Source organism: Sphingopyxis sp. 10G20-10 (assembly GCF_057365075.1).
In genome coordinates this window covers 620,315-674,843 of the sequence record NZ_CP195117.1, presented here as the reverse complement: position 1 = coordinate 674,843, position 54,529 = coordinate 620,315, and the positions used below count along the sequence as shown (strand labels likewise).

The following is a 54,529-nucleotide window of genomic DNA, read 5'->3' as shown; positions in this document are numbered from 1 at the left end:
GGCCAGTCGGCCACTTTCCAGGATGCGGTCGAACGTGCGTCACTGGCCGCCGCGCTGGATCGCCCCGTGCTGGTGGTTGGCGAACGCGGGACCGGCAAGGAACTGATCGCCGAACGGCTGCACCGGCTGTCGACGCGTTGGGACAAGCCCTATGTCATCATGAATTGCGCGGCGCTGCCCGAAACCTTGATCGAGGCCGAATTGTTCGGGCACGAAGCCGGTGCCTTTACCGGCGCCACCCGCGCCCGCGCCGGCCGGTTTGAAGAGTCCGATGGCGGCACTTTGTTTCTCGACGAACTGGCGACCCTGTCGATGGGCGCGCAGGAGCGGCTGCTCCGCGCCGTCGAATATGGCGAGGTCACCCGCGTCGGTTCCTCGCGCCCGATCCGTGTCGACGTCCGTATCGTCGCAGCAACCAACGAGCATCTGCCCGCGCTGGTCGACGACAATAGATTTCGCGCCGATCTGCTCGACCGCCTCTCGTTCGAAGTCATCACCCTGCCCCCACTTCGCGCCCGCGAGGGAGACATAGAGGTGCTGGCGCAATATTTTGGTCAGCGCATGGCAACAGTGCTCGACTGGGAGGAATGGCCCGGATTCGGCCCGCGCGCGCTGGCGGCTATGGAGGGGCATAGCTGGCCCGGCAATGTCCGCGAGCTGCGCAACGTCATCGAACGCGCCATCTATCGCTGGCCGGACCGCGATTCGCCCGTCGACGCCCTGAGTTTCGACCCCTTTGCCAGCCCGTGGCAGCCTGTTCAGGCACCCCATGCCGCCACCAAAGTCGTGCCTGCATCTGATGCGCCCACTGACCATGCGGCTGGCGAAACGGCTCACGCTATTCCGCCAGCCGGACCAGTCAGCGACTTGCGCGCCGCAGTCGATGCCTATGAACGGCAAATATTGGCCGACACCATGGCCCGCTGTCGCTTTAATCAAAAGGTCGCCGCCGAGGCGCTGTCGCTCAGCTATGACCAGATTCGCCACGCGCTCAAAAAACATGGACTAAATTAGGGTTTCTCGCCGTCTCCTCCGACGGAACCCGCCGGCTTATTGCCCCGGCAAACGCGCTTCCAGCCCCGCAAGCACTGCATTTTGCGCCGCAACCATGGTGATCAAATCTGCGCGCAAGGCATATATGTCGGGCAGGCCGTCGATCGATTCGTCGATACTGCGCTCCAGATAGAGGCGATCAATATCGGCAAGGGCGTCGGTCACTGGCGCGCGCGTTGCCTGAAGCCGCGATATGGCTTGTTGTGCGACGACCCACTTTTCGCTGGCAATAGTTGCACCAGCCGCCGCTGCGACCAGTGGCTCGGCGACTCCGCGCTCGGTAGAAAAGGCCTGTCCCGCCGCCGCCGAATCACCGCGCCAGCGCGCCAGCCGTCCAGCCAGATCCACAGGCAAAGGCCCCGGCGCCTCCACCGCAATGGTCGGCGGGGCCACGTCCAGGCGCCCTTCGACCGCGCGCTTGGCCAGCGAAGGATAACCCTCGCCCGTACTCATGGCGCAGCCCGACACCAAAAGCGCCAGAACCGGCGCACCAAAGCCAAAGAAATATAGGTGTCGCATTGCTCTAGCCTGATATGGGGGCCAGCGCCGGTCAGCAAGTGTCGAATCGGGGTCAGCGCAGATTCTTGACGCGCGCAGCCGCGAAAAGGCGAAAAGCGCGGAGTTTGGCGGTTGACAGCACGGCCATGGCTCGTTAGTGGGCCTGACTTTCCCGCATGCTGGAAAAATCGCCTGCCTCGGCAGGTGTCTGGTGCGCGGGTGCTTTATTTTTGATGATGGATGGAAGACCATGTTCGCAATCGTGCGCACGGGCGGCAAGCAATATCGCGTCGCCGCTGGAGACAAGATCGCTGTTGAGAAACTCGACGGTGAAGCGGGTGACACTGTGTCGCTCGGTGACATTTTGCTGGCCGGTGACGGCGGCGAAGTAAAGAGCACCGACGGACTGACCGTGTCGGCCGAGATCATCGCGCAGACGCGCGGCGAAAAGGTCATCGTGTTCAAAAAGCGTCGCCGGCACAATTACCGCCGCCGCAATGGCCATCGCCAGTCGCTGACGCTGCTGCGCATCACTGCCGTCGGCGAAGCCAAAAAGGCGGCCCCGAAAAAGGCTGAAGCCGCGCCAAAGAAGGCAGAGGCTGCTCAGGCGACCGAAACCAAGGCCGCACCGGCAGCCAAGGCAGCACCAGCCGCTAAGAAAGCAGCCGCGCCGAAAAAGGCTGCTGCCCCGAAAGCCGCTGCTGCCAAGGACGCGGCTCCGGCCAAAAAGCCCGCTGCAAAGAAACCCGCCGCCAAAAAGGCAGCCCCCAAGAAAGACGCTTGAGCGCGGCAACGCAGCTCGGTTTTAGACACTAAGGAGTATCGGTCATGGCACATAAAAAAGCAGGCGGTTCATCGCGCAACGGTCGCGACTCAGCTGGCCGCCGCCTTGGCGTGAAAAAGTTCGGCGGTCAGGAAGTGATCGGCGGCAATATTATCGTGCGTCAGCGCGGCACCAAAGTCTATCCGGGCGTCAATGTCGGGATGGGCAAGGACCACACGCTGTTTGCCACCGTCGAGGGTCATGTCCGTTTCCATGATGGCAAACTTGGCCGCAAATATGTGTCGGTCGATGCCATGGCAGAAGCCGCCGAATAAACGACGATCGCTAACGGGTCGTCCTTACCAAGGGTGACCCGGAACGGTCCTTTCCGCCACAAACGGAAACAAAGTTCGAAAGAGGGAGACGGGTCACCCCCCGGCCTCCCTTTTTTATTGCCTGATTTCCGCATCCACGCGGGCAAGCGCAAAAATGGGGCTATCCATCTCCCTCGATCATCGACTGTCGTCAAAGCGTCACCATCTACGTTCAGGCGACAGGATATATCGGGAGTAAAATGATGTTTGCGCGTACCGAAAGACTGTTGCTGCGGCCCGGCTGGGCCGAAGATGTCGTGGCGTTGACCCAGGCGTTGAGTGAGGAAGCGGTTGTGCGCAACCTGTCGCGTGCACCTTGGCCATATAGCGAGAATGCGGCACGCCAGTTTCTAGGCGGGTTCAGCGAGCAGGGACTGCCGCGCTTTCTGATTTTCAGCCGCACCGGCGGCGCACCACGCCTCGTCGGCGGCTGCGGCATTTCTGAAAGCGCCGAAGACGGGTTGGCAATCGGATATTGGATTGCGCGCCCCTTTTGGGGACTGGGCTTTGCCACAGAGGCGGGGCGCCAGTTGCTCCATATCGCGCGCACCATGCACCTGCCGCGCCTCACCGCCGGTCATTTCGTCGACAATCCGGCATCGGGCGCCGTACTCCGCAAGCTGGGCTTTCGTCCCACCGGACAGATTGCTCCGCGCTACAGCGCCGCGCGCGGCGGCGAAGCACCGTGCGCCTTGTTCGAAGAAGGGGACGGTGTCAGCGATGGCACCGTCACCCCGATGCGAAGCCGCGTCTCGCCCGACGAAGATTATCGCGAAACCCTGCGTCTGATTGCGGCCTGAAACCGGGCAACGCGGTTGCACCGGCCCGATCTTTTGTTCAGATAGGCCCCTGATCCTTTAGTTGCAGGAGCTTATCCTTTGTCTTTCTTCCCCAATTCTTCGTTCAGCCGCCGCCAGACGCTCGCCGGCCTGGGCGCCGGTGCGGCAACGATTGCGCTGACCGGCCCCGCCGCAGCCGCTAGCCTCGCCAACGCCTCAGCCCCGCTCGACGACACACGCGCGCAGGCGCTGCTCGACAGCATTGCCGAGCGCCTGCTCGCGCTCGCCCCCGAACAGGCGACCTCGCTGGGCATCGACACCAGCGCTCGCGCGGCCCTGCGCGGGCAGCTTTCTGATCGGTCCGCCGAAGGACAAGCCGCTGTCGCCGAGACGCTACGCGCCGACCTGGCCCGCGTCCGCGCCGCCGACATGTCAGCGCTCAGCCACGCCACGCGGACCAGCCTCGCGGTGGTCGAAAGCGCCTATGACGTCGCGCTGGCGGGCTTTGCCCTGCCCTATGGCGATGTCGCGGTCGGCGGCTGGCGAAACACGCCCTATGTCGTGATCCAGAATGTCGGTGCCTATCTTGACGTGCCGCGCTTTCTGGACAGCGACCATCCGGTCAAGACATCCGCCGATGCAGAGGCCTATCTGTCACGTCTTTCCGCCTATCCAGCGGCACTGGACGGAGAGAATGAGCGGCTGAAGGCAACCGGCGCACAAGGCGTCGTCGCGCCATCCTTTCTGATCGACAAGGCATTGAAGCAGATGGGCCAATCGCTGGCCGATGCAAAACAAGGCGGCGGACTGGTCGAAAGCCTCGTCCGCCGCACCCGCGCCGCGAACATAGCGGGCAACTGGGGACCGCGCGCCGAAGCCATCGTCCGCGATGCGGTCGCTCCGGCGCTCGAGCGCCAGATCGCCGAACTCACCCGCCAGCGCAGCACAGCAACGCGCGATGCCGGTTTGTGGGCACGCCCCGGCGGCGACGAATTTTACGCTTGGGCGCTGCGCGCCAGCACGACGACGCGCATGACGCCCGACGAGGTACATCAGATGGGCATCGAACAGCTTGCCGAACTGCACGGACGGATGGACCCGATCCTCAAAAGTCTGGGCTATACCAAGGGGACAATCGGCGAACGGATGCACGGACTGGCCAAGGACCCGCGCTTTCAATTCCCAGCCGGCGACCCCGGCCGCGCCGAAATCATGGCCTATATCCAAACTTGGCTGGGCAAAATCCGGCACGAGCTGCCCCGCGCCTTTCGCACGTTGGTCAAGGGCAATGTCGAAGTGAAACGCTTGCCTCTTGCCGAAGAACCCGGCGCGCCCGCCGCCTATGGCGGCGCGGGGTCCATCGACGGCACTATCCCGGGGAAATTCTGGATCAATTTGCGCACGACAGACCTGCACAGCAAATATTCCCTCCCCGACCTTGCGATGCACGAAGCGATTCCGGGGCATGTCTGGCAGGGCGAATATGCCAACCAGATGCCCCTCATCCGTTCAATGCTGGCGTTCAACGCCTATTCGGAAGGTTGGGCGCTCTATGCCGAACAGCTCGCTGATGAGCTTGGCCTTTATGATGATTTTGCGGTCGGACGGCTGGGCTATCTGCAATCCATCGCTTTTCGCGCCTGCCGCCTCGTTGTCGATTCGGGCCTCCACGCCAAACGCTGGACGCGCGAACAGGGCATCCGCTTTTTCGTCGAGCGCAACGGGTCAAACCCGCTGGAAGTCGAGAGCGAAGTCGAACGTTACTGCAGCTGGCCGGGTCAGGCTTGCGGCTACAAAGTCGGTCACAGCGAAATCAACCACCAGCGCGACCGCGCCAAAACGGCGCTAGGCGCGGCGTATGACCTGCGCGATTTTGACGACACCGTGGTCAAGGGCGGCAACGTGCCGCTCGACGTGCTGGCAAAAAATGTCGAGGAATATATCGCGACCGGCAAGGGATAAGGCAGACCCCGGGCTTGACCCGGGATCTGCCCTTTTTCGCATAGCGACAGTGGCGTCTGCTATTTCTTCCCGAACAGCGATCCGGCAAGACTGCTGAGGTCGTTGAGCGGATTGCCGTCGCCGTCGCGATCGATCATCGCCGAAATCTTGCCGAGGGCATTTTCGCCGCCCATCTGGCTGACCAAATTTGTCAGCGTGTCGGTCGACAGGCCGGTGGAGGCCGCCGCGCCCGCAACCGTGTCGCCGGGTTCGGGGTGGGCTTTACCCAGCGCCGCCATAGCGGCCGCCACTTGCTCTTCGTTCAGCCCGACCTTGGCCGCAAGGCCCGCCAACTGATCGCTACCGCCCAATTGTTCCATCAAACCGTCGAACATTCCCATCCTTATTCTCCTTAAAATCGTGAGTCGCGTACCTATGCAGCCTAAGTCGGCGACTGAAAATTCCCAAGCAAATACTGGGCGTCACGCCCGATACGTCGGGCGGCGCCATGTCATTGTGGCCTTCACGGCAACGGCATCAGGTCGGGCACGACAAATCCGCGCCGTGCCTCGACGGAAAAGAGCCGGTCGCGCGAACAATGACAAAGCGGCCATTCGCGATTGCCGCGTGGGCCGTTAATCAGCGCATTAGCGCTTGCGACCAGTGGCTCGTCGACCGCACGCTAAGCCAGATGCGCCGCATGCGTGTATGCTTCGCGGGGCAGATTGCAGGCGAGCAGCCCGATGCCGAGCGCGCGAACAGCGACATCATCGGCAAAGAGTCGGGGTTTATAAGGGTCAGTCATAGTCCGGTCCTTTCCGAGCATCGCGCCCGGACGGGATCGGACAAATTCAGGCAGTGGCCGTTTGGCGCGGGGCCGCTTGGCGAACGCCTTCGTCAACATGGTCGGCAAATTGGCCGAAATTATTAACGAACAGCGTGACCAGCTTTTGCGCCGTCGCATCATATTCGCCCTTGTCGGACCAGGCTTCGCGCGGATCGAGAATGGCGCTGTCAACGCCGGACACCGTCACCGGAAATTCGAACCCGAAATTCGGGTCTTTGCGAAACTCGCTGTTGTTGAGGCTGCCGTCGAGCGCTGCGTTCAACAACGCGCGCGTGGCCTTGATCGGCATACGGCTGATCCCGTCCATCGTCGCCATGCCGCCGGTCCAGCCGGTATTGACAAGCCAGCATTGCACGCCGCCCTTTGCAATCCGCTCTTTCAGCAGATTGCCATAGACCGACGGATGACGCGGCATAAACGGCGCACCAAAACAGGTCGAGAAGGTCGCCTCTGGCTCGGTCACGCCGATTTCGGTCCCCGCGACTTTCGCGGTATAGCCCGAGAGGAAATGATACATCGCCTGATCGGGGGTCAGCCGCGCGATCGGAGGCAGTACGCCAAAGGCATCGGCGGTCAGGAAGATCACCGTTTTGGGCACCGGACCCATATTCTTTTCCGACGTGTTCGGAATGAAATCAATCGGGTAGGCGCCGCGCGTATTTTCGGCGAGACTGTTGTCGTCAAAGTCGAGCTCGCGCGTTTCGGGGTCGATCACGACATTTTCCAGCACCGTACCAAACCGCTTGCTGGTCGCGTAAATTTCGGGTTCGGCTTCTTCCGACAGGCGGATCATCTTGGCATAGCAGCCGCCTTCAAAGTTAAAGACCGCCGTGTCCGACCAACCATGTTCGTCGTCGCCGATCAGCGTGCGGCTGGCGTCGGCGGACAGCGTCGTCTTGCCGGTGCCTGACAGGCCAAAAAATACGGCCGTGTCACCATCGGGTCCGATATTGGCCGAACAATGCATCGGCATCACGCCATCAACGGGGAGCAGATAGTTGAGGATGCCGAACACAGACTTCTTCATTTCGCCCGCATAGGCGGTGCCGCCGATCAGGACGAGCTTTTCGGCAAAATTCACCGCAACCACGGTTTCGCTGCGCGTCCCGTGCTTGGCGGGGTCGGCACGGAAACTCGGCAGGTCGATGATCGTATATTCGGCATCGAAAGCGGCCAGCTCGGCGGGCGTCGGGCGCACCAGCAGGGTGCGGATGAACTGGCTGTGCCAGGCCAATTCGGTCAGCACCTGAACGCCGACGCGATGTTCGGGCTGCGACCCGCCGAACAATTGCTGACGATAAAGGCGCGGGCGTTCGGCCAGCGCGGCGAAGAAATCGGCCTTGAGCGCGGCAAAATGATCGGGGGTCATCGCAACATTGGTGGTCCCCCACCAGACGGTATCGGCAGTGCTATCATCCTTGACGATGAATTTGTCCTTGGCGGAGCGGCCAGTGTGCTTTCCGGTGGAAACGACCAGCGGGCCGTCCTTGGCGAGCAGGCCTTCGTCATGGCGGATCGCAGCCTCGACCAGCGCCGATGCGCCCCAGTTTTCGGCGATGTCCGCCTTTGTTTTGACCGCAATTTTGCCGATCTGGACCTGTGTCATTGTCTTGCCTTTCCCATTGCCGAGTCGGCCCATTGCATAGCTATGCAACGCAGGCCAAGCACAAGGGAAGGCCCGCATGAACATGGGTGCCGACAGGACGTCGATTCCGTAAATCGCTGCCGCGTTAGCGAGGATGGGGCGGGAGGTCAAAAGATTATATGGCGCAGCTTCGTCCCGATGCGACGCTGTTGTCGGCACCCCGACGATGGGCTATTCCGGCCCTTGGCCTTTGCTGCAACAGGCGCCCGTACAGGAAGATTATGACCGCAACCATTGCGCTGGTCGACGATGACCGCAACATCCTGCAATCGCTGTCGATCGCGCTGCAAGCCGAAGGCTTTGTGACGCGCGTGTACAGCGATGGCGAGGCCGCGTTGAAACCGCTGATCGATAATCCACCCGATCTTGCCATTTTCGATATCAAAATGCCGCGAATGGACGGTCTGGAACTGCTGCGCCGCTTGCGCGAAAAAAGTCAGCTGCCGGTCATTTTCCTGACATCCAAGGATGACGAGATCGACGAAGCGTTGGGACTCGCAATGGGGGCCGATGATTATATCGCCAAACCCTTTTCCCAACGGCTAGTGATAGCGCGCGTCCGGGCGATCCTGCGGCGCGTCGAACTGAACCAGAAATTGCCGTCACCAGATGACGAGCCTGTCGCCGATCCGATCCAGCGCGGTCGGCTGACGATGGACCCGGCGCGGCACAAGGTTGCCTGGGACGACAAGGATGTGACGCTGACCGTAACAGAGTTTTTGATTCTCGAAACGCTGGCCGCACGTCCCGGCATCGTGCGCAGTCGCAACCAGTTGATGGACGCCGCCTATCAGGACGATGTCTATATCGACGACCGCACCATCGACAGCCATATCAAACGCCTGCGCCGCAAGTTCCGCGAGGTCGACCCCGAATTTGACGCCATCGCCACCCTCTATGGGGCGGGCTATCGGTTTGCTGATGAAGTCTAATCACCGCAAGCAGGACGGGGACGATCTGCGGCTGTTCTGGTCGGCGCGCTGGTCGCTGACGACGCGCATATTGGCGGTCAATATTCTGGCGATTGCTCTCCTCGCGGGCGGCTTTTTCTATCTCGATACCTACCGCACCCGACTAGTCGATACGCGGATCGTGGCGATGGACGAACAAATGGCGATGCTCGCGCTCGCGCTCGAAGCGGCCGAGCCCGGCAAGCGCCAGATGCTGATTACCAGTTTCACGCGCTCGACCAGTTCGCGGCTTCGCATATATGCGCCCGACGGCCACCGACTGTCCGACAGCTTCACCACCGCACCGCCCACCTATGTCCTTCGCGACCCCGAAAAACAGCAGTGGCAGCGCGATGTCGCGCGCGCAATGGACCGCGGGATCGACTGGATCGTCAGCGCCCCGATCCCGGAAAATTTCAAAGAGCCGACCCACGACCGGGCCGCCGCTTGGCCCGAAGTCATCCAGGCACAGAAAACGGGAAAAACGGTCCATCGCTTTCGCTATGTGCCCGAACGAACACCGTTGCTCAGCACCGCGCGACCTGTCGATCTTGGCGGCGCGCAGACGATGCTGATGACCGTCAACGCACGCGACATCACGCGCACCGTGCGCGCCGAGCGTTTTCGCCTCGCGGTGGTCATCTCGATGGTGCTGATGGCGTCGATCCTGCTGTCGCTCTTTCTGGCCCGCACCATTGTCGGCCCCTTGCGTCGGCTGGCTCGCGCGGCGGTGCGGGTCCGGCTCGGTCGCGCGCGCGAAGTCATCGTCCCCCGCCTGCCAAGTCGCCGCGACGAAATCGGGACGCTCGCCCGCGCGCTCAGCGATATGACGCAGGCGCTGCGCGAGCGAATCGACGCCGGCGAACATTTCGCCGCAGATGTGACGCATGAACTCAAAAACCCGCTCGCCTCGCTGCGTTCCGCTATCGAAAGCCTCGGCAGCGTCAGCAAAGACGATCAACGTCGCCAGTTACTGACCATCGCCGAAGAGGATGTCCGGCGGCTCGACCGGCTGGTCAGCGACATCAGCGAGGCAAGCCGCGTCGATGCGCAATTGTCGCGCACCCATTTTGAACCGATCGATATGGGGTCGATGGTCGGCGCGATGCTCGCCTCGCGGGCCGCCCGCCAGGATCGCGATGGGCCGCAGCCACGCATCGCCTTCGCCCGCCCGCGCAAAGGCGCCGCCATAGTGATGGGTGACGGCCACCGACTCGAGCGCGCCATCGACAATGTCATCGACAATGCCCTTAGCTTCTCTCCCCCTGATGGCTTGGTCTGCATCCGCGCTACCCGGCTGGGGAATGATGTGCATATCCAGGTCGAAGATGATGGCCCGGGCATCGATCCAGCGCAGCGCGAGGCTATATTTCGGCGCTTCCACAGCGATCGGCCGTCGGGTGAAGCCTTTGGCCGCCACAGCGGGCTTGGCCTTGCCATCGCGCGCACGATCATCGAGGGGCATCGCGGGTCGATTGTGGTGGGTGCCCGCGAAGATGGCGAACGCGGTGCCTGCTTTGTCATCACGCTCCCTGCGACCGACAGTGACTGACCCTTTGCACTGCGCCACAACACCGGCTTGCGGTGTATCACGGCGACCGGTAAGTCTTGCGCAATGGAGTCCGCGTTGACCGCCCCCGACCCACTCAATATCCACGCCAGCTGCGTCGCCGTCGGGACATATGGTGTCCTGTTGCTTGGCCAATCGGGACAGGGCAAATCGGACGTCGCGCTGAGGTTGATTGACCGCGGCGCGCGACTGGTTGCCGACGATCGCTGCGACATTTGGTCTGAACAGGGCCAGCTTTGGTGTCGTCCGCCTGCCGTCCTCGCGGGAAAGCTCGAAGTGCGCGGTCTTGGCATCCTCGACGAACCCTGGATCGCCCCGGTGCAACTCGCCCTCGCCGTCCGGCTCTGCGAACAATATGACCGTATGCCACCCGAGGGACAGGTCGAACATATTGCAGGCCACAACCTGCCGCTGGTCACAGCATCGGGATTTGAGGCCTCGACGCCGATTAAGATTCTGCGCGCGCTCGATGCGCAGGCCGTGCTCTGATGGCCACGCGCGCCGAGCCCCGTTTGCTGCTGGTCACCGGATTGTCGGGTGCTGGCAAATCGACCGTGCTGAACGTGCTGGAAGATTTGGGTTGGGAGGTTGTCGACAATCTGCCGCTGGCACTGCTCGATGCGTTGCTCGACGCGCCGGTGAAACGGCGCGAGGCCAATCGACCGCTGGCCGTCGGCATCGACAGCCGAAGCCGGGGATTTAGGCCCGCCCTGCTGGTACGCCGGATGAAAGAACTCCGCGACGCGGGTGGGCGCGACATCAGCACCCTATTCCTCGATTGCGCGGGGGCCGAGCTGGAACGGCGTTTTTCCGAAACGCGTCGTCGCCACCCGCTTGCCGAAGACCGCCCCGCCGCCGATGGCATCGCGCGCGAGCGGGAGATGATGGACGGTTTGCGCCGCTGGGCCGAACAGGTCATCGACACCACCAATTACAGTGCCAATGACCTGCAACAGGAAATCCGCACCGGCTTTGCCGAAACCGGCGACGATGAACCCGTGCTCAGCGTTCTCAGCTTTGGTTTTGCCCGCGGCCTGCCGCGTAATGCCGATCTGGTGTTTGACATGCGGTTCCTGCAAAATCCGCATTGGGACCCGCAATTGCGTCCGCTGACCGGACTCGATGCGGGCGTCGCGGCCCATGTTGCAGCCGACCCCTTCTATGCCAGCACTGTCGAACAGATCGAGAAACTGTTGCTGACCGTACTGCCCCGCTATCGCGCCGAGGGGAAAAGCTATGTCACCATTGCCTTTGGCTGTACGGGCGGGCGGCATCGCTCTGTCCATGTCGCCGAACGGGTCGCCGCGACGCTGCGCGCGGCGGGGTTTCAGCCGACGGTAATGCATCGCAACCTTGACTCCGCCCCGCAAGATGGGCTTGAGGGCAAGCCCCCGCCCAAGGCGCCTGCGCCCGGCGATGGATTTTGATGAGGGTCCGTACATAAATGCCCGCCGATAAAGCACCCGCCTTGCTGGGTTTGGTCCTTGTCACCCACGGTCGACTCGCCGTCGAAATGGTGACCGCGATGGAACATGTCGTCGGTCCGCAGCGCGCCATCGCGTCGGTCTGCATCGGGGCCAATGACAATATGGAAATGCGGCGACAGGAAATTGCCGCTGCCGTGTCAGAGGTCGACGAAGGACGCGGGGTCATCATGCTGACTGATTTGTTCGGTGGAACCCCATCCAACCTCGCGATCAGCCTGATGGAACCGGGCAAGAGCGAAGTGATCGCCGGCGTCAATTTGCCGATGTTGATCCGGCTCGAAAGCGCGCGCAAGACCATGGATATTCGCGCCGCCGTTGCGGCCGCACGAGAAGCAGGGCAAAAATATATCTCGGTCGCCTCTGAAATGCTGGGCATCGCCCATGACTGACGTTTCGGAAACGGTCGAGATTACCAACCAGCGCGGCCTCCACGCGCGCGCCAGCGCCAAGTTCGTTACCTTTGTCAGCCGCCTGCCCGACGGCGTGGGGGTCGAGGTCGAAAAAAACGGATCGCGCGTCAACGGCACCTCTATCATGGGTCTGATGATGCTGGGCGCCGCCAAAGGCGACAGCATCACCATCCACACCAGCGGCGCGGGCGCCGAGGCGGCCCTGTTGAAACTCGTCGGGCTGGTCAAGGACAGCTTCGGCGAAGATTGAGGGCGCCGCTTTGAGCACTCCCCCCCATTCCGGCCGCCGTACCAGGATCGAAAGCCTGTCGAACCCGCTGGTCAAGCGGATGCGGCTGTTGCGCGAAAAACGCCATCGCAAGGCCGAAGGGCTGTTCCTCGCCGAAGGTTTGCGCATCGCCACAGAAGCGCGCGAGGCCGGAATATTGCCGCAATGGCTGTTTCTGGGGCCAGAGGGCGAGACGCATCCGCTGGCCAATGCGCTGGCCACCGAAACGCTGAACAATGGCGGCGAAGTCGTCGAGACAACGCCCGCGATCCTGTCCAAATTATCGGGCAAAGATAATCCGCAAACCATCGTCGGCATCTATGCCGAGCCCGCCACCGCGCTGGCCGAGATCGACCGTAGCAGCGCACCGTTATGGCTGGTCGCCGAACGGCTGCGCGACCCCGGCAACCTAGGCACCATGTTACGCACCGGCGATGCGGTTGGTGCGGGCGGGTTGATCCTGATCGACGAGTGCACCGACCCCTATGCGGTCGAAGCCGTGCGCGCGAGCATGGGAGCGATCTTCACGCAAAAACTGGTGCAGGCGCGCTGGGATGATTTCTTGCCTTGGCTGCGGAACGGTCTCGGCCAGTTGGTCGCCACGCATCTGGAAGCGGCGCAAGATTATCAGGCGGTCGCCTATACCGCCCCGACCTTCATCCTGATCGGCAATGAATCACAGGGGCTGCCCGCCACCTATGCCGCCGCCGCCGATGTGCGCGTCAAAATGCCGATGCTGGGCAAGGCCGACAGCCTGAACGCCGCCGTCGCCGCCGCCGTCATGGCCTATGAGGTGGTCAACCAGCGGCGGCAGCGATAGGGTCCGAACATGCGCACAGGTTCAGGCTTGCGACAGGCGGGCGGAACCATAGTTCAAGAGCGATCGTTCGACATTGGGGGGCATGGGCCGCCCCTAAAGTTCAGGGGAATTTTCATGATCAAGCCGCTTGCCACTCTTTCGCTTGCCCTGACGCTGGGCGCCTGCGCGCCCGTCGCAGAGGCCCCCGTCACGGCGAGCAGCGACACGGCGCCCGCCGCCACTCCCGCACCCGCCTATATGGCAATGGGTACCGAACCGGGCTGGACGGTCGAGATCACGCCCGACACCCTCAACTATAATGGCGATATTATGGGGAAACCCAGATCATCGTCCCCAACCCCGGCGCAAAGCCGTCCTTTAACGGCGAACGCTTTGTCACCGAACGGCTAAGCGTCGATGTGACCCATGTGATATGCAATGACGGGATGAGCGACCGGCGCTATGCCGACACGGTGATGGTCAAAGCGGATGGCAAAGAATTAAGGGGATGCGGCGGCGCGATTCTGCCGCCCGCCAACCTGGCTGGCACGCACTGGACGATCCTGTCGATCAACGGCAAGGATGTCCTGCCCAGTCGCCCCACAGAGCTACGCTTTGAAGATGGCCGGATCAGCGGCAGAGCGGGCTGCAACCGCTTTTCGGGTCCGTATAGCAGCGACGGCAAACGACTGAGCATCGCAACGATGATGACAACGCGCATGGCGTGCGCGGACCCGCGCGATGCCCCCAATGCCGGTTCGTCCGCCATGGAGCAGGAGCAAGCCTTTTTCGCCCTTCTGGCTGAACCGATCAGCCTTCGCTTCACCCCCGAAGGCAAACTGGATCTGGTGGGTGTCGGCGGCAAATCGGCGGTGCTGGCCCCGGTGGAATAGCGATTACTCCCCAGCGTCGTTGACCGCAGAGGGCGCGCTGGCCAGTTTGGCGAGTGGGCGGGCGCTTTGTTCGGCGACAGGCAAGACGGGAATATCCTTGGCGCCGGTTTCGATATCAAGCGTCTCGAACCGTCGTGCTTGGGTCAGCACCTGACTTTCGAAACTGCCGACAAAGCTGTTGTAAGCTCCCGTCGCGGCATCAAGATTCTTGCCAACCTTGGCAATGTGCGACCCCATCACCGCCATACGGGCATAAAGATCCTTGCCCAGCATCGCGATTTCGCGCGCCTGCCCCGCCAGTTTTTCCTGCCGCCACACCGCCGCCACCGTGCGCGCGATGGCGATCAAATTGGTCGGGGTGGCCAGCAGCACCTTGCGGTCAAAAGCATAGTCCCACAGCGCCGCATCCTGATCGAGTGCCGCGGCGAGGAAATGCTCACCCGGCACGAACATCACGACATAATCGGGCGTGTCTTCAAACTGGTTCCAATAGCTCTTGGCCCCCAGCGCGTTGACATGCGCCTTCATCGCGGTGGCGTGGGCGGTCAGATGCACCGCCTTTTCGGCCTCGTCGACCGCGCCAAAAGCATCCTGATAGGCGTTGAGCGAAACCTTGGCATCGATCACCAGATTCTGTCCGCCGGGAACGCGGATCACCACATCGGGCCGCAGCCGTCCGCCGTCGCCATCGTCAACGCTGACCTCGGTCTGAAAATCGGCATGTTCGGATAGCCCGCAGCTTTCGAGCACATTGCGAAGTTGCTGTTCACCCCAGCGCCCGCGCGCCTTGGGCGCATTGCGTAGTGCGTTGACCAGCTTCGCCGCTTCGCTCGACACGCGCTCGGTGCCCTCGCGCATCGCGGCAATCTGACCACCGAGCAAGCCGAACGCATCGCGGCGTTCGGCCTCGACTTTTTTCACCTCGACCTCATATTTTTCCAGCCGGTCGTGCACCGGTTTGAGCAGCGCCTCCAAACTCTTTCCGCTGCTCGCTTCGCTTTGCTTGAACCGCTCATCGGCACGCTCGAGGAAGCTTTTTTGCGCCGTGTCGAGCATTGTTTGACCCACTTCGCGAAATTGCGTGGTGAGCGCTGCCTGTGCATCCTTCAATTGAGCGATCTGCGCCTCAAACGCTTTCTCACGCTCGGTCTGCGCGCTCGACAGCGCCGCAAGCTCACGCTCTGCGGTCTGACGCCCGGTTGATTCACCCGCCAGATCGGCGATTGCGGACTTGAAACGCTCGGCAAAATTGTCACGCTCGGCCTTTAACCCAGCCGACTGACGACCGGCAAACAGCCAGCCAATAAGCGCCCCGACCAGCAAGGCCGCAAGAATGAGAAAAATCTGGGTCATAATCATGCGCGGAACATAGAATGAACAGGGCGCGCTTGACCAGTGGTTTTTGAAATGGCGGGATTATGCCGGAACAAAAGGTAAAATCGCACGATAGGCATCGACCCCCGGCGCACCGGCGACGGTCTGGCCCTGCGTCAACAGCCAATAATGGCGGACAATTTCGGCCTGTTGTTCCAGCCCGTAACGGCTGAGCGGCCAGCCGGGTTTCAGGCCATAGCTATAGCTGGCAAAGGGGTGCCGCATCAGCACCAGATACCAACGGCCACGCGTCTGCGCCTGCCACACATGGGTCATTTCATGGATAAACAGGCCCTGCAGCGATTGCGAAGCAGTGCTGAAATCGTCGCAATAAAGCGTGCCGTGCGGGTTGAAATGGATATGCCCCATCGGCGCCATGACGGTGCGGCGCGGCTGAAAGAAAATCCATTTATGATGGCAAACCCGCACATGGTCATAGGCGATGGCGTCACCAAACACACCGCGCGCCAGCCTTACCTCGCCGGTGGTTAAGGGACGCGAAGCCTTGGGCACGCTGCGCCTAATGCGCCATATCTTTCATCGGGGCGTCGGCGGGTGCCGCCGCGTCGGTTTCTGCTGCGGGCGCATCGCCTGTCGCAGGTGCTGCCACCGGCTTTTTAATCTCCAGATCGAACAAGATCCGATCCTTGTTGGTGAAAACAAACACCATCGGCAGCCGCCCCGCCTCAATCGCCGCCGGATTGATATTCCAGATCATCAGATGCTTACCGCCGGGCGCAAAATCCATCTCGCCCTTGGCAGGGACGGGGACAGAGCGCAGCGGCTTCATCGTCATCATCCCGTTTTCCTTGACGCTCTCGTGCATTTCGACGCGCTGTGCCAGATCGGCAGACACGGCGACAAGGTCGACCGGCTGCTCTCCGCCCTCAACCGTAAAATAGCCGGCAGAGGGGCGATCGGGGGTCGCGCCAAGTTCAATATAGCCGCTGGCGACATGCAACACCGCGCCCTCGACCAGATTTTCATGACAGCCGGTTAGCGAAAGCGAAGCCACAGCGAGGGTGGCGAGGGGGAGGAATTTCATGAGCGCGGACTCCTGTATCGGAAGCAATTTCATCTTCCAGATAGGCATTGGCAGCCCTTGTGCCAAGGACAAGCGCACCTATATCGCGCCCATAACCCAAGAAATATGGCGTGCCGTCAGGGCGCCAGACTATGTGACAAAAGGACGAAAGACTCATGGCAAAAGTGATCGGGATCGATCTGGGAACCACCAACAGCTGTGTTGCAGTGATGGAAGGCGGCAAGCCCAAGGTAATTGAAAATTCGGAAGGCACGCGCACGACGCCCTCGATCGTCGCCTTTGCCAAGGATGGCGAGCGCCTGATTGGCCAGCCTGCCAAGCGCCAGGCCGTGACCAACCCTGAAAACACCATCTTTGCCGTCAAGCGCCTGATCGGCCGCCGCTTTGACGACCCCATGACCAAAAAGGACATGGAACTGGTCCCCTATGCAATCGCAAAGGGCTCGACCGGCGATGCGTGGGTCAAGGCAGGCGGCGAAGAATATTCGCCGTCACAGATTTCCGCCTTCATCCTGCAAAAGATGAAGGAAACCGCCGAATCCTATTTGGGTGAAACGGTGACGCAGGCGGTGATTACCGTCCCCGCCTATTTCAACGACGCCCAGCGTCAGGCGACCAAGGATGCCGGCAAGATTGCGGGCCTTGAAGTGCTGCGCATCATCAACGAACCGACCGCAGCCGCTCTCGCCTATGGCCTCGACAAGACCGAGAATAAGACGATCGCGGTCTATGACCTTGGCGGCGGCACGTTCGACATTTCGATTCTCGAAGTCGGCGATGGCGTGTTCGAAGTGAAGTCGACCAACGGGGACACCTTCCTCGGTGGTGAAGATTTCGACAGCAAAATTGTCGAATTTCTGGCCGATGCGTTCAAAAAGGACGAAGGCATTGACCTGCGCGGCGACAAGCTGGCGCTGCAACGCCTGAAAGAATCGGCTGAAAAGGCCAAGATCGAACTGTCATCGGCGGCAACGACCGAGGTCAACCTGCCCTTCATTACCGCCGACGCCAACGGGCCGAAGCATCTGGTCAAGACGATCACCCGTTCGGACCTTGAAAAGCTGGTCGAAAGCCTCGTCAAGCGGACCCTCGACCCCTGCAAAAAAGCGATCAAGGACGCAGGCGTCGACCCCAAGGATATCGACGAAATCGTGTTGGTCGGCGGCATGACACGTATGCCGCGTGTCCGCGAAGTCGTGAAAGATTTCTTCGGCCAAGAACCCCACACCGGCGTCAACCCCGACGAGGTCGTGGCCATCGGTGCCGCGATTCAGGCCGGCGTGCTACAGGGCGACGTCAAGGACGTGCTGTTGCTCGACGTGACCCCGCTGTCGCTGGGCATTGAAACGCTGGGCGGTGTGTTCACACGCATGATCGACCGCAACACGACGATCCCGACCAAAAAGTCGCAGGTCTATTCAACCGCTGATGACAATCAGTCGGCTGTGACGATCCGCGTCTTTCAGGGCGAGCGCGAAATGGCCGCCGACAACAAGGCACTCGGCCAGTTCGACCTCGTCGGCATCCCGCCCGCTCCGCGCGGCGTGCCGCAGATCGAAGTGACCTTTGACATCGACGCCAATGGCATCGTGTCGGTCCATGCCAAGGATAAGGGCACGGGCAAGGAACAGCAGATCAAGATCCAGGCATCGGGCGGCTTGTCGGACGGCGACATTGATCAGATGGTCAAGGACGCCGAACAATTTGCCGAAGAAGACAAAAAGCGCCGCGAGGCTGCCGAAGCCAAGAACAACGCCGAAAGCCTGATCCACACGACCGAGCGTCAGCTGGTCGAGCATGGGGATAAGATCGACGCCGCGCTCAAGGCCGAAATCGAAGCCGCCGTTGCCGAAGCGAAAACCGCTGTCGAAGGCGGCGAGCCCGAAGCGATGACCGAAAAGAGCCAAGCGCTAGCGCAAGTCGCGATGAAGCTCGGCCAGGCGATCTATGAGCAAGAGCAAAAGGACGCCGCCTCACCCGACGCCGAGGGCGAAGCGCCCAAGGCCGAAGACGAAGATGTCGTCGATGCGGAATTCTCGGAAGTCGACGAAGACAATAAGGGCTGATCAGACAAGCCCCGTTCGCGCCATCAACCGCGCGAACGGGGCGACCTGATCTAACTGGGGACCTAAATGTCACTCGACATCGATTATTATGAGTTACTGGAATGTGATCGCAGCGCCGACGATCGCACGCTAAAGGCCAGCTATCGCAAGCTTGCGATGCAATATCATCCCGACCGCAATCCGGGATGCCATGACAGCGAAGCCCGGTTCAAGGCGATCAGCGAAGCCTATGACTGCCTGCGCGATCCGCAAAAGCGCGCGGCCTATGATCGCTTCGGCAAGGCCGCGTTCCAGAATGGCGGCCCCGGCGGTGGTGGTGGCGGAGCCGATTTTGGCGACATTGGCGATATTTTTGAATCGATCTTTGGCTCTGCCTTTGGCGGCGGCGGCCAGCGCCAACGCGGCCCCGCGCGTGGTGCCGATTTACGCTATGATCTGGAAATCCGGCTGGAGGATGCCTTCGCCGGATGCAGCCGCGAGATTGAAGTCGATGTCGCGGCGCGATGCGACAGCTGTGATGGCAGCGGCGCCAAACCCGGCACCTCGACCCATCGCTGCACCACCTGCGCCGGTCATGGCAAGGTGCGCGCGCAGCAGGGCTTTTTCATGGTCGAGCGCGTCTGCCCCCATTGTCAGGGCGCGGGAGAGGTTATCGCCGACCCCTGCCCCACCTGTCAGGGCGAAGGCCGTATCGACCGGCGCAAGACGCTGACCGTCACAATCCCCGCCGGTGTCGACGAAGGCACGCGCATCCGGCTGAGCGGCGAAGGCGAATCGGGCGCGCGCGGTGCCGGGGCTGGCGACCTGTATATTTTCCTGCACTTAAAACGGCACAAATTGTTCGAGCGCGAGGGCACAACCTTGTTCACCCGCGCGCCGATCAGCTTTACCACGGCGGCGCTGGGCGGCGAAATCACCATCCCCGGCCTTGACGGCACGCGCCACGACATTCGCATTCCCGCGGGCATCCAGTCTGGCAAGCAATTGCGCCAGCGCGGGGCCGGTATGCCGGTCCTCAACGGGCGCGGCCATGGCGATCTGGTGATTCAGGTCGATGTCGAAACCCCAACCAAATTGAGCGCGCGGCAAAAGGAATTGCTGGCCGAGTTTCAGGAAACCGAGACCGGCGATGAAAGCCCCGCCGCGCAAGGCTTTTTCACGCGCATCAAGGATATGTGGGACGATCTGACCGATTAGGGTCACGCCCACCTATCTTTCCTGTGGTCCGCTTGGTAGCCTGTCTGCCCCGCCCACACGGAAAGAAGATTCCCCATGCGCCCTCTTCGCTTTGCACCGCTCGCCTTGCTCCTCGCCCCGCTGCCCGCATTCGCGCAGGATTTCTCCAAGGTCGAAATCAAGACCGAGCAGGCGGGACCCGGCGTGTCGGTGCTGTTTGGCGCGGGCGGCAATATTGCGGTCAGCCATGGCAGCGACGGCACCGTGCTGGTCGATGACCAGTTTGCACCGCTAACCCCTAAAATCGAAGCCGCAGTCACCGCCCTTGGCGCGAGTCCGGTCAAATGGCTGATCAACACCCACTGGCATGGCGACCATAGCGGCGGGAACGAAAATTTCGGCAAGGCGGGCGTGATGATCATGGCGCAGGATCATGTCCGCGAGCGACTGGCCGAGGGCAATGTCGCCAGCGGCGGAAAATCCGCCCCCGCGCCTGCCGCTGCGCTGCCCGTCCTTACCTATCATGACGGCATCACGCTGCACCTCAACGGCGACACGATCCGCGTCCGCCACGCCCCGCACGCCCACACCGACGGCGATTCAATCCTGTTCTGGGACAAAGCCAATGTTGTCCATATGGGCGACACCTTCTTTAACAAAATCTCGCTTCCCTTCATCGACCTGAAAAGCGGTGGCTCGGTTTATGGCGTATTGGCCGCTGCCGACATGGTGCTGGGGGAAATCAACGACCAGACGGTCATCATCCCCGGTCACGGCCCACTGGCGACCAAGGCCGACCTTGTCGCCTATCGCGATATGCTGGCGAGTGTGATCGCTGCGGTCGAAAGCGCCAAGGCGGCGGGAAAATCGCTGACCGAGATTCAGGCGATGAAGCCGGCGACCAAATGGGAAGTCCCCGGCGGTTTTATCTCGGGCGATGCCTTTGTCACGGCGGTGTATAACAGCGAGAAGCCGCATCATCACCAGCCCGACCGATCCAAGGATATTATGAGCGATCAGGACAGCGGCGACCACGCGCACTAAAGCTCTGACGCGTCTTAGTCTGCGTCAATCTCAACCCGCAATTCGGCGATCAATGCCGCAACCTTGGGCAAGCGCCCTTCCTCTTCATCCAAGATCGCGTGAAAGGCCCGACGCTTGATCCTGGCGAGGTCTGCGGCGGGGAGCGCTCCGTCGCCGCTCACACTGCTCGCCACGATGTCGATCAGGCGGTCGGCACCGTGTAGTCGTCCCCACAGATAATCATTCTCGCGATAGGCGCGGCTAAAAAAGGCGCCGAAGCTGTTGAATTCGATTCCCTTCAGCGACTCCGCCGCGCCACCGGTCCGGATCGCATTGGCATCAGACGGCGAAATGCGGTCGATCTTGACCGGATCATATTCGTCAAAACCCTCGCCTTGCAGCAGCGGCAGCGTCGCAATGTCGTAAAAGGGATAGCCCAAATAGGCGAGCAGCATCACCCGCCGGTCATCCTTGGGCAAGGTGGCGAGCGCATCGGCGACCAGCGCATCGGCTTCGCTGTCGGCGGCGGTGAGGTCGCGGCGCTCTGCGATGGCGTCGAGCCACGCCCCCATATCGGCATCAGGTGCAACATCGATGTCGGCCAGCCAGCTATCGCCCTCGCGCTCCAGATAGATGCCGAGCGCGGTGAATATGGCGCTGCGCATTATTTCACAGGCGGGGTCGCTCGCCTCGCGCTTGGCCTCGACAGCCGCGTCGAGTTCGCGCGCCAGAAAGCGCAAGCGGCGGACCCTGAAATCGAGGTCATGGGCGCGGAAAAAGGCAATCGCATCGTCATTGGCCCCCGCGCCGCGCTTGCCCGAAATACGGTCGAGCCCGCGCCGGCGGATTTCCTCCCACAGGGCGTCGCGGCGGTTGCCTTGATGAACCTCTCCCTTGGCGGGGACCAGCCGGTCGATTACTCCCACCAGATCCTCGACCACCGACGATAATTTCAAATGGCCATAGGGTGCATAGGCAAATCCTGCGCGCACAGAGGCTTCATCCTGCGCCTTGGCGCGCCATTTCTTGAGCCGCGGGATCGTCGGGCTGTTGAGAAAAAAGGTCGTCCCGAACAAGGCCGCGACATGTTCCTCTACCTCGGGCTTAATCGCATCGACGATGTGCTGCATCCGGCGAATCCGCCGTGACAGGCCGGCGAGTGCGTCGACATTGTCGCGGATCGGCTGTTCGCGCGGAATTTCGGAAAGAGCACCGAGGATTGTTGTCAAAAACCCCGGCAAACGGGGAGTACCATCCTCTGCATCGCCGTCGGGCTGCCCAGCCACTTTGCCGAGGCTGATCGCGCGATAATCGGGTTTGGGGTCGATATAGACAAAGCGCCGATCAATCTCACGCCGAGCCGGACGCTGTTTGAGCGCTGCAATCGCGGGCTTGAATGGCGCGTTGGCCAGCACCGATCCGTCAATCATCACGCGGTCGGCAGGCTCTATATCCTCGGTCGCTACAGGCAATTGGGTGGTGATGAATTCGTCGCGTCGTGCCCAATCCAGCCTGCGCCGGACGAGCACCCGATCGAGTTCGCGCAAGGTAAAGGGGGGAAAGGCGCCGGGGAAGCTGGCGGTCGCGCGGGCCGCCGCGGTCAGGGCAATTCTGTCATCGAGTTGCGCGCCCGATCCACCCGTTTGTCTCGCCTTGCAGAAATGCATCACAAGGCGATGTTCCTGCTCGGTCACGCGGGGCGGACTGTTGAGTGCCAGCAGCGCACTATGCCCCGCAAAATCTGTCACCGAAACAAACAGGTCGACCGGCAAGCCATCGGGGACCAACGGCGGCCCCTTTGGTCCGGCGTCCATCGCATCAAAAGCGTCGATGAGCAGGTTGCAGAATGTCTCGCCGCCAAAGGGCGGCTGAAACCAGCGCGCGCGGACAAAGCGCGACAGCTTGGCGCGCACCTCATCCTGCGCCGCCGCGCCGACAGTGCGATCGATGACATTGCCACGCCGCTTCATTGCCCAGCCCGCAATCGGCACCGCCCAAAATTTAGTCGCGCGCGACAAGGGCCGCGCATCGGGGTCGATCAACCGGTCGACATCGGCGCTGTCGAGCCACAGGTCGGTGAGCGGTTCGAGCGATTGGCCGGTTGCGAGCGCGCGGGCGAGGAAGATACCGTTGATGCCTCCTGCGCTCGCCCCCGCAACAATATCGGCCAGCACGCGCAGCCGGATATGGCTGTGTTCGGCCATCGCGTCGAGCAGTTCGCCATAAACCGCGCCCGACCCGCTGAGCGGATCTCCGTCGTGAACGGCGCGCGAGGCAGCGGCGAGCCGCCACACCTCTTTGGTGATGCCGTGCATATAAACGGCCAGGCTGATGCCGCCGTAACAGATGAGGGCGAAGCGAAGCTCTTTCTCGCGCATGGCATTCTGATAGCGCGAAATTTCGAACAAGGCGAAATTTTCGATGCTACGGTAAAGATCGGCCAAAAGTCGCCTGCAAACCCGCATTTGAGCTTGCGTGTGCAAATCATTCGCATTAGCGGACTTTCAACAGGAGTTGAGAATGATTCGCAAGATTTTTGCCGCCGCGATGCTGAGCACCGCCTTTTCCACGCCGGTTCTGGCGCAGGGTGCGCCTGACGCCAGCAATGGTGCCGCGGACACCGACGACAGCAGCATCATCGTCACCGCCGCGCGCACGATTCTGCCGCCGTCGGCGCTACCGCTGACCATAGAGATCATCGACAAGGACGCGCTCGACCAGCAAATCGCCATCGGGGGATCGGTCACCGACGCCGTGGCTTCGCTCACCCCCTCCTTCTCCCCGACGCGGCAGAAACTGTCGGGCGCGGGCGAAACACTGCGCGGGCGTTCTCCGCTTTATGCGATCAACGGCATCCCGCAATCGACCCCGCTGCGCGACGGCAGCCGCGATGGCTTTACCATCGACGGCTTTTTCATCGACCGGGTCGAGCTGATCTTTGGGTCCAACGCATTGCAGGGCATTGGCGGCACCGGCGGCATCGTCAATCAGGTGACCGTCGGGGCGCCGACCCGCGAAGGCCTGTCAGGCCGCGCGCTGATCCAGGGCACCGCCGACAATGACTTTTCAAAGGCCGGAATGGGCGGAAAGCTCGCCGGACTGGTGCAATATAAGGCAGACCGCTTCGACGCGACCGTGGGCGCCACTTATGAGCTGCGCGGCGTGTTTCGTGACGGCAAGGGCCGCCCCATCGGCATCAACCTTACGCAGGGCGAGACGCAGGACAGCAAGACATTCTCGCTGTTCGGACGTTTTGGTTATGAACTCAGCGATACCGCGCGGATCGACCTGATCGCAAGCCGCTTCGAGCTGAAGGGCGATGGCGATTATGTCGCGATTGCCGGTGACCGACTGACCAGCCTGCCGACCAGCGCGGTGCGTGGCGCGCCTCCGGGGGTTCCCGGCACCGGCCGCACAGAAAGCCTTGCCCTGTCACTGACCGACACCGGATTGGGCGGCGGCAATTTCATCAGCCAGATTTTCTGGAACCGCAGCCGCGATACTTTTGGCGGCGAGGTCAATCCGATCGCCACTTTTCAGGACGCCGCCATTGCGCCCGTCGGCACCCTGTTCGACCAGTCGCAAAACCGCAGCCGCAAAATCGGCGGTAAAGTCAGCTATGAACGCGCCATTCCCGGCTTTGAAGCGCTGACCATGACCTTGGGTTTTGACGCTTTGTGGGACACCACCGAACAACGGTTGATCGCAACCAACCGCACATGGGTGCCGCCGACCGATTTCCGCAGCCTTGCCCCCTTTGCTCAGGCCAATCTGAAACTGTTCGACGGGCTGGTCCGCTTGGCCGGCGGCATGCGGTACGAGAATGTCAAAATCACCATCGACGATTACACCACGCTCGCCAGTGCAGGGAACACCATGGTTTTGGGCGGCAGCCCGACTTTCAAGGATGCGCTGATCAATGGCGGCGTGATTGTCGAACCCGTAAAAGGCATCCGCGCCTATGCGAGCTATGCCGAGGGTTATACCGTCCCCGATGTCGGGCGCATCACCCGCGCGGTGAACACGCCGGGTATCGATATCGACAATTTCCTCGACATCTCCCCCATCGTATCGAACAACCGCGAAATCGGGGTCGAGGTGAAGCGCGGGCCGCTCGACGCCAGCGCCACCTATTTCTGGTCATCGAGCGACAAGGGTCAGCGCCTAGCCGCCCGCCCCGACGGCATTTTCGAAGTCATGCGCCAGCGCGTCGAGATCGAAGGGCTGGAGGTCAACCTGGGCGTCGAGACACCCATCGACGGACTGAAGCTGTCGGTCGGCTATGCCCATCTCAACGGTCGGTTCGACAGCGATGGTGATGAAAAGGTCGATAGCGACCTTGATGGCGCGAATATTTCGCCCGACCGGCTGAATTTGGCCGCAAGTTTTGCGCGTGGCCCGGTGTCGGCGCGTGTGCAGACGCAGGTTTATTTCTCGCGCAAATTTTCTGGCACCACCACCGACCCGCGCAATGATTTTGGCGGCTATACGCTGACCGACGCCCATGTCCGCTATCAGACCGGTATCGGCGGGATCAGCCTGAGCGTCGCCAATTTGTTCAACAAGCAATATTTCAGCTATGCCAGCGACACCCAGCGCCCGACCGACAATTTCTTTAACTTCGCCGGTCGCGGACGCACCTTTACCCTCGGGTGGGACGCGCGCTTCTGATGAAGCTGCTCGACCTCCTCCACCGCTGGACCGGCGGGCTGATCGGACTGGTGCTGACGGTGCTGGGGCTGACCGGCGCAATATTGGTGCATCGCGATAGCTGGATCATGCTGCCGCACGCCGATGATGCACAACTGGGCGATGTCGCCAGCATCACCGCCGCAACCGAAAAATTGATGGCAACGTCCGGAGACCCGCAGGGCATCATCTATGCGTCGCAAAGCTTGGGGCTGCATCGGGTGCGATTGTCGGGTGACGCAGGGCTTTATGCCGATCAGGCGGGCAATATTGTAACCCGCTGGGCCAGCCAGTGGGAACGCCCTGAATTGTGGATATTCGATCTCCACCATCATTTGTTCGCGGGTGAGACCGGAGAAACTGCGTCGGGCATTGCCGGACTTTGCGCGCTGTTCTTTGTCGTAACGGGCACCATTTTATGGTGGCGCACGCGGCGCAGTTTTCGCCTGCGCCTCTGGCCCAAGCGAATGACGCGCCCCGCCATATTGACCCAGCATCGCGATCTGGGCGTTGTAATTGCCCCGCTGATTTTCCTGTCGGCGCTGACCGGATCGATAATGTTGTTCCGGCCCGTCGCCGCGCTGGTGCTGTCCCCTTTTGGCAGCCCCGACGAACTCAGCAAATCGCTGACATCGCCCAAATATAAGGGCGGAGTCCTGACCGAGAAACCCGACTGGCGCGCCATGCTGGCGACCGCCCATGCGCGTTTCCCCGAGGCTGAATATCGTATCCTCAGCCTGCCGCGAAAGCCGGGCGACCCGATAGCATTGCGGATGCGCCAGCCCGAGGAATGGCTGCCCAACGGGCGCACAACGCTGTGGTTCGATGCCGCGAGCGGCCTGTTGCTCGGCGCACGCGATGCGCGGGCGCTGCCGACCAGCGCGCAGGTTTTCAACATGGCCTATCCCGTCCACGCCGCAAAGGTCGGCGGGCTGGCCTATCGGCTGGTGATGACCTTGTCGGGACTAGGCATGGCGATGCTCGGCAGCTTTGCAGTCTGGAGTTTCTGGTTCCGCCGTAACAAGCGCGTCAAAAAGCCCGCACGCGCAGCCCTCGCCACCGGCTGATTTCGCCGCCACTGCGGGAGCATGCTTTCCTATTGCGGCAGGACGCCTATATCCTGTCGCATCCCATGACCCGCGCCCGCGTTCTCCTCCTCACTTCGGCCCTCGGCCCGCTCGATTATCGGGTGCCGCATGGTATGGAGGCCGAATTGGGCAGCGTCGTCATCGCACCGCTGGGGCCAAGGCGGCTGGGCGGCGTGGTGTGGGAGGATAGCGCGTTCGGCGCGCCCGATCCGGTCGGCGACAACCGGCTGCGCAACCTGTTCGAGGTCGCACCTGTCCCGCCGCTGTCCGCACCGCTGCGCCGCCTGATCGAATGGACGAGCGATTATTATCTGTCGCCGCCCGGCGCGGTGTTGCGCATGGTGCTGCCCGGTGTCGCCTTTGCCGATGCCCGCCGCCCGATCATCGAATATCGCGCCACCGGTGCATTGCCCCCGCGCATGACGCCGCAACGCACAGTCGCGCTCGACGCCATCGGCGCTTCGCAAGGCACGGTGCGCGAACTGGCGGCGCTGGCCGAGGTCAGCGAGGCGGTGGTGCGCGGGCTGGTCAACTCTGGCACGCTGGACCCCGTCGCGGTGTCCGCCGACGCCCCCTATCCCGACCCCGACCCCGCTTTTGCACCGCCCGACCTTTCGGACGAACAGCGCGAGGCCGCGGCGGGGCTGGTCGATGCGGTGACAGCAGCCAAATTTGAAACCTTGGTGCTCGACGGTGTGACCGGATCGGGCAAGACCGAAGTGTATATGGAGGCGATTGCTGCGGCGATGGATGCGGGCAAACAGGCGCTGGTCCTGCTCCCCGAAATCGCGCTCACCGAACCAATGCTTAAACGTTTTACCGCGCGTTTCGGCTGCGAGCCGACCGCGTGGCACAGCGGGCTACGCGCCGCAGAGCGCCGCCGCGCCTGGCATGCGATTGCCAGCGGCGATGCGCGCATCGTCGTCGGGGCGCGCTCGGCGCTGTTCCTGCCCTATGCGCGGCTGGGTGTCATCGTCGTCGATGAGGCGCATGAAACCAGTTTCAAACAGGAAGATGGCGTCCATTATCACGCCCGCGACGTCGCGGTGATGCGGGGCCATTTTGAAGGCTTGCCGGTGGTTCTCGCCAGCGCAACCCCCGCACTCGAAAGCCTCGCGCAGGTCGAGGCTGGACGCTATCGCCATATCATCCTGCCCGCCCGCTATGGCGGGGCCACCATGCCCGATCTGGCCGCCATCGACATGCGCAGCGACCCGCCCGACCGCGGAAGCTGGCTCGCGCCGCCGCTCGTCACCGCGCTCGCCGACCGCTTGCAAAAGGGCGAACAGAGCCTTCTCTTTCTCAACCGGCGCGGCTTTGCCCCGCTGACCCTGTGCCGCACCTGTGGCCACCGCATCCAATGCCCCAATTGCACCGCCTGGATGGTCGAGCACCGGTTGGTCCACCGGCTCGCCTGTCACCATTGCGGCCATGTCATGCCGCCGCCGCGCCTCTGCCCCGAATGCGAAGAGGAGGACAGCCTCGTTGCCTGCGGCCCGGGGGTCGAGCGGGTTGCCGATGAAGTGGCGCTGCGCTTTCCCGAAGCGCGGACCGCTATCGTCACCAGCGACACCCTATGGTCACCCGCCAAAGCCGCCGAATTTGTCGAAAATGTCGAGGGCGGGCTGGTCAATATCATCATCGGAACGCAGCTTGTCACCAAAGGCTATCATTTCCCCAATCTGACGCTGGTTGGCGTCGTCGATGCGGACCTTGGCCTCGACGGCGGCGATTTGCGCGCGTCGGAGCGGACGTTCCAGCAGATCGCGCAGGTCGCCGGACGCGCCGGTCGCGGGGTCAAACATGGCGAGGTGCTGATCCAGACGCGCGTTCCCGACGCCCCCGTCATGGCGGCGCTGGTCGCGAACGACCGCGACGGATTTTATCAGGCCGAAGCGGCGGCACGGCGGCAGGCTGGCGCCCCACCCTATGGCCGCTTTGCCGCGCTGGTCATTTCGTCCGAGGATATGGAGGTCGCCCGCAGTGTCGCACAGCGGCTGGGCGCCAAGGCACCGGTCGCCGATGGCCTCGCCGTCTATGGCCCCGCCCCCGCGCCGCTCGCCATGCTGCGCGGCCGCCACCGTTTCCGCCTCCTGCTCCACGCCCCGCGCAGCTTCGATTTGCAGAGCACCATCCGCGACTGGGTGAGCAGTATCGACTGGCCCAACAAAGCGCGCCTCGCAATCGATATCGACCCCTATAGTTTCGTGTGAGAATGCTGCAGTTTGGCAGAATTGGACTTGTGACATTTTCCTGTTAGGCATCACATTCTGAGTTGGTAACTATCGGGGAGTAGTACTGGTGAATTTGCAGAAATTGGCGCGAACGATTGGCAGCAGCGTGGCACTGGCAGTGTTGACAATGAGCGCTAGCGCCCATGCGGAATGGTGGGAAGCCGAGACTAGCCATTTCATCGTTTATTCTGAAAGCAAACAAGACGATGCTAAACAATTCGCCCAGTTACTTGAACGCTATGACAATGCACTGCGCTATATGCAGAAACTTCCTATACCAGGCCCCGATATGGGTGAGGCCAACAAGGTAAAAGTGTTTCGCAGCGGTGATGCTGACGATATTGCCTATGTCGCCGGAGCCCCTGGGTCCGGTATCGCTGGCTTTTATATCCCCCGCGCTGGCAACACCGTTGCCTTTGTCCCTTCCCGTGAAAAGCGGCGCGACATGAGCAGCGTACGCAGGGACGACAACCCCGTGCTCGATGCACAGCGGGTGCTGTTTCACGAATATACGCATCATTTCATGCTGACCAATTTCAGTACGGCATATCCGCATTGGTATTCTGAAGGCTTTGCGGAAATGTACAGCACGATCGAATTTAGAGAAGATGGTAGCTTTGTAGGTGGCTTGGTTCCGCAGTCGCGCGGTCGAGGGTTGAAGTTGCTTCCTGACGTTCGCTTGACGCGCCTATTTGATCACAATGTGAAGCTTACGCGTATGGAGCAATATCAATCTTATACCTTTGGCTGGTTGTTATCGCACTATTTGAATTTCAATGCTGCACGAAGAGGTCAGTTACCCAAATATTTGAAATCACTTAATAATGGAGAAGACAGCTTGGAAGCGGCGACGGCCGCCTTTGGTGACTTGAGTGTTCTGCAAAAGGAATTGCACAAATATAAAAATGGCCCCTTCCCCGTCCTGGTGTCTCCTCCCGGTGCAGTCCCATTACCCAAGGTATCTGTGCGGCGCTTGACCCCGGCTGAAGAAGATCTGATGCGCGAATATATTCGGTCGCAACGCGGTGTTGATCGCAAAGAGGCCAAAGACGTCGCGAGCGATCTAGAGGGCAAAGGGCAGGCCTATCCCGAAAGCCTCCCCGCTCAGTTAATCGTCGCAGAAGCACAGCTAGATGCGCAAAATTTCGATGCAGCAGAGGCGGCGGCAAAACGCGCTATCGCCCTGTCTCCCGAATCCTCGTTCGCCCAATATCTGCTCGGCGCAACCTATCTGGCGCGCGGTGAAACCGACAAGACAATGTACGCAAAAGCACGACCGGTGCTGCTCAAGGCCCACCAACTCGATCCGAAAGATCCGCGCCCGTCAATCGCCTATTATCTGTCATACTTTGAATCCGGTGAAACGATCCCTGAACCGGCACTGATACTCTTGGAAGATGCCTTTAACACAGCGTCTTATGACAGGGATTATCGCCTGATTCTGTCACGGCAATTGCTGAACGAAGGCAAGGGAAAACTTGCCCGGTCTGTATTGTCTCCAATCGCCTTTTCAGCTCATGGCGACGACAAAGAGAATAAAATTCTTGCAACGGTCGAGTTCATCGAAAAGGATGATCTGGACGATGCGCGCAAGAAAATCGCAGAGATATTTCAAGATAAAAAGGACGCACGCGACGGGAAAAAGAAAGGATAGAGCACGACCAGAGGCTGGTGCACAGACCACTCAAAAATCAGATGCCGCGTCTTTGCGTCGATTTTGGTTTACTCGCGGCGATGCGACGTTAATTCTTGGCCTATGCCTAGCCTCTTGATGCGCACCGCGCTTTCGTTTCTGCTTTCAACTTTGGCGCTGCCTGCTTTGGCGGGTGCCCATACCACCCCGATCGCAGTACCGGTCACAGCGACAAAGGACCTTGGCGCCAGCAACGCCGGTCGTCTGCTCATCTTCGCGCAGCGTGTCGAACCCGACGCAAAGCCCTCGGACGAGGTGGATACGTCCCCCTTTGAACCGACCGGAACGGCCATCGCCGCGCGCGAAGTCAAGGATTTGCGCGCCGGACAGGTGGCGCTGGTTGGCACCGAGACCGAGGCCTTTCCAAAACCATGGTCACAACTTCTCGCCGGCACTTATCGTCTGCAGGCGGTGCTCGATCGCAACCATGACTATAATTATGGCGGCCGGGGTCCGGGTGATCTGGTGTCGCAAGTGATCGAGGCACAGTTGCCGGGTACCGTTCCGACGCTGACCCTCGACCATCAAATTCCCGCGCAGGATTTTGCTACACAACTGGCCAGCCTGTCGCCCGAATCGCGGACGATGATTGAAAGCGGACTGACCGCTGTGAAAGCCTTTGACGCACCGAGTGCGCTGATGACGCGCTTTTCAGGCACGCCGACCTCGATCAAGGGCTGGGTCGCGCTACCCCCCGGCTATGCAAAGAACCAGGCGCATTATCCGACCGCCTATTCGGACGGCGGCTTTGGTAGCACGCTAAACAGCGCGCATATGAGCGCGGCGCGCCTCGCGGCGATGATGGCCAAGGGGGAGATGCCACCGATGATCTGGGTCTTTCTCGATCATCATATTGCCACCGGCACCCATGAATTTGCCGATTCGGTCAACAATGGTCCGTGGGGCAGCGCGCTCACCACCGAAGCGATTCCGTTGCTGGAAAAAACATATCGCATGGATGCGCGCGCCAATGGCCGCTTTCTCAACGGGCATAGTTCGGGCGGCTGGTCGACTTTGTGGCTGCAAGTCACTTACCCCAAAATCTTCGGCGGCACCTGGCCAACCTCACCCGACTCCAGCGACTTTCATGATTTCACCGGCATCAACATCTATGCCGACCATGCCAACGCCTATGTCGGGGCGGACGGCAAGGATCTGCCGCTTATCCGCAACAAGGGGAAAGTCATCGCGACGGTACGCCAATTTTCTCAACTGGAGGCGGCACTTGGCGGCTATGGCGGTCAGATTGCCAGTTTTGACTGGGTCTTTTCGCCGCGCTGTCCCGACGGACGCCCTTGCCAGATGTTCAACCGCGCCAGTGGCAAAGTCGATCCCGCCGTTGTCGCCTATTGGCGCGACCATTATGACATCGCGCATATCATCGCCCGCGACTGGGACACGCTAAAGCCCGACCTTGATGGCAAGATTCACCTGACCGTGGGAACCGCCGACACCTTTTATCTCGACGGCGCCGCGCATCGGTTGCAGGCGGTGCTCGACGGGTTGGGTGCCAAATCCTCTTTCCGCTTCTTGCCCGGCAAAACCCACTTCGACCTTTATCGAGAGGGTGACGATCCGCGTGCACTCCTCAAAACAATTGCCCGCGAAATGTATGCCGTGGCGCGTCCCGATGCAGGCGCGCCCATCGCTCAATAATCGGGTTCGCCCCCGGCCAAAATTTGCTCCGTCTGTCCGCTCAGCCACGCCATGGCGGCGGCCCAGGGTTGATGGCCATGGCTGATCCGCGCGACGCCCAATGCCGCCAGTTCCTTATGTGTCGGCCCCGCCTTTGATCGCAGGATATTAACCGGCAGCGGCGAGCCGTCGCAGATCGCACCGATACAGCGCGCATCGGCCAGAAAGGGCACGAACAACCCGCTTGCACCTGCATCAGCATAGGCCCGCGCGCGTTCGAGCACCGCCGCCACCAACGCATCGCCATCTTTGGCGACATCTTGCCCGCGAAATACATCGCAGCGCGCATTGACGAACAGGCCGGTGTCAGCGGCGGCGCGAACCCGCTGTGCCGCTTCACCGAGCGGGATCAACGCATTCGAACCGGGCATCCGGTCCTCCATATTGATCCCCGCGGCGCCCGCATCCTTGGCGCGGCTGACCGAACGACCCACCGCCGCCGCATCGACGCCATATCCCGATTCCATATCAATGCTGACGGGCAAGTCGGTGACCGATCGGATGCGCGTCAAATTGGCGAGCGCGTCGGCGAGCGGGAAATTCTCGCCGTCGGCGGAGCCTTGCGCGCAGGCGACGCCCCAACTGCCGGTCGCAATCGCTTTGGCCCCCGAAGCAGCCACGGCCCGCGCGCTGCCCGCGTCCCAGATGTTGACGAGGATCAGCGGATCGCCGGGGACATGCAACGCTTTGAATTGGGCAATCTGGTCCGTCATTCTGATATCTCCCGCTTGAGCAATTCTTCCTTGATCGACAGACCATAGGCATAACCGCCGAGGCTGCCGTCGCTGCGCACCACACGGTGACAGGGGATCAGCACCGCAACATTGTTCGCGCCATTGGCGCTGCCCGCCGCGCGCACCGCCTTGGGCTTGCCCACCGCTGTCGCAATATCGGCATAGCTGCGCGTTTCGCCAGCAGGAATCTTGCGCAGTTCACGCCAAACCGCCTCTTGAAACGCCGTGCCTTTCACATCGATCGGGATGTGGTCAAAGCCGTTGACCGGCGCCTCGACCGCCGCAACGACTTCACCGAGCAATCGTTCGAAATCATCGCCGCCCTCAACCAGAGTAGCCGCCGGAAAGCGCGCCTCCAGCGCCGCGCGCCCTTCGTCGAACGACAGGCGGCACACTCCTTTGTCTGTCGCGGCGACCAGCATCGCGCCCAGACTCGTTGGCACCACCGCCCAGTGGATGGTCACGCCTTTGCCGCCCGCGACCCACGCCGATGCGCTCATCCCCATTCTCCCGTCCAGATTGTCATAAAAGCGCGACGGGCCGCTGAACCCTGCGTCATAAATGGCGTCGGTCACCCGCTCTGCACCCGACAGGGCGGCCCGCGCCCGTTCATCGCGCAGCGCCCGCGCATAGGCAGCGGGCGACAGGCCGGTATGGCGCGTAAAGACGCGCTGGAAATGTGTCGGCGAATAGCCGGTGCGCTGCGCCAGATCGGCCAGCGCTAACGGCTCCTCGCTTTGCTTGATCGCGGCGATGGCGGCCAGCACTGCCCCTTCGTCACGCGCCACATCGTCGGGCAGGCAGCGCTTGCACGGTCGCAGCCCCGTTGCGCGCGCAACCGCCCCGCTCTCAAAAAAGCGCACATTGGCGCGCTTGGGATGGCGCGCCGCGCAACTGGGACGGCAATAAATGCCGGTGCTGAGCACGCCGGTAACGAAGCTTCCGTCATAAGCCTTGTCGCGTGACAACACGGCGGCCCAGCGGTCCTCATCACTCATGGTCGCAAAGTCCATCGGCTCAGCTCCGTGTCACCCGCGCAGCAAAACAGCCATGCGCGGCATTATGGGCATCAATATAGGCGATCCGATCATCGGCGAACAGCGCCCGTATCGCACTATCGGCCTCACCCGCTGCGGCGAGACGCGCGTCGGCCAACATGCCGTCAGCGTCAAAACCACGCAGCGCGATCGGGCGCCCGACAAAGACCGGCGGCACTTCATCGACATATTCCGACGCTTCCACGCCCGACCGCACGAAAATGGCATAGGCCGACCGATAGGGGGTCGCGACATCATGACTGGTGTGATGCAGCAAGATCAACTCTTCGCCTTCGCGCGCATCTTCTAAACTGATGCGGCAGGGAAAGCCCCTGTCCGCTGTTGCCGTCATGCGCACGGCCTTATGATCTGCCAGCTCGTCGTCACTCATCGCGAAATAGGAAGCGAAGGGCTGGGGCGCGAGGCCGCGAATGGAATAGGTCATGGGGAGGTCCTTTCTTTGCCATCAATGACCCCGTTTCTGCCACGCCTCCCCAGCCCATGCGTCCCGATGCTTGCGTTCAAAGCGAAGCGCATTAGGTTGCGCGCCATGATCCGCATCCTCGCTCTGCTGCTCGCCCTTGTCTCCTTCACCCTTCCAGCACAGGCTGCTGATGATATCAGCGCGGTTTCGCGCGGCGTTGTGCGCGTCGTGACGGTCGCGATGGTCGATGGCGAGGTCGTCGGTTTTGGGCATGGCAGTGGCATCGCGGTTTCGCCGACGCGCATCGTCACCAATGCCCATGTCGTCGAATCGGCGGTCAAATATCCCAAAAATGTCGCGCTGGGTGTCGTCCCGTCGGAGGGCCAAAAAAGCTATTCCGCGCGGCTGGTGGCCATCGATTCCAAGCGTGATCTGGCTTTGATCGAAATCACCCAGGGCCGGGTGCCGCCCGCCGCCATTTACAGCGGTCCATTCGAAGCGGGCGAACATGTCGTCGCATTGGGCTATCCCGGCAATGTCGATCTGGCCTCGGCGCGCAGCTCCGCCGACTATATCACCCCGCGCACGCCCGTCCGCAGCGAAGGCAATCTGTCGAATCAACAGGCGGTCAACGGCATCGCCACACTCGTCCACACCGCCAAAATCGCGCGCGGAAATTCGGGCGGGCCGCTGGTTGATTTGTGCGGGCGCGTTGTCGGCATCAACACCTTTATCACCCGCGCCGACGATGGCGATTCGCCTTTTGCCTTTGCCGTGTCGAACCGCGAACTCATGCGGTTCCTCGCCGATTCCGACCAGAAATATAACGCCATCGGTACCGCTTGCCTGACGATGGACGAAGCCAATGCCCGCGACCGCGCGGCGCTGGACGCAGAAACCAGGGCCGAAGCCTCCGCCAATCAGGCACGTGAAGAAGCGACACGGCTGGACCAAGAACTTAAGCGGGCACGCGCCGAAGAGGCGGCGCTGTCCGCGCGTGAAAATCGCATCGCGCTGGCGGGTGTCTTGTTCGTTCTTGGGGCCTTTGGCGCCGCCGCCGCCTTTTTCTTTCACAACCAGAAAAAGATACAAAACGCCAAGATTGCGGGGGCCATCGGCGTCGCGCTGATCCTCGTCGCGTCAGCTCTGTTCATCACCCGCCCGGATACAATCGTCGATGTCAGCGATAGCGGCAGCGCAACGACCAAGGGCGCAGCAGGCACAGCGTCTAAGCTCGCCGAAGGACGCTATCTCTGTTCGATCCGCCCGCAACGCAGCCGCATCACCGTATCGTCGACCAGCGATGTTCCGGTGGAGATCAGCGCCAGCGGCTGCGTCAACGACCGCACCCAATATGCCCATGGCAGCGACGGACGCTGGCAGCGCATCCTTGTTCCCAATGAAGAAGCGACCGTTACCGTCGCGTCGATCGACGAGGATGCCAAGGAATATCGCGTCGATCGCTATCTGCTCGACGCCGATACAATGACAAAGGCCCGCGAATTGCGCGCCGGGGTGAATGTCAAAAGCTGCACCGCCAACAGTAGCGCGGTCGACAGCCTGGCCATCCAGCAAGACGCCATCCGCGCCGTCCTGCCCGCAAGCCCGAACGAGCGGCTGGTCTATGGGTGCCAACCGGCAGCGAAATCGGCGAATTGACAAGACCTGTTAAAAGACCTATTAAACGGTCATGAATAAACCACTCCTTGCCGATTTCGGCATCAGTATTTCGGATCTTAAGGCGAATCCATCGGCGGCGATTGCGGCGGCGGAGGGGTTTCCGGTGGCGATCCTCAATCGCAATTCACCCACCGCCTATCTCGTGCCTGCCAAAGCGTGGGAAGAGATTATCGAAGCATTGGACGACATTGAACTCACGAAAATCGTCAAAGCTCGCCAAGGCCAGAAGCGGATCAGGGTGAATATTGACGACCTATAATCTCGACTTTTTCGAGGAGGCGAAGAAAGAATGGGACAGACTGGGCAGTAATGTCCGGACCCAATTCGCCAAGAAACTCGCCGAGCGATTAAAAGACCCGCATGTCGCTTCGACGCGGCTGTCGAGCATGACCAATTGCTACAAGATCAAACTACGCGCGGCGGGATATCGGCTGATCTATCAGGTCGAGGACGAGACTGTCACAATCATCGTGGTTGCCGTTGGAAAGCGCGAGCGCAATGCGGTCTATAAACTGGCGACCCGTCGGCTAGAATGACCGACCCTACCCCCCACACGCTTTGAATAGCGCCAGCGTGCGTGTCCGCGCCAGTTCCGAACTTTCAGGGTGATAATCCTTGCGGCGGTCGCTGTTGAATCCGTGTCCGGCCTCATAGACAAAGATTTGCGCGGTCGGGTGCGCGGTGGCGATCAGCGCGTCGACGCCCTCCATCGGGATGCCGCTGTCATAGCGGCCGAAATGGGCGATGGCGGCACAGCGCGGGGCTTCGTCCTTGAACATTGTCGGCACCAGACTGCCATAATAGGCCGATGAAGCCGCCAGGTCAGGGCTGATCTGCGCCATCCGCCACGCGACCGAGCCGCCATAGCAAAAGCCGGTGATGAAAACGGGGCCTTTCGCCTTGAGCGCGTCGATGCAGGTCTGTGCATCCTTCAAGCTCTGTTCGAAGGGATGCAGCTCGCGCGCCAGTTGCACCGCCCGTTCAAACTGCGGCCCCGAATAATCGCTTTCAAATCCCGGATGCTCACGGTCGAACAAAGCAGGGCTGAGCACTTCATAGCCATCCTCGGCATATTCATCACACAGTTCGCGTATATGGTCGGTGACGCCAAAGATTTCCTGCACCAACACCAAACCGCCCTTGCGGTCTTCGGGCCGGCCACCCTCCGGCTGGGCATGATAAACGGCAATTTCGGCGCCATCGTCCATCATCATCCGAATCATCTCGCCCACACTGCGTCCCCTTTTTCGTCTGAATCGAGCCTGTTCCTGCTTTGCACTTTTGGATCATCATCGGGGATGACACAACAGCCCGCAGCCACGCATCGCCATCCTGTCCGCAAGAGAGTCGCCGACCATCTTGCATTGCACCAAAATCGTTGCTAGGCGCGCCGCGACTTCGCTGCGGGGGATATTTTCGAATATCCATTCTATCCCGCGCGACCCCATCCCCCACGGGATAGCAATAAAGGACTTTCGCGCGTGGAGAATTCCGGCGATATTCAGGGCAACATGACGGCGGGCCTTGCGGGCCGTTACGCAACCGCGCTCTTTGAACTTGCGCGCGAATCAAAAAGCATAGATGCCGTCGCCAACAGCCTCTCCAGCTTGCGCGATGCGCTCGCCGAATCGGAAGATTTCGCAGCGCTGGTTTCCAGCCCTGTCGTATCGCGCAAAGATGCCGCCAACGGCGTCGCCGCTGTATCCAAGATGATGAAGCTCGATTCGCTGACCAGCAAATTCCTTGGCGTGCTCGCCGAAAATCATCGCCTCGACAAATTGGACGGCATGATTACCGCTTTTGACGCCATCGTTTCCGCACATCGCGGAGAGGCGACGGCCGATGTCACCAGCGCTCACCCGCTGACCGCCGATCAGCTCGCCAAGCTCAAGGCAAACCTCAAAACCCGTTTCGGTCGCGATGTGACCGTTGCGGCGACCGTCGATCCCGCCATCCTTGGCGGTCTGATTGTCCAGCTGGGCAGTCAGTTGATCGATGGCAGCATCCGTACCCGATTGAATAGCTTCGCTGCTGCGATGAAAGGCTGAACACATGGAAATCCGCGCCGCTGAAATATCCAAGGTCATTAAGGACCAGATTGCCAATTTTGGCACTGACGCCATCGTCAGCGAAATCGGCAAAGTGCTGTCGGTCGGTGACGGCATCGCCCGCGTCCACGGCCTCGACAATGTCCAGGCCGGTGAAATGGTCGAATTTTCGAATGGCGTGCAGGGCATGGCGCTCAACCTAGAGGCCGACAATGTCGGCATCGTGATTTTCGGCAGCGATGCCGAGATCAAGGAAGGCGACGTCGTCAAGCGCACCGGCACCATCGTCGACGTCCCCGTCGGCAAGGGCCTGCTCGGCCGCGTCGTTGACGGTCTGGGCAACCCCATCGACGGCAAAGGCCCGATCAAGGCCGACAAGCGTATGCGCGTCGAAGTGAAGGCCCCGGGCATCATCCCGCGCACCTCGGTTCACGAACCCGTCCAGACCGGCCTGAAGGCGCTCGACGCCCTCGTCCCCGTTGGCCGCGGCCAGCGCGAGCTGATCATCGGTGACCGTCAAACCGGCAAGACCGCCGTTGCGATCGACACTTTCATCAACCAGAAGGCCGCCAACGCCGGCGACGATGAAAGCAAAAAGCTTTACTGCATTTATGTCGCCGTCGGTCAGAAGCGTTCGACCGTCGCGCAAATCGTCCGCCAGCTCGAAGAAAATGGCGCGATGGAATATTCTATCGTTATCGCAGCCACCGCGTCGGAGCCTGCTCCGCTGCAGTTCCTTGCGCCTTACACCGGCTGCACGATGGGTGAGTTCTTCCGCGACAACGGTATGCACGCCGTCATCGTTTATGACGATTTGTCGAAACAGGCCGTTGCCTATCGTCAGATGTCGCTGCTGCTGCGTCGCCCGCCGGGCCGCGAAGCCTATCCCGGCGACGTTTTCTATCTCCACAGCCGCTTGCTCGAGCGCGCCGCCAAGATGAACAAGGACAATGGCGCCGGTTCGCTGACCGCCCTGCCGATCATCGAAACGCAGGCCGGCGACGTGTCGGCCTATATTCCGACCAACGTGATTTCGATTACCGACGGTCAGATATTCCTTGAAACCAACCTGTTCTATCAGGGCATCCGTCCGGCGATTAACGTCGGCCTGTCAGTGAGCCGCGTTGGGTCCGCCGCACAGACCAAGGCGATGAAAAAGGTGTCGGGCTCGATCAAACTCGAACTCGCGCAATATCGCGAGATGGAAGCCTTTGCCCAGTTCGGTTCGGACCTTGATGCGTCGACGCAGCAATTGCTCAACCGCGGCGCGCGTCTGACCCAGTTGCTCAAGCAGGCCCAGTTCCAGCCGATGCCGTTCGAAGAACAGACGGCGTCGATCTTTGCCGGAACCAACGGTTTCCTCGACAAGGTCGCTGTCACCGACGTGACGCGTTATGAAGCGGCAATGCTCGCTTTCATGCGTAGCGATCATGCCGATGTGCTCAAAACAATCCGCGATACCAAGGACCTTGGCGACGACGCCAAAAAGGGACTTGTTGCCGCACTGGAAGCATTCGCCAAGGTTTTCGCTTAATCGATTGCCGTATCCCGGCGACAGTCGGGGCGCAAAGAGGGGCTTAAATGGCTTCGTTGAAGGAACTTAAAGGCCGGATCGGGTCGGTCAAATCGACCCAGAAGATCACCAAGGCCAAAAAGATGGTTGCAGCCGCCAAGCTGCGCAAGGCGCAGGCGGCTGCCGAAGCGGCACGGCCCTATGCCGAGCGGCTGGAAGCTGTGGTCGGCAGCCTGGCGTCAAAGGTCGGTGCGTCGGACGGCGCGCCCCGATTGCTGGCAGGGAGCGGCAGAAGCGATACACATCTGCTCGTCGTCCTCAACAGTGACCGTGGCCTCGCTGGTGCGTTCAACAGCAACATCGTCAAGGCCGCGCGCGACAAGGCGCTGGCTCTGCAGGCTGATGGTAAAAAGGTTATCTTTTACCTCGTCGGCCGCAAAGGCCGCCCGGTCATCAACCGCCTGTTCAACGGTCAGATTGTCGAGAATTTCGAAACCACCGGCATCCGCAACGTCGGGTTCGAAGAAGCGCAGTTAATCGCCGAGCAGGTGATGGGCATGTTCGATGCCGGCACCTTTGATGTCGCGCATCTCTTCTACTCCAAATTCCGCTCGGCGCTGGTTCAGGAAGCCACCGGACAGCAAATGATCCCGGTTCCCGCCCCGGCAGAAGCCCCGGCGAGCAGCGGCGCGTCGGTCGAATATGAACCCGACGAAGAAACGATCCTCGCCGATCTGTTGCCGCGCAACATCACGATCCAGATATTCAAGGGTCTGCTGGAAAATATGGCGTCCGAACAGGGCGCATCGATGACGGCAATGGACAATGCGACGCGCAACGCGGGCGAACTGATCAACAAGCTGACCATCGTGTACAACCGCACGCGTCAGGCCGCGATTACCACCGAATTGATTGAGATTATTGCTGGCGCGGAAGCGCTGTAGCAACAGACAAACGCTGGCGCGGAAGCGCTCTAAACGATCAACCCAAGGAAGAAGACCATGGCAACCGCAACCAAGAGCAAGAAGGCAGCAGCGACCAGCGCCACCGCAACGGGCCGCATCGTACAAGTCATCGGCGCCGTCGTCGACGTGCAGTTCGACGGCGAGCTGCCCGCGATTTTGAACGCGCTGGAAACCGACAATGGCGGCAACCGCCTTGTCCTCGAAGTCGCCCAGCATCTGGGTGAATCGACCGTGCGCACGATCGCTATGGACGCCACCGACGGCCTGACCCGCGGTCAGCCGGTCAGTGACACCGGAACCCAGATCACCGTGCCCGTCGGTCCGCAGACGCTCGGTCGCATCCTCAACGTCATCGGCGAGCCGATCGACGAACAAGGCCCGGTCAACGCCAAGACCCGCTCGCCGATCCACGCCAAGGCGCCGGAATTTGTCGAGCAGTCGACAGAAAGCAGCATCCTCGTCACCGGCATCAAGGTCATCGATTTGCTCGCGCCTTATGCCAAGGGCGGCAAGATCGGCCTGTTCGGCGGTGCCGGCGTTGGCAAGACGGTGCTGATTCAGGAACTGATCAACAATATCGCCAAAGGCCATGGCGGCACGTCGGTGTTCGCGGGCGTCGGTGAACGCACCCGCGAAGGCAATGACCTTTATCACGAATTCCTCGACGCGGGCGTGATCGCCAAGGACAAGGACGGCAACCCGACCCCCGAAGGGTCAAAGGTGGCGCTGGTATTCGGCCAGATGAACGAACCCCCGGGCGCGCGTGCCCGTGTGGCTCTGTCGGGTCTGACGATTGCCGAATATTTCCGCGACCAAGAAGGCCAGGACGTGCTCTTCTTCGTCGACAATATCTTCCGCTTTACCCAGGCTGGTTCGGAAGTGTCGGCTCTGCTCGGCCGTATTCCTTCGGCTGTGGGCTATCAGCCGACGCTGTCGACCGACATGGGCGCGCTACAGGAACGCATCACCTCGACCCACAAGGGTTCGATTACGTCGGTGCAGGCCATTTACGTGCCGGCCGATGACTTGACCGATCCGGCACCGGCCACGTCCTTCGCTCACTTGGATGCGACGACCAACCTCAACCGCGCGATTTCGGAGCTTGGCATCTATCCTGCGGTTGACCCGCTCGATTCAACCAGCCGTATGCTCGAGCCGCGCATCGTCGGCCAAGAGCATTATGAAACCGCCCGCCGCGTTCAGGAAACGCTGCAGAAGTATAAGTCGCTGCAGGACATCATCGCCATTCTCGGCATGGACGAGCTGAGCGAAGAAGATAAGCTGATCGTTGCCCGCGCCCGCAAGATCCAGCGCTTCCTGTCGCAGCCGTTCCATGTGGCCGAAGTTTTCACCAACATCCCCGGCAAGTTCGTGGCGATCGAAGACACGATCAAATCGTTCAAGGCGGTGGTTGACGGCGAATATGACCATCTGCCCGAAGCGGCCTTCTATATGGTCGGCGGCATCGACGAAGCGGTCGCCAAGGCCCAGAAACTAGCCGAAGACGCGGCGTAAACTGACCTAAGCCCCTCCCCTTCAGGGGAGGGGTTGGGGTGGGGGCTAGCGGCGTTGCGCAAGGCTCGAGAGCCCACCCCGCTGCGACTAGGTCCGGCTCCGCCGTTCCAAGTCTCACTGCCCCTCCCCTAAAGGGGATGGGTTTAAGGATTGAAACATGGCTTTGAAATTCGAACTCGTCACCCCGGCCCGCCTCGAACGCGTCGAAGACGTCCATATGGTCACCGTCCCAGGGTCCGAGGGCGATTTTTCGGTGCTGGTCGGCCATGCGCCCTTTATGACGACGCTGCGCAATGGTCCGCTGACCATCTATGCCAGCGAAGGCGCAGCCCCCGAGGTTATCGAAGTCGAAGGCGGCTTTGCCGAAGTTAACGAAGCCGGCCTGACCGTCCTCGCCGAAAGCGTGACCGCAGGCTAATTACTCCGCGCCCATCGGCGCATAATTCCAGCGCTGCGGTTTGCTGCCATCGATCAGGCTGATTTCGGCCTTCAGCAATTTCCCTTCACGCCAATATTTGATCCGCTGCGGATAATCATGCGCAGCATTGGCAAATTCGATCATATTTTCACCGACACGCAGCATCGGAAATTCCACCGCCGGTTGTCCCAGCGGCTGGGCAAAGAAGCTCAGCATCCCATGCTCCATACGCATGATACGGCTATGCTCGAATATACTGAGATCATTCGCTTGGCCGATTCGTGCCGCACCGATCATGATGTCACCGCGCGGCGGCGTCCAAAACTCATCGGCCCAGCGCCCCTCCGCACCATTTTGCTCCCACGCCCCGGCCAGCCAGCCGGGCATATCAGGGGCCGGTTTGGTCGCGCTGAGCGGACTCGCAAGCGACAGCGCCGCCAGTAAAGTCATCCATTTTCGCATGGGCTGCCTCCTCATTCGGATCGGCCACATCCAATTCTTTCGCTTCGGCATTAGGACTATATCAAAGTTTCCATCCTATTCACCTTCTTTGATGTGAAGCTGTAACCCAAGGGGGCAGCTACATATCACGGACCGTTTTTGAGACAGGATGCTTCCATGAGTGCATTTGGACGTCGACCCGGAACCACTGGACGCCCCGCTTTCGGGGTCGCCAAGCCTATGAAGGGTGGAGGCGGCACTGGCGCGTCCCCGTCGAAAGGCGGAGGATCCCAGTTTCCGGCACTTGATTCGACCTCTCTGCCTGCCACAGATTCGCCAATCGGCGACGCTGCGGCGCCCGAAATGGAGGCGATGGAGCGGCTCAACCAACGCTCGACCGCAGAGGCGATGGAGCCAGAGAAGGCCCAAGGATTCGAGGCCAGCGTTCACAAGATCAAGGAACAGGTGCTTCCGCGCCTGCTCGAACGCGTCGATCCAGAGGCTGCGGCAACGCTGTCGAAGGACGAATTGACCGAGGAATTCCGCCCGATCATCCTCGAAGTGCTGGCCGAATTGCGCATCACGCTCAACCGCCGCGAACAATTTGCCCTCGAAAAAGTCCTTGTCGACGAATTGCTCGGCTTTGGCCCACTCGAAGAATTGCTGGCCGACCCCGAAATTTCGGACATCATGGTCAATGGCCCCTATCAAACCTATATCGAAAAAAATGGCCAGTTGGTCATTGCGCCGATCCAGTTTCGCGACGAGCAGCATCTGTTCCAGATCGCGCAACGTATCTGCAACCTCGTCGGCCGCCGCGTCGACCAGACCAGTCCGCTTGCCGACGCCCGTCTCAAGGACGGCAGTCGTGTGAACGTCATCGTTCCGCCACTGTCCTTGCGCGGCACCGCCATCTCGATTCGTAAATTTTCGGCCAAGCCGATCACGCTCGACATGCTTTGCCAATGGGGCGCGATGAGCCAGAAAATGTGTACCGCGCTGAAAATCGCCGGTGCCAGCCGTTTCAACATCGTTATTTCGGGCGGTACGGGTTCGGGTAAGACGACGATGCTCAACGCCCTGTCGAAAATGATCGACCCCGGCGAGCGCGTGTTGACGATCGAGGATGCCGCCGAATTGCGCTTGCAACAGCCGCACTGGCTGCCGCTCGAAACGCGCCCTGCGAACCTAGAGGGCAATGGCGCTATTCATATGGGCGATCTGGTGAAGAACGCCCTGCGTATGCGCCCTGACCGCATCATCATGGGTGAGGTCCGTGGCTCCGAATGTTTCGATCTGCTCGCGGCGATGAACACGGGTCACGATGGATCCATGTGTACGCTCCACAGCAATAGCCCGCGCGAATGCTTGGGTCGTATGGAAAATATGGTGCTCATGGGTGATGTCAAAATCCCCAAAGAAGCCATTTCCAAGCAGATTGCCGATTCGGTCGATCTGGTGATTCAGATCAAGCGTCTGCGCGATGGCTCACGCCGTGTCACCAATGTTACCGAGGTGATCGGGATGGAAGGCGACGTCATCGTGACGCAGGAATTGTTCAAGTTCGAATATCTCGACGAAGACAAGGACGGCAAGATCAAGGGTGAGTATCGCGCGATGGGGCTTCGTCCCTACACGCTTGAAAAAGCACGGCAATACGGCTTTGATCAGCCCTTCCTCGAGGCGTGTCTCTAGGGCAACTCTTGGGCCGGACGGGTCGCGTCACAGCGATGCATGTAGGGCCAGGGCAGCGCTGAGAAACGCGACGGCCATCGCGGCAAAAGAGACCTCACGCCACGGCATGAACCCGACGCGATCGACGTCGCACCGGTTCTTACGACGCCATGCGGAAAATTCTGCGACAATGACAACAGCCACCGCAGCGGCGCTGACATAGCCCATCGTCACTTGCATTGCGCCCTCCGACACCTAGAACAAGGGACAGTCCGGCCGAACTGGCCGTCTCTCCCGTCTGAAAGGTGCCGATATGCGATATTTCCATCCCGTTACAATAGCTGCGTTGCTTGCCGCCAGTGCGGCCTGCTCTGCACCGGGCCAAAATGCCGCCGCGAATGAAGGCGCAACCGAAACGAAGGACGCCATCGCCGCAGCCATTGCCGCCGACAGCCGCACCGCCGCCAATGTTGCGCGCGACACCTATCGCCACCCGACGGAAACCTTGGCCTTTTTCGGGGTCAAGCCGGGCGACACGGTCGTCGAACTCTGGCCGGGTGGCGGCTGGTATACGGAAATTCTCGCGCCGCTGGTCGCATCGGGCGGTGGAACTCTTTACGCCGCTGCACCCTGGGATCGCGGACTCAACCGCATCAAACAATGGCAGGAAAAGGCGCCCGCCATCTATGGCGCGGTCAAACTCGCCGAATTTCCCAACGTCGGCACCAACCCCAAAGTCCCCGACGGCAGCGCCGACGCCGTGCTGACCTTTCGCAATGTCCATAACTGGCGCTTTGGCGGCACCAATCAGGTCGCGACAAATTTTGCCCAAATCTATGCGATGCTCAAACCCGGTGGCACGCTGGGCGTCGTCGACCATCGCTTGCCCGAGGATATGGATTCGGCGCTCGAGGAAAAGAGCGGATATATGAAGCGGTCATCGGTCATCGCCTTTGCCGAAGCGGCCGGATTCAAGCTGGCGGGCGAAAGCGATATCAATGCCAACCCAAAGGATACGCATGATTATCCCAAGGGCGTATGGACGCTGCCGCCGACGCTGGCCGAAAAGGATGTCGACCGCGCCAAATTTACGGGCATCGGCGAATCGGATCGCATGACCCTGAAATTCGTAAAGCCCGCCTCCTGACGAAGCCGCTGGAATCGATTGACCCTGCGCTGCTGCTCAGCGCCTATGCACAGGGTATATTTCCCATGGCCGACGGAGCGGATGATCCGTCGGTTCATTGGGTTCAGCCCAGGCTTCGCGCCATTCTGCCACTCGACGGCTTCCGGCTGTCACGCAGCCTGAAAAAGGTGCTGCAATCGGATCGCTTTCGCGTCACCACCGACACCGCCTTTGCCGCGACCGTCGCGCTGTGCGCCGAATCGGCAGATGATCGCCCGACGACCTGGATCAACCCGCTTATCCGGGCCAGCTATGACCAGTTGTTCGCGCTGGGGCACGCGCATAGCATCGAATGTTGGCACGGCGACCAGCTCGTCGGTGGGCTTTATGGGGTTACCCTTGGCCGCGCATTTTTCGGCGAATCGATGGTGTCGCGGGCGCGCGATGCGTCCAAAGTTGCGCTGGCGCACCTTGTCGGCCGGCTCCACATCGGCGGCTGGCAGTTGCTCGATTGCCAGTTCATGACCCCGCACCTTGCATCGCTGGGCGCGGTCGAAATCAGCCAGGCCGATTATCTGGCGCGGCTCTATTCGGTTTTGGCGGGCGGTGAGGCTACAGGCGCCGGTGCAGAAGGCGCCGCAACCTTCGGCGCGGGAGCGTCAGCGGCAGCCGGGGTGCCCGATCCCCCATTTCCGGTCGGGGACTGGGGCGCGCTCGATGCCTTTGGTGCGGCTTTGGGTGCCGGGCGCGACACCGGTGTGCCGCCCGGATATGTCATCGCACAGCTTTTGACGAAGACATCATAAATCGGGTGCTCGATGACGTTACGCTCTGGCCGTTCCTTGAACAGCCAGCCCGAAAAAACCCGATACCATTTGTCGTCGCGCTGATCCTGCACGCTTAACTGGACAAAAGCGCCGGTTTCTGGCGGATCCTCCCACGGAGCGGTCTGCTCGCACGCGCGCAGCCGCACAACAGCATGGCCGATGCGCACCGAATCGCCGGGCTTTATTTCGATATCGCGAACCAGTCCGTTACGCTTGTTGAGCACCCCCAGCACCGCGACGCGTTGCTCCATCGGCGTCGCGCCTTCAATCCCGCCCTTTTCCTGCGGCACCGGTTCCGATTTGGTGATTTGCGACGTCATACGCGATTTATCGCCGCCGCTTCCGTTCCGGTCGCATCCCGTCAGCAACAGGCCCACGGCAACGACAACCAGCCCCGTCCGTGTCAGCATTGATTGACGCGCGGTCATTCAGACCCTGGCCGCCATGCCTCATAATCCCCGGTGGCCGCGGCGCGCTGGCCGCCACGCTCAAGCGCACCAGCCGGACGATAAGCGCTACCAGTGCCAGTCAGATTCGGCGTCGCATCCTTTTCCCAAGTGCGCGCGACCGGCAGCATCTCGGTCGGCAATTCATCATAGGTGCTGTGCAGCCAGCCATGCCAGTCGGGCGGCACCCGGCTCGCGTCATTCGACCCGTTGTACAGGACCCAGCGCCGTTTGCCGTCGCGGGTGCGGAAATAGCGGTTGCCGAGACTGTCCTCGCCCACCTTTTCGCCGGTACGCCAGCTGTTCAGCGTCGTGCCGATGGTCGCGCCATCCCACCAGGTGAATATTTTGCCTAAAATGCCCATGGCGGTGGCGTTTACAGGCAAGAATCACTCCTGAAAAGGTCGAAGCCGCCTAGTGGTGCCGATTTTCGTTCAACGGTCCTGCCATTTGATGATCGCATCCTCGTTAATACCGAGTTCGGTCGCCGTTCCGCCCGCCAGTTCGAGCACCGCCGATACATCGCCGCCGCTCACCACCGGCTCGAGCGATCCGGGGATGGTATTCTCTGCAATCCGGTCGATGCTGCCGTCGGCGCGAATGAAGATCATATCGAGCGGGATTAGCGTATTCTTCATCCAGAAGCTGCCGATTCGCGGCGACGGGAAGGGAAAGATCATGCCACCGTCGGTGGGCAGGCTGGTCCGGAACATCAGCCCCTTGGCCTGTTCGTCGGCAGTCCGCGCCACCTCGACCTGAAATTTGTGAACCGTGTCGCCGCTGGTGATGGTCAACGGGATGGTTGCGGCGGATTGGGTCTGGCTGGACGGATCTTTGGCACAAGCCGAAACCGGCAGCGCGAGCGCCAATGTCAGGGCCGTAAACATAATTCGCATCAACGCATCCTTTCGGCAAAACAGGCGCGTTTCCTAATCCAGCATGGCGTCGGCGTCCAGCGTCGCCAAACCGGCCTCATCGCCCGGAGCGATCGCCAATATGCGTCGCGCCAGATCCAGCGCATGACCCGCACGCAAAAAAGCGGCAAGCTGGCGTTGACGCAGCGCAGGGTCGCTCACCTGTTCCGGCGCAAAAGGACCGAACCGCCGCTTGCGGGCAAAGCGAATGGCCGCTGCCGGCGCCGCCTCTGAGGCCGCATTGACCGCTGCCTCGGCATCATCGGCGGCAATGCCATCAACCCACAGCTGCGATTTCACCCGCCGGGCACCAAGCCCGCGCCCGGTCATCGCCCGCCCCCGCATCTCGGCATATTGTTGGTCGTCGATATATCCAAGCTCTGTCAGGCGCGCGACAATCGCCTCGCAAGCCGCCGCCCCGCTGCTGTCTTCCGGATCATCGGTCCAGCCGCGTTCGCGCAATTTGCGCGCCAAATAGCGCATCAGTTTCGCGCGTGTTGTCGCGAAACGCGCGACATAGGACAGCGCCAGATCATTGAGTCTGGCACGATCAAGCGGGGCTTTTACCCGATTAGCGGGGGGGCGGCTTTTGGCCATATGCCATGATTATGCCACAGTCGGGCGCGATTGAGAACGACCAGTGCAGCGAAACTACACAGCCATCGCCCGGAAACGGGCGTTTTTGTACGAACAGCCAAGGATAAGGCACGGCATAAATGGCAGTCCAAGACGATATTACTGTTGCCGCGCCGTCCGCTTTTCGGGACGTACCAGACATTATGACTGATACCCACACAGCCGAACCGCCAATACCCACCCCGACTTTTTGCGATCTTCCGCGTCGCTTTTCCGACTTTTCCACGGTCGGAGAGGCACTCGAATATGCCGCAAAGGGGGTCCGCGGGCTCAATTTCCATGACCCGCGCGGCAAACTGGCGCGCGCTTATTCCTTCCGCGAGTTGCAGGATGACGCGCGCAGCACCGCCTATCGCCTGATCGCCGCAGGGGTCAAACCCGACGATCGCATCGCGCTGATCGCCGAAACCGGACCCGAATTTGCCGCGCTGTTTTTCGGCACCATCTATGCCGGTGCATGGCCCGTCCCTCTGCCACTTCCGACCAGCTTTGGCGGGCGCGACAGCTATGTCGGCCAGTTGACCGTCCAGTTGTCGAGTTGCGATCCGACGATGCTGTTCTTTCCGCCCGAAATCGCGTCGATGGCCGCCGAGGCCGCCGCTGCCCAAGGTGTGAAGCCGATGGATTGGGCCGAATTTGCCAGCCACGCCGCGCCCATCGCCGACCTGCCCGAACAGCAAAGCGACGCCACCTGCTATCTGCAATATAGCAGCGGCTCGACGCGCTTTCCGCACGGGGTCGCGGTGACGCACGCGGCACTGCTCAACAATCTGGCGGCGCACTCGCACGGCATGAAAGTTTGCGACACTGACCGCTGCGTCTCTTGGTTGCCCTGGTATCATGACATGGGGCTCGTCGGCTGCCTGCTCTCGCCGGTCGCCAATCAGGTGTCGGTCGACTATCTGAAAACAGAGGATTTTGCCCGGCGTCCGCTTGCCTGGCTCGACCTTATCAGTCGCAATCAGGGCACAACGCTCAGCTATTCGCCCACCTTTGGCTATGATATTTGCGCCCGCCGCGTGTCGAGCCAGACGCATGTCGCTGATCGTTTCGCCCTGTCGCGGTGGCGCGTTGCCGGCAATGGGGCCGACATGATCCGCCCCGACGTCATGCAGAATTTTGTCGACGCCTTTGCCGACGCCGGTTTCACGGCGAAGGCCTTCCTGCCCAGCTATGGTCTGGCCGAAGCGACGCTGGCTGTCAGCATCATGCCGCCGGGCGAAGGCATCGTCGTGGAGCTGGTCGAGGAAACCGAATTGTCGGGCGCCGCCAACGACAGTGACCGGCCAACCCGGTATCGCGCCGTCGTCAACTGTGGCCGTGCCGCGCGTGACATGACAATCGAAGTACGCGCCGAGGACGGCACCGTCCTCGCCGATCAGACCGTTGGCAAAGTGTGGTGCACCGGCCCGTCGCTGATGACCGGCTATTTCCGTGATCCCGAATCGACCGCGGCCTGCCTAGTCGATGGCTGGCTCGATACCGGAGATATGGGATATTTATCTGATGGTTATGTCTATATCGTTGGCCGTGCCAAAGACATGATCATCATCAATGGCAAAAATCACTGGCCGCAGGATATTGAATGGGCAGTCGAACAATTGCCGGGGTTCAAATCGGGCGATATTGCCGCATTCGCCATCACCGCTCCAGGGGGCGAGGAAACGCCGGCCGTGCTCGTCCAGTGCCGGACCAGCGACGAAAAGGAACGGCTCGTGCTGCGCGAGGCCATCCGCGATCGGGTCCGCGCGATTACCGGGATGAACTGTCTCGTCGAGCTCATTCCGCCACGCACCCTGCCACGAACCAGTTCGGGCAAACTCAGCCGGTCCAAGGCCCGCTCGCAATATCTGGCGGGTGAAATCCAGCCCTTCTCGCTCGCGGCCTGACGCACAGCCTGTCCGCGTCCCATTGTGGGACAATATTTGTCCATGAAGACAGGATCGCGCAGGCCATAAGGCGGACACTGGTTACGCTTGGGTAACACCCTTTCGGTAAGCCAACAGGCGTGAAAAGCCTGCTTATCAATACCGCACCAGCGGAAAAAACGTCGGCCAGGACGTTGCTCGGATTTGGGGCAAAGGGTGAAGACGTTGGCGACCTGCGCCAACTTCAGTTGATGCCGCTGCGGGGCCGGGGGCCACTGCGCCTCGGTCTGGGCATATTGCTCGTCCTGCTCGCAAGCTTTGCCATGGCCGTCACTGTCAAACTGGCGTGGGTCGCGGCATGGGCGTCAGCGACCATCTTGTTCAGCATATGGTCTTATTGGGCCTTCAAGGCCCGCCGCTTGGGGGAAAGCCGGATCGCGGCAAACCATGAGTTCGCGCTAGGTAACCGGCACGCCACTATCTCCGCACTCCTCTGGGGCGCGGCTTTCTGGATGCAGGGCAGCGCGCCAACGATCAATCACATCCTGTCGGTTTGGGCCGTGACCCTCCTCCTGATGTTAATGCTGGCGATGCTGGCCCACAGCCTGCCGCGAATGTGCATTTTGTTCATCTTGCCAACCAGCGCGTCGGCGGCGATTGCGATGGGCGTGGCCGGCGAAAAAATGCTCGCGGGCGTCGCGATGACAATCGGACTCCTCTTGTCCTTCTTCTGCATCCATTTTGCCAAGAGCTTTATCCAGTTCCGTCGTGCCGAAACGACGCTGCATGAAAAGAGCGAGACGGTCAGTCTGTTGCTCCGCGAGTTTGAGGAAACCTCCGCTGACTGGCTGTGGCAGACCGACAGCAGTCGGCGACTGGTCCATGTGTCGCCGCGATTGGCCTATGCCCTTGGCGCTCCGACCGAAGAGCTTGAGAATATCCCGCTGCTTCAGGCCTTGTCGGGCGACGCGTGGAAGAACGGAGATTTCCCCCAGAGTCTGCACGCAATGGCCGAGCGGATGAAGCGGCGTGAAAGCTTTTCCAACCTGATCGTGCCGGTGTCGATCGGCGGCAAGGCGCGATGGTGGGAATTGTCGGCTTCGCCGCGTCTCGACGAACAGGGCAAGTTTCTGGGCTTTCGCGGCGTCGGCTCGGATGTCACCGAACAGCGGGCCTCGGCCGAACAAATCGCCAAAATGGCCCGCTTTGACAATCTGACAGGATTGCCCAATCGCCTCAGCCTCAATGAGGATATGGAGCTAGCCTTGCTCGATGCGATTGCGGCCAAGGCGCGGTGCGCATTGCTGATCATCGACCTTGATCGGTTCAAGGCTGTCAATGACACTTTGGGGCATCCGGTGGGCGATAAACTGCTCGCACAAGTCTCGGCCCGACTCAAAGGGCTGATGGAGCGCGGCATGACTTGCGGGCGGCTGGGCGGCGACGAATTTGCCGTGGTCATCCACAATGTCCCCTCGGCGGAGGACGCCGAAGAGCTGGGGTATCGCATCATCGCCTCCATCAGCCGGCCTTATGTCGTCGATAATCATCAACTCTTTGTGGGGGCCAGCATCGGCTTTGCAATTGGCCCGCAGGACGGGAAAACCGTCGAAACGCTGACCCGCAATGCCGATTTGGCGCTCTATAAATCCAAGGATCGCGGCGGCAATGTCGTCGATCGCTATGTCGCCTCGCTGCACGCCCAGGCCGAGGAACGACGGGTCATGGAACATGAGCTGCGCAGCGCGCTCGAGCGTCAGGAGTTCGAACTTTATTATCAGCCGGTGGTCGAAGCCGCCGACGGAACGCTCAACGGTTTCGAAGCGCTCATCCGCTGGAACAACGAAAAATTGGGATCGGTCTCACCGGGTCGCTTCATTCCGCTCGCCGAGGATTCACGACTGATCTCGCCAATCGGCGAATGGGTCCTGCGTACCGCCTGTCACGAAGCGATGCGTTGGCCCGGAAATCTCAAACTCGCGGTCAATGTGTCGGCCGAGCAACTGACCGACCCCAGCTTTGCCTCGGTCGTCGTGTCGGCGCTGGCGCAAAGCGGATTGCCGCCGCAACGGCTGGAAATTGAAGTGACCGAAAGCGTGTTCCTGCGCGATGGCGGCGGTGCGGGACAGCTCCTCGACCATCTGATCAGCCTGGGAATTCGCCTGTCGCTCGACGATTTCGGTACGGGCTATTCCTCGCTCGGCTATCTTCGCAAAACGCAATTTTCCACCATCAAGGTCGATCGCAGCTTTGTTGTCGGCGCGGCCAAGAAATCGCCCGAATCGATTGCGATCGTTCGCGCCGTGGTGGCACTCGCCGACAGTCTGGGGATGGCCACAACCGCCGAGGGTGCCGAAACCGAGCTGGAGGTAGAAACCATCCGCGCGCTAGGGTGCAGCAACATTCAGGGCTATTATTATGGTCGGCCAATGCCCGCTGCTGATGTGCTGACTTTATTCAATTCACAAAAGGACATGTCGAGCGCGGCGTGAGTCGCGCGTGGACGCATGTTTCGGCCTGACGGTGCAATCGCACGGCTTGTCGCCGGCCTTGCGAATGGCTCCCCCATTTACCGCACCATCGGCGCATTTCATCGCTAGAGGACTGGCGCTTGGCGCAGGGCGTGGCACGGACAGTTCACAACCTTGAACAATCAGGGAACCGGGGGTCGCATCCATGTCATTTCGCCGCGCCATTTCTGCGTTGCTCGCGCCTGCGCTCTTGCTGGGCACGATGCTCGCCGCATCGCCCGCTGCCGCCAAGGCATATCTGCAGTGCGTTCCCTTTGCCCGCGACGAATCGGGGGTCGACATTCACGGCAATGCCAAAACCTGGTGGGCTCAGGCGGCCGGGGACTATGATCGCGGTCAGGAACCACGCGAAGGCGCCGTGATGGCCTTTGCCAGCTCGCGCGCGATGCCGCTCGGCCATGTTGCCGTCGTTTCCAAAGTCATCAATGACCGCGAAATATTGATCAGCCACGCCAATTGGTCACCGATCCACGGTCGCCGCGGCCAGATCGAACGCAATGTCCGTGCCGTCGATGTCAGCGCTGCCGGTGACTGGAGCCTTGTTCGCGTGTGGTATGCACCGATTGGTGATCTGGGCGTGCGCGCCAATCCGGTAAACGGGTTCATCTATCCCAATGGGGCGCCGCAAGGTCACAGTTTTGACGCGCCGGTCTGGGCCAAAAATGATTGGAAGCCGGGCAACGGCTTGGCTCTGGTCGTCGCCTCGCTCAACCCCTAAGCGCCGAAAAGCGGAGCAGGCTAGACCCGCGCCGCAGGTTATTCCTTACCCGCCTGATCGCCCTCGGCTGTGTCTGCGACATCTTCGAACCAGGCTTCGACTTCACCCGACAATTTGATCGTCATCGGCTGGCCAAAGCGATCCTTTGACTTGCCTGCGGCGATACGGATCCAGCCTTCCGAAATCGAATATTCCTCGACGTCGGACCGCTCCTTGCCCTTAAATTTTATACCGATGCCACGCTGCAGAACCTCCATGTCAAAATGGGGCGAGCGCGGGTTGATCGACATATGGTCGGGCGGGGTGTCAGACATGCAAATTCCTTTGGTTTCTGGGTTGCGCGGCTAGGACAGCGCGGCGCGTAAATCAAGTCGCACATGCGCCGCGACACTCTGGCCATGCTCACCCGCTGCGCGCACATTCGATGCAGGTGGCAACCGCTGGCGAATGGGCAAGCCGTGCCTCGGCAATTTCCTCGCCGCAGACCAGACAATAACCAAACTCATCCTCGTCGATCCGGCGCAGCGCGGCGTCGATCGCAATGATTTCCTGCTGCCGACGGCGCTGTGCGGCGAGCGCCATCGCCTGCACCTGCATCGCATCCATCCGCGACAGCCGCCCGACGCTATCCTGCTCCAGCGTCACCGGCGCGCG

General features: G+C 61.2%; 56 protein-coding genes and 1 pseudogene (2 of these 57 cut by a window edge). 37 read left to right on the top strand and 20 right to left on the bottom strand.

Features of this window, described 5'->3' with window-relative positions; all coding sequences use genetic code 11:
* Positions 1-1,014, top strand: partial view of a phage shock protein operon transcriptional activator gene (pspF, locus tag ACR3XE_RS03300; RefSeq protein WP_486185907.1) — the 3' portion only. 24 nt of this gene lie to the left of the window's left edge; 1,014 of the gene's 1,038 nt are visible here — the last part of the coding sequence; its start codon lies off the left edge, out of view; it ends in the stop codon at positions 1,012-1,014.
* 36 nt (positions 1,015-1,050) lie between these two features.
* Here the strand turns inward: pspF and ACR3XE_RS03295 are convergent, their stop codons facing one another.
* Positions 1,051-1,572, bottom strand: a complete 522-nt coding sequence (locus ACR3XE_RS03295) for a hypothetical protein (protein ID WP_486185906.1) — start codon at positions 1,570-1,572, stop codon at positions 1,051-1,053.
* 229 nt (positions 1,573-1,801) lie between these two features.
* Here ACR3XE_RS03295 and rplU point away from each other — a divergent pair, with 229 nt between their 5' ends.
* The 4 genes from rplU to ACR3XE_RS03275 all read left to right on the top strand — a co-directional run bounded on the left by rplU (position 1,802) and on the right by ACR3XE_RS03275 (position 5,429).
* Complete coding sequence (rplU, locus tag ACR3XE_RS03290; RefSeq protein ID WP_473699021.1) at positions 1,802-2,335, top strand: 50S ribosomal protein L21; 534 nt, start codon at positions 1,802-1,804, stop codon at positions 2,333-2,335.
* A gap of 44 nt (positions 2,336-2,379) precedes the next feature.
* Complete coding sequence (gene rpmA, locus ACR3XE_RS03285) at positions 2,380-2,649, top strand: 50S ribosomal protein L27 (RefSeq protein WP_473699022.1); 270 nt, start codon at positions 2,380-2,382, stop codon at positions 2,647-2,649.
* A 242-nt stretch (positions 2,650-2,891) separates the two neighbouring features.
* The gene (locus tag ACR3XE_RS03280; RefSeq protein WP_473700378.1) at positions 2,892-3,488 is read left to right on the top strand and encodes a GNAT family N-acetyltransferase; all 597 of its coding nucleotides are present in this window, start codon (positions 2,892-2,894) and stop codon (positions 3,486-3,488) included.
* 78 nt (positions 3,489-3,566) lie between these two features.
* Positions 3,567-5,429, top strand: coding sequence for a DUF885 domain-containing protein (locus tag ACR3XE_RS03275; RefSeq protein WP_486185905.1), 1,863 nt, complete (start codon positions 3,567-3,569; stop codon positions 5,427-5,429).
* 59 nt (positions 5,430-5,488) lie between these two features.
* Here ACR3XE_RS03275 and ACR3XE_RS03270 read toward each other — a convergent pair whose 3' ends face one another.
* The 3 genes from ACR3XE_RS03270 to ACR3XE_RS03260 form a co-directional block, all read right to left on the bottom strand.
* Entirely contained in the window at positions 5,489-5,809 is a 321-nt protein-coding gene (locus tag ACR3XE_RS03270) for a hypothetical protein (protein ID WP_473699023.1), read from the bottom strand.
* Between the two features lie 281 nt (positions 5,810-6,090).
* Positions 6,091-6,213, bottom strand: coding sequence for a hypothetical protein (locus ACR3XE_RS03265; protein ID WP_473699024.1), 123 nt, complete (start codon positions 6,211-6,213; stop codon positions 6,091-6,093).
* Between the two features lie 46 nt (positions 6,214-6,259).
* Complete coding sequence (locus ACR3XE_RS03260; protein WP_473699025.1) at positions 6,260-7,861, bottom strand: phosphoenolpyruvate carboxykinase; 1,602 nt, start codon at positions 7,859-7,861, stop codon at positions 6,260-6,262.
* 260 nt (positions 7,862-8,121) lie between these two features.
* Here ACR3XE_RS03260 and ACR3XE_RS03255 point away from each other — a divergent pair, with 260 nt between their 5' ends.
* From ACR3XE_RS03255 to ACR3XE_RS03215, 9 genes are all read left to right on the top strand, one after another.
* The gene (locus tag ACR3XE_RS03255; protein WP_473699026.1) at positions 8,122-8,832 is read left to right on the top strand and encodes a response regulator; all 711 of its coding nucleotides are present in this window, start codon (positions 8,122-8,124) and stop codon (positions 8,830-8,832) included.
* Positions 8,822-10,402 (top strand): sensor histidine kinase, encoded by a 1,581-nt coding sequence (locus ACR3XE_RS03250; protein ID WP_486185904.1) that lies wholly within the window; start codon positions 8,822-8,824, stop codon positions 10,400-10,402. The genes ACR3XE_RS03255 and ACR3XE_RS03250 overlap by 11 nt, the downstream gene beginning before the upstream one ends.
* Before the next feature lie 75 nt (positions 10,403-10,477).
* Positions 10,478-10,909, top strand: a complete 432-nt coding sequence (locus ACR3XE_RS03245; protein ID WP_473699027.1) for an HPr kinase/phosphorylase — start codon at positions 10,478-10,480, stop codon at positions 10,907-10,909.
* Positions 10,909-11,847, top strand: coding sequence for an RNase adapter RapZ (rapZ, locus tag ACR3XE_RS03240; protein WP_473699028.1), 939 nt, complete (start codon positions 10,909-10,911; stop codon positions 11,845-11,847). The genes ACR3XE_RS03245 and rapZ overlap by 1 nt, the downstream gene beginning before the upstream one ends.
* 41 nt (positions 11,848-11,888) lie before the next feature.
* Complete coding sequence (locus tag ACR3XE_RS03235) at positions 11,889-12,296, top strand: PTS sugar transporter subunit IIA (protein ID WP_473700379.1); 408 nt, start codon at positions 11,889-11,891, stop codon at positions 12,294-12,296.
* Positions 12,289-12,567 carry an HPr family phosphocarrier protein gene (locus ACR3XE_RS03230; protein ID WP_473699029.1) on the top strand — a complete coding sequence of 93 codons (279 nt, stop codon included), beginning with the start codon at positions 12,289-12,291 and terminating at the stop codon, positions 12,565-12,567. Before ACR3XE_RS03235 ends, ACR3XE_RS03230 begins: the two co-directional genes overlap by 8 nt.
* Before the next feature lie 79 nt (positions 12,568-12,646).
* On the top strand, positions 12,647-13,405 hold the full coding sequence (locus ACR3XE_RS03225) for a TrmH family RNA methyltransferase (RefSeq protein ID WP_473699030.1): 759 nt from the start codon (positions 12,647-12,649) through the stop codon (positions 13,403-13,405).
* 114 nt (positions 13,406-13,519) lie between these two features.
* Entirely contained in the window at positions 13,520-13,795 is a 276-nt protein-coding gene (locus ACR3XE_RS03220; protein WP_473699031.1) for a hypothetical protein, read from the top strand.
* Between the two features lie 35 nt (positions 13,796-13,830).
* Complete coding sequence (locus ACR3XE_RS03215; protein ID WP_473699032.1) at positions 13,831-14,277, top strand: META domain-containing protein; 447 nt, start codon at positions 13,831-13,833, stop codon at positions 14,275-14,277.
* Positions 14,278-14,280: 3 nt separating this feature from the next.
* On the opposite strand, the gene ACR3XE_RS03210 is transcribed toward ACR3XE_RS03215, so the two are convergent.
* From ACR3XE_RS03210 to ACR3XE_RS03200, 3 genes are read right to left on the bottom strand one after another with little or no spacing between them, the layout of a single operon-like run.
* Positions 14,281-15,636, bottom strand: coding sequence for a DNA recombination protein RmuC (locus ACR3XE_RS03210; RefSeq protein ID WP_473699033.1), 1,356 nt, complete (start codon positions 15,634-15,636; stop codon positions 14,281-14,283).
* Positions 15,637-15,693: 57 nt separating this feature from the next.
* Positions 15,694-16,164 carry a vgr related protein gene (locus ACR3XE_RS03205; protein WP_473699034.1) on the bottom strand — a complete coding sequence of 157 codons (471 nt, stop codon included), beginning with the start codon at positions 16,162-16,164 and terminating at the stop codon, positions 15,694-15,696.
* A 7-nt stretch (positions 16,165-16,171) separates the two neighbouring features.
* Positions 16,172-16,696 carry a copper chaperone PCu(A)C gene (locus ACR3XE_RS03200; protein ID WP_473699035.1) on the bottom strand — a complete coding sequence of 175 codons (525 nt, stop codon included), beginning with the start codon at positions 16,694-16,696 and terminating at the stop codon, positions 16,172-16,174.
* A gap of 155 nt (positions 16,697-16,851) precedes the next feature.
* Between ACR3XE_RS03200 and dnaK the strand changes: the two genes are divergently transcribed.
* From dnaK to ACR3XE_RS03185, 3 genes are all read left to right on the top strand, one after another.
* Entirely contained in the window at positions 16,852-18,762 is a 1,911-nt protein-coding gene (dnaK, locus tag ACR3XE_RS03195) for a molecular chaperone DnaK (protein ID WP_473699036.1), read from the top strand.
* 66 nt (positions 18,763-18,828) lie between these two features.
* Positions 18,829-19,959, top strand: coding sequence for a molecular chaperone DnaJ (gene dnaJ / locus ACR3XE_RS03190; RefSeq protein WP_473699037.1), 1,131 nt, complete (start codon positions 18,829-18,831; stop codon positions 19,957-19,959).
* Positions 19,960-20,034: 75 nt separating this feature from the next.
* Complete coding sequence (locus ACR3XE_RS03185; protein ID WP_473699038.1) at positions 20,035-20,982, top strand: MBL fold metallo-hydrolase; 948 nt, start codon at positions 20,035-20,037, stop codon at positions 20,980-20,982.
* A gap of 14 nt (positions 20,983-20,996) precedes the next feature.
* Here the strand turns inward: ACR3XE_RS03185 and ACR3XE_RS03180 are convergent, their stop codons facing one another.
* Positions 20,997-23,339: a patatin-like protein gene (locus tag ACR3XE_RS03180; RefSeq protein ID WP_486186011.1), complete on the bottom strand. Its 2,343-nt coding sequence runs from the start codon at positions 23,337-23,339 to the stop codon at positions 20,997-20,999.
* A 142-nt stretch (positions 23,340-23,481) separates the two neighbouring features.
* Here ACR3XE_RS03180 and ACR3XE_RS03175 point away from each other — a divergent pair, with 142 nt between their 5' ends.
* From ACR3XE_RS03175 to ACR3XE_RS03155, 5 genes are all read left to right on the top strand, one after another.
* Positions 23,482-25,632: a TonB-dependent receptor gene (locus ACR3XE_RS03175; protein ID WP_486185903.1), complete on the top strand. Its 2,151-nt coding sequence runs from the start codon at positions 23,482-23,484 to the stop codon at positions 25,630-25,632.
* Positions 25,632-26,717: a PepSY-associated TM helix domain-containing protein gene (locus ACR3XE_RS03170; RefSeq protein ID WP_473699039.1), complete on the top strand. Its 1,086-nt coding sequence runs from the start codon at positions 25,632-25,634 to the stop codon at positions 26,715-26,717. The genes ACR3XE_RS03175 and ACR3XE_RS03170 overlap by 1 nt, the downstream gene beginning before the upstream one ends.
* Before the next feature lie 65 nt (positions 26,718-26,782).
* Positions 26,783-28,951: a primosomal protein N' gene (locus ACR3XE_RS03165; RefSeq protein ID WP_473699040.1), complete on the top strand. Its 2,169-nt coding sequence runs from the start codon at positions 26,783-26,785 to the stop codon at positions 28,949-28,951.
* A gap of 88 nt (positions 28,952-29,039) precedes the next feature.
* Entirely contained in the window at positions 29,040-30,626 is a 1,587-nt protein-coding gene (locus ACR3XE_RS03160) for a tetratricopeptide repeat protein (RefSeq protein WP_473699041.1), read from the top strand.
* Between the two features lie 102 nt (positions 30,627-30,728).
* Positions 30,729-32,321 carry an alpha/beta hydrolase gene (locus ACR3XE_RS03155; protein ID WP_486185902.1) on the top strand — a complete coding sequence of 531 codons (1,593 nt, stop codon included), beginning with the start codon at positions 30,729-30,731 and terminating at the stop codon, positions 32,319-32,321.
* Here the strand turns inward: ACR3XE_RS03155 and ACR3XE_RS03150 are convergent.
* The 3 genes from ACR3XE_RS03150 to ACR3XE_RS03140 are packed head-to-tail and all read right to left on the bottom strand — an operon-like array spanning position 32,315 to position 34,576.
* Positions 32,315-33,073 (bottom strand): isocitrate lyase/PEP mutase family protein, encoded by a 759-nt coding sequence (locus tag ACR3XE_RS03150; protein WP_473699043.1) that lies wholly within the window; start codon positions 33,071-33,073, stop codon positions 32,315-32,317. The genes ACR3XE_RS03155 and ACR3XE_RS03150 overlap by 7 nt on opposite strands.
* Positions 33,070-34,092: a bifunctional transcriptional activator/DNA repair enzyme AdaA gene (locus tag ACR3XE_RS03145; protein ID WP_473699044.1), complete on the bottom strand. Its 1,023-nt coding sequence runs from the start codon at positions 34,090-34,092 to the stop codon at positions 33,070-33,072. The genes ACR3XE_RS03150 and ACR3XE_RS03145 overlap by 4 nt, the downstream gene beginning before the upstream one ends.
* A 19-nt stretch (positions 34,093-34,111) precedes the next feature.
* Positions 34,112-34,576: a DUF1203 domain-containing protein gene (locus tag ACR3XE_RS03140; RefSeq protein WP_473699045.1), complete on the bottom strand. Its 465-nt coding sequence runs from the start codon at positions 34,574-34,576 to the stop codon at positions 34,112-34,114.
* Positions 34,577-34,681: 105 nt separating this feature from the next.
* Between ACR3XE_RS03140 and ACR3XE_RS03135 the strand changes: the two genes are divergently transcribed.
* The 3 genes from ACR3XE_RS03135 to ACR3XE_RS03125 are packed head-to-tail and all read left to right on the top strand — an operon-like array spanning position 34,682 to position 36,771.
* Positions 34,682-36,214, top strand: coding sequence for a S1C family serine protease (locus ACR3XE_RS03135; protein ID WP_473699046.1), 1,533 nt, complete (start codon positions 34,682-34,684; stop codon positions 36,212-36,214).
* Between the two features lie 31 nt (positions 36,215-36,245).
* A complete protein-coding gene (locus tag ACR3XE_RS03130) occupies positions 36,246-36,494 on the top strand; it encodes a type II toxin-antitoxin system Phd/YefM family antitoxin (RefSeq protein ID WP_473699047.1) in 249 nt (82 codons plus the stop codon).
* A complete protein-coding gene (locus ACR3XE_RS03125; RefSeq protein ID WP_473699048.1) occupies positions 36,481-36,771 on the top strand; it encodes a type II toxin-antitoxin system RelE family toxin in 291 nt (96 codons plus the stop codon). The genes ACR3XE_RS03130 and ACR3XE_RS03125 overlap by 14 nt, the downstream gene beginning before the upstream one ends.
* A 6-nt stretch (positions 36,772-36,777) precedes the next feature.
* On the opposite strand, the gene ACR3XE_RS03120 is transcribed toward ACR3XE_RS03125, so the two are convergent.
* Entirely contained in the window at positions 36,778-37,458 is a 681-nt protein-coding gene (locus tag ACR3XE_RS03120; RefSeq protein WP_473700381.1) for a dienelactone hydrolase family protein, read from the bottom strand.
* A gap of 258 nt (positions 37,459-37,716) precedes the next feature.
* Between ACR3XE_RS03120 and ACR3XE_RS03115 the strand changes: the two genes are divergently transcribed.
* From ACR3XE_RS03115 to ACR3XE_RS03095, 5 genes are all read left to right on the top strand, one after another.
* Positions 37,717-38,283 (top strand): F0F1 ATP synthase subunit delta, encoded by a 567-nt coding sequence (locus ACR3XE_RS03115; RefSeq protein WP_473699049.1) that lies wholly within the window; start codon positions 37,717-37,719, stop codon positions 38,281-38,283.
* 4 nt (positions 38,284-38,287) lie between these two features.
* The gene (gene atpA, locus ACR3XE_RS03110; protein ID WP_473699050.1) at positions 38,288-39,817 is read left to right on the top strand and encodes a F0F1 ATP synthase subunit alpha; all 1,530 of its coding nucleotides are present in this window, start codon (positions 38,288-38,290) and stop codon (positions 39,815-39,817) included.
* Between the two features lie 47 nt (positions 39,818-39,864).
* Positions 39,865-40,740: a F0F1 ATP synthase subunit gamma gene (locus tag ACR3XE_RS03105; RefSeq protein WP_473699051.1), complete on the top strand. Its 876-nt coding sequence runs from the start codon at positions 39,865-39,867 to the stop codon at positions 40,738-40,740.
* Positions 40,741-40,797: 57 nt separating this feature from the next.
* Positions 40,798-42,276, top strand: a complete 1,479-nt coding sequence (atpD, locus tag ACR3XE_RS03100) for a F0F1 ATP synthase subunit beta (RefSeq protein WP_473699052.1) — start codon at positions 40,798-40,800, stop codon at positions 42,274-42,276.
* A gap of 157 nt (positions 42,277-42,433) precedes the next feature.
* The gene (locus ACR3XE_RS03095; RefSeq protein WP_473699053.1) at positions 42,434-42,694 is read left to right on the top strand and encodes an ATP synthase F1 subunit epsilon; all 261 of its coding nucleotides are present in this window, start codon (positions 42,434-42,436) and stop codon (positions 42,692-42,694) included.
* Here the strand turns inward: ACR3XE_RS03095 and ACR3XE_RS03090 are convergent, their stop codons facing one another.
* Positions 42,695-43,156, bottom strand: coding sequence for a DUF6265 family protein (locus ACR3XE_RS03090; protein ID WP_486185901.1), 462 nt, complete (start codon positions 43,154-43,156; stop codon positions 42,695-42,697). It abuts the gene before it with no gap.
* Between the two features lie 156 nt (positions 43,157-43,312).
* On the opposite strand from ACR3XE_RS03090, the gene ACR3XE_RS03085 reads away from it, so the two are divergent.
* Positions 43,313-44,830, top strand: coding sequence for a TadA family conjugal transfer-associated ATPase (locus tag ACR3XE_RS03085; protein WP_473699054.1), 1,518 nt, complete (start codon positions 43,313-43,315; stop codon positions 44,828-44,830).
* Between the two features lie 27 nt (positions 44,831-44,857).
* Here the strand turns inward: ACR3XE_RS03085 and ACR3XE_RS03080 are convergent, their stop codons facing one another.
* The gene (locus ACR3XE_RS03080; protein WP_473699055.1) at positions 44,858-45,043 is read right to left on the bottom strand and encodes a hypothetical protein; all 186 of its coding nucleotides are present in this window, start codon (positions 45,041-45,043) and stop codon (positions 44,858-44,860) included.
* Between the two features lie 79 nt (positions 45,044-45,122).
* On the opposite strand from ACR3XE_RS03080, the gene ACR3XE_RS03075 reads away from it, so the two are divergent.
* Positions 45,123-45,956 (top strand): class I SAM-dependent methyltransferase, encoded by an 834-nt coding sequence (locus ACR3XE_RS03075; protein ID WP_473699056.1) that lies wholly within the window; start codon positions 45,123-45,125, stop codon positions 45,954-45,956.
* Positions 45,957-45,964: 8 nt separating this feature from the next.
* Entirely contained in the window at positions 45,965-46,741 is a 777-nt protein-coding gene (gene aat, locus ACR3XE_RS03070; RefSeq protein ID WP_486186010.1) for a leucyl/phenylalanyl-tRNA--protein transferase, read from the top strand.
* 35 nt (positions 46,742-46,776) lie between these two features.
* On the opposite strand, the pseudogene ACR3XE_RS03065 reads toward aat, so the two are convergent.
* A pseudogene (locus tag ACR3XE_RS03065) lies at positions 46,777-47,013 on the bottom strand (DUF2155 domain-containing protein); the annotation flags it as partial.
* Here ACR3XE_RS03065 and ACR3XE_RS03060 point away from each other — a divergent pair.
* Complete coding sequence (locus ACR3XE_RS03060) at positions 46,915-47,175, top strand: hypothetical protein (RefSeq protein ID WP_473700386.1); 261 nt, start codon at positions 46,915-46,917, stop codon at positions 47,173-47,175. The pseudogene ACR3XE_RS03065 and the gene ACR3XE_RS03060 overlap by 99 nt on opposite strands.
* 11 nt (positions 47,176-47,186) lie before the next feature.
* Here ACR3XE_RS03060 and ACR3XE_RS03055 read toward each other — a convergent pair whose 3' ends face one another.
* The 3 genes from ACR3XE_RS03055 to ACR3XE_RS03045 form a co-directional block, all read right to left on the bottom strand.
* Positions 47,187-47,573, bottom strand: coding sequence for an NADH:ubiquinone oxidoreductase subunit NDUFA12 (locus tag ACR3XE_RS03055; RefSeq protein WP_473700382.1), 387 nt, complete (start codon positions 47,571-47,573; stop codon positions 47,187-47,189).
* A 69-nt stretch (positions 47,574-47,642) separates the two neighbouring features.
* The gene (locus tag ACR3XE_RS03050) at positions 47,643-48,104 is read right to left on the bottom strand and encodes a DUF192 domain-containing protein (protein WP_473699058.1); all 462 of its coding nucleotides are present in this window, start codon (positions 48,102-48,104) and stop codon (positions 47,643-47,645) included.
* A 33-nt stretch (positions 48,105-48,137) separates the two neighbouring features.
* Positions 48,138-48,719 carry a regulatory protein RecX gene (locus ACR3XE_RS03045; protein WP_486185900.1) on the bottom strand — a complete coding sequence of 194 codons (582 nt, stop codon included), beginning with the start codon at positions 48,717-48,719 and terminating at the stop codon, positions 48,138-48,140.
* 182 nt (positions 48,720-48,901) lie between these two features.
* On the opposite strand from ACR3XE_RS03045, the gene ACR3XE_RS03040 reads away from it, so the two are divergent.
* The 3 genes from ACR3XE_RS03040 (at position 48,902) to ACR3XE_RS03030 (ending at position 53,875) form a co-directional block, all read left to right on the top strand.
* Positions 48,902-50,647: a fatty acyl-AMP ligase gene (locus ACR3XE_RS03040; RefSeq protein ID WP_473700383.1), complete on the top strand. Its 1,746-nt coding sequence runs from the start codon at positions 48,902-48,904 to the stop codon at positions 50,645-50,647.
* A gap of 119 nt (positions 50,648-50,766) precedes the next feature.
* A complete protein-coding gene (locus ACR3XE_RS03035; protein ID WP_473699060.1) occupies positions 50,767-53,118 on the top strand; it encodes a putative bifunctional diguanylate cyclase/phosphodiesterase in 2,352 nt (783 codons plus the stop codon).
* A 184-nt stretch (positions 53,119-53,302) separates the two neighbouring features.
* Positions 53,303-53,875, top strand: a complete 573-nt coding sequence (locus ACR3XE_RS03030; protein WP_473699061.1) for a CHAP domain-containing protein — start codon at positions 53,303-53,305, stop codon at positions 53,873-53,875.
* Positions 53,876-53,913: 38 nt separating this feature from the next.
* Here ACR3XE_RS03030 and ACR3XE_RS03025 read toward each other — a convergent pair whose 3' ends face one another.
* Positions 53,914-54,189 carry a DUF3297 family protein gene (locus ACR3XE_RS03025; protein WP_473699062.1) on the bottom strand — a complete coding sequence of 92 codons (276 nt, stop codon included), beginning with the start codon at positions 54,187-54,189 and terminating at the stop codon, positions 53,914-53,916.
* Positions 54,190-54,277: 88 nt separating this feature from the next.
* On the bottom strand, positions 54,278-54,529 hold the 3' portion of the coding sequence (locus tag ACR3XE_RS03020; protein WP_473699063.1) for a TraR/DksA family transcriptional regulator. Its footprint extends 87 nt past the window's final position; only the last 252 of its 339 coding nucleotides appear in the window; its start codon lies off the right edge, out of view — the gene reads right to left on this strand; its stop codon occupies positions 54,278-54,280.

What these genes read in the sequence shown, in the direction of transcription:
- ACR3XE_RS03295 (WP_486185906.1), bottom strand. Translation starts at nt 1,572, where the DNA reads ATGCGACACCTATATTTCTTTGGCTTTGGTGCGCCGGTTCTGGCGCTT.
- rplU (WP_473699021.1), top strand. Translation starts at nt 1,802, where the DNA reads ATGTTCGCAATCGTGCGCACGGGCGGCAAGCAATATCGCGTCGCCGCT.
- rpmA (WP_473699022.1), top strand. Translation starts at nt 2,380, where the DNA reads ATGGCACATAAAAAAGCAGGCGGTTCATCGCGCAACGGTCGCGACTCA.
- ACR3XE_RS03280 (WP_473700378.1), top strand. Translation starts at nt 2,892, where the DNA reads ATGTTTGCGCGTACCGAAAGACTGTTGCTGCGGCCCGGCTGGGCCGAA.
- ACR3XE_RS03270 (WP_473699023.1), bottom strand. Translation starts at nt 5,809, where the DNA reads ATGGGAATGTTCGACGGTTTGATGGAACAATTGGGCGGTAGCGATCAG.
- ACR3XE_RS03265 (WP_473699024.1), bottom strand. Translation starts at nt 6,213, where the DNA reads ATGACTGACCCTTATAAACCCCGACTCTTTGCCGATGATGTCGCTGTT.
- ACR3XE_RS03260 (WP_473699025.1), bottom strand. Translation starts at nt 7,861, where the DNA reads ATGACACAGGTCCAGATCGGCAAAATTGCGGTCAAAACAAAGGCGGAC.
- ACR3XE_RS03255 (WP_473699026.1), top strand. Translation starts at nt 8,122, where the DNA reads ATGACCGCAACCATTGCGCTGGTCGACGATGACCGCAACATCCTGCAA.
- ACR3XE_RS03250 (WP_486185904.1), top strand. Translation starts at nt 8,822, where the DNA reads ATGAAGTCTAATCACCGCAAGCAGGACGGGGACGATCTGCGGCTGTTC.
- rapZ (WP_473699028.1), top strand. Translation starts at nt 10,909, where the DNA reads ATGGCCACGCGCGCCGAGCCCCGTTTGCTGCTGGTCACCGGATTGTCG.
- ACR3XE_RS03230 (WP_473699029.1), top strand. Translation starts at nt 12,289, where the DNA reads ATGACTGACGTTTCGGAAACGGTCGAGATTACCAACCAGCGCGGCCTC.
- ACR3XE_RS03225 (WP_473699030.1), top strand. Translation starts at nt 12,647, where the DNA reads ATGCGGCTGTTGCGCGAAAAACGCCATCGCAAGGCCGAAGGGCTGTTC.
- ACR3XE_RS03220 (WP_473699031.1), top strand. Translation starts at nt 13,520, where the DNA reads ATGATCAAGCCGCTTGCCACTCTTTCGCTTGCCCTGACGCTGGGCGCC.
- ACR3XE_RS03215 (WP_473699032.1), top strand. Translation starts at nt 13,831, where the DNA reads ATGAGCGACCGGCGCTATGCCGACACGGTGATGGTCAAAGCGGATGGC.
- ACR3XE_RS03210 (WP_473699033.1), bottom strand. Translation starts at nt 15,636, where the DNA reads ATGATTATGACCCAGATTTTTCTCATTCTTGCGGCCTTGCTGGTCGGG.
- ACR3XE_RS03200 (WP_473699035.1), bottom strand. Translation starts at nt 16,696, where the DNA reads ATGAAATTCCTCCCCCTCGCCACCCTCGCTGTGGCTTCGCTTTCGCTA.
- dnaK (WP_473699036.1), top strand. Translation starts at nt 16,852, where the DNA reads ATGGCAAAAGTGATCGGGATCGATCTGGGAACCACCAACAGCTGTGTT.
- dnaJ (WP_473699037.1), top strand. Translation starts at nt 18,829, where the DNA reads ATGTCACTCGACATCGATTATTATGAGTTACTGGAATGTGATCGCAGC.
- ACR3XE_RS03185 (WP_473699038.1), top strand. Translation starts at nt 20,035, where the DNA reads ATGCGCCCTCTTCGCTTTGCACCGCTCGCCTTGCTCCTCGCCCCGCTG.
- ACR3XE_RS03180 (WP_486186011.1), bottom strand. Translation starts at nt 23,339, where the DNA reads ATGCGCGAGAAAGAGCTTCGCTTCGCCCTCATCTGTTACGGCGGCATC.
- ACR3XE_RS03175 (WP_486185903.1), top strand. Translation starts at nt 23,482, where the DNA reads ATGATTCGCAAGATTTTTGCCGCCGCGATGCTGAGCACCGCCTTTTCC.
- ACR3XE_RS03170 (WP_473699039.1), top strand. Translation starts at nt 25,632, where the DNA reads ATGAAGCTGCTCGACCTCCTCCACCGCTGGACCGGCGGGCTGATCGGA.
- ACR3XE_RS03165 (WP_473699040.1), top strand. Translation starts at nt 26,783, where the DNA reads ATGACCCGCGCCCGCGTTCTCCTCCTCACTTCGGCCCTCGGCCCGCTC.
- ACR3XE_RS03155 (WP_486185902.1), top strand. Translation starts at nt 30,729, where the DNA reads ATGCCTAGCCTCTTGATGCGCACCGCGCTTTCGTTTCTGCTTTCAACT.
- ACR3XE_RS03150 (WP_473699043.1), bottom strand. Translation starts at nt 33,073, where the DNA reads ATGACGGACCAGATTGCCCAATTCAAAGCGTTGCATGTCCCCGGCGAT.
- ACR3XE_RS03145 (WP_473699044.1), bottom strand. Translation starts at nt 34,092, where the DNA reads ATGAGTGATGAGGACCGCTGGGCCGCCGTGTTGTCACGCGACAAGGCT.
- ACR3XE_RS03140 (WP_473699045.1), bottom strand. Translation starts at nt 34,576, where the DNA reads ATGACCTATTCCATTCGCGGCCTCGCGCCCCAGCCCTTCGCTTCCTAT.
- ACR3XE_RS03135 (WP_473699046.1), top strand. Translation starts at nt 34,682, where the DNA reads ATGATCCGCATCCTCGCTCTGCTGCTCGCCCTTGTCTCCTTCACCCTT.
- ACR3XE_RS03130 (WP_473699047.1), top strand. Translation starts at nt 36,246, where the DNA reads ATGAATAAACCACTCCTTGCCGATTTCGGCATCAGTATTTCGGATCTT.
- ACR3XE_RS03120 (WP_473700381.1), bottom strand. Translation starts at nt 37,458, where the DNA reads ATGATTCGGATGATGATGGACGATGGCGCCGAAATTGCCGTTTATCAT.
- atpA (WP_473699050.1), top strand. Translation starts at nt 38,288, where the DNA reads ATGGAAATCCGCGCCGCTGAAATATCCAAGGTCATTAAGGACCAGATT.
- ACR3XE_RS03105 (WP_473699051.1), top strand. Translation starts at nt 39,865, where the DNA reads ATGGCTTCGTTGAAGGAACTTAAAGGCCGGATCGGGTCGGTCAAATCG.
- atpD (WP_473699052.1), top strand. Translation starts at nt 40,798, where the DNA reads ATGGCAACCGCAACCAAGAGCAAGAAGGCAGCAGCGACCAGCGCCACC.
- ACR3XE_RS03095 (WP_473699053.1), top strand. Translation starts at nt 42,434, where the DNA reads ATGGCTTTGAAATTCGAACTCGTCACCCCGGCCCGCCTCGAACGCGTC.
- ACR3XE_RS03090 (WP_486185901.1), bottom strand. Translation starts at nt 43,156, where the DNA reads ATGCGAAAATGGATGACTTTACTGGCGGCGCTGTCGCTTGCGAGTCCG.
- ACR3XE_RS03085 (WP_473699054.1), top strand. Translation starts at nt 43,313, where the DNA reads ATGAGTGCATTTGGACGTCGACCCGGAACCACTGGACGCCCCGCTTTC.
- ACR3XE_RS03075 (WP_473699056.1), top strand. Translation starts at nt 45,123, where the DNA reads ATGCGATATTTCCATCCCGTTACAATAGCTGCGTTGCTTGCCGCCAGT.
- ACR3XE_RS03060 (WP_473700386.1), top strand. Translation starts at nt 46,915, where the DNA reads ATGGCCGATGCGCACCGAATCGCCGGGCTTTATTTCGATATCGCGAAC.
- ACR3XE_RS03055 (WP_473700382.1), bottom strand. Translation starts at nt 47,573, where the DNA reads ATGGGCATTTTAGGCAAAATATTCACCTGGTGGGATGGCGCGACCATC.
- ACR3XE_RS03050 (WP_473699058.1), bottom strand. Translation starts at nt 48,104, where the DNA reads ATGCGAATTATGTTTACGGCCCTGACATTGGCGCTCGCGCTGCCGGTT.
- ACR3XE_RS03045 (WP_486185900.1), bottom strand. Translation starts at nt 48,719, where the DNA reads ATGGCCAAAAGCCGCCCCCCCGCTAATCGGGTAAAAGCCCCGCTTGAT.
- ACR3XE_RS03040 (WP_473700383.1), top strand. Translation starts at nt 48,902, where the DNA reads ATGACTGATACCCACACAGCCGAACCGCCAATACCCACCCCGACTTTT.
- ACR3XE_RS03030 (WP_473699061.1), top strand. Translation starts at nt 53,303, where the DNA reads ATGTCATTTCGCCGCGCCATTTCTGCGTTGCTCGCGCCTGCGCTCTTG.
- ACR3XE_RS03025 (WP_473699062.1), bottom strand. Translation starts at nt 54,189, where the DNA reads ATGTCTGACACCCCGCCCGACCATATGTCGATCAACCCGCGCTCGCCC.